This window comes from Kitasatospora sp. NPDC054795, from assembly GCF_053611565.1.
Genome location: NZ_JBSHAP010000020.1, coordinates 15,504 through 72,036, shown reverse-complemented (window position 1 = coordinate 72,036; position 56,533 = coordinate 15,504). Strand labels below are relative to the sequence as shown.

At 73.5% G+C, this 56,533-nt stretch carries 50 protein-coding genes and 2 tRNA genes (1 of these 52 running past the window's edge); 24 read left to right on the top strand and 28 right to left on the bottom strand.

The window, feature by feature from the left end:
• Window positions 1–506 carry the 3' portion of a hypothetical protein gene (locus ACWGJO_RS10255; RefSeq protein ID WP_452183021.1) on the top strand. It extends 217 nt beyond the left edge of the window, so only the last 506 of its 723 coding nucleotides appear in the window; its start codon lies beyond the left edge, outside the window; it ends in the stop codon at window positions 504–506.
• Between the two features lie 218 nt (window positions 507–724).
• Here ACWGJO_RS10255 and ACWGJO_RS10250 read toward each other — a convergent pair whose 3' ends face one another.
• Together ACWGJO_RS10250 and ACWGJO_RS10245 are read right to left on the bottom strand one after the other, a co-directional pair.
• Complete coding sequence (locus ACWGJO_RS10250; RefSeq protein WP_452183020.1) at window positions 725–1,306, bottom strand: hypothetical protein; 582 nt, start codon at window positions 1,304–1,306, stop codon at window positions 725–727.
• A gap of 59 nt (window positions 1,307–1,365) precedes the next feature.
• Complete coding sequence (locus tag ACWGJO_RS10245; RefSeq protein WP_452183019.1) at window positions 1,366–2,352, bottom strand: quinone oxidoreductase family protein; 987 nt, start codon at window positions 2,350–2,352, stop codon at window positions 1,366–1,368.
• Window positions 2,353–2,461: 109 nt separating this feature from the next.
• Here ACWGJO_RS10245 and ACWGJO_RS10240 point away from each other — a divergent pair, with 109 nt between their 5' ends.
• Entirely contained in the window at window positions 2,462–2,797 is a 336-nt protein-coding gene (locus ACWGJO_RS10240) for an ArsR/SmtB family transcription factor (protein WP_452183018.1), read from the top strand.
• 64 nt (window positions 2,798–2,861) lie between these two features.
• On the opposite strand, the gene ACWGJO_RS10235 is transcribed toward ACWGJO_RS10240, so the two are convergent.
• Window positions 2,862–4,652, bottom strand: a complete 1,791-nt coding sequence (locus tag ACWGJO_RS10235) for a hypothetical protein (RefSeq protein WP_452183017.1) — start codon at window positions 4,650–4,652, stop codon at window positions 2,862–2,864.
• A 266-nt stretch (window positions 4,653–4,918) separates the two neighbouring features.
• Window positions 4,919–5,686, bottom strand: coding sequence for a CDP-alcohol phosphatidyltransferase family protein (locus ACWGJO_RS10230; RefSeq protein WP_359901911.1), 768 nt, complete (start codon window positions 5,684–5,686; stop codon window positions 4,919–4,921).
• Between the two features lie 410 nt (window positions 5,687–6,096).
• Between ACWGJO_RS10230 and ACWGJO_RS10225 the strand changes: the two genes are divergently transcribed.
• Together ACWGJO_RS10225 and ACWGJO_RS10220 are read left to right on the top strand one after the other, a co-directional pair.
• Entirely contained in the window at window positions 6,097–6,672 is a 576-nt protein-coding gene (locus ACWGJO_RS10225) for an NUDIX hydrolase (RefSeq protein ID WP_452183016.1), read from the top strand.
• 123 nt (window positions 6,673–6,795) lie between these two features.
• Complete coding sequence (locus ACWGJO_RS10220; protein ID WP_452183015.1) at window positions 6,796–7,485, top strand: HAD family hydrolase; 690 nt, start codon at window positions 6,796–6,798, stop codon at window positions 7,483–7,485.
• A 56-nt stretch (window positions 7,486–7,541) separates the two neighbouring features.
• Here ACWGJO_RS10220 and ACWGJO_RS10215 read toward each other — a convergent pair whose 3' ends face one another.
• The 5 genes from ACWGJO_RS10215 to ACWGJO_RS10195 all read right to left on the bottom strand — a co-directional run bounded on the left by ACWGJO_RS10215 (window position 7,542) and on the right by ACWGJO_RS10195 (window position 11,090).
• The gene (locus ACWGJO_RS10215; RefSeq protein WP_452183014.1) at window positions 7,542–8,273 is read right to left on the bottom strand and encodes a YidC/Oxa1 family membrane protein insertase; all 732 of its coding nucleotides are present in this window, start codon (window positions 8,271–8,273) and stop codon (window positions 7,542–7,544) included.
• An 83-nt stretch (window positions 8,274–8,356) separates the two neighbouring features.
• Complete coding sequence (locus ACWGJO_RS10210) at window positions 8,357–8,650, bottom strand: DUF6412 domain-containing protein (RefSeq protein ID WP_452183013.1); 294 nt, start codon at window positions 8,648–8,650, stop codon at window positions 8,357–8,359.
• A 95-nt stretch (window positions 8,651–8,745) separates the two neighbouring features.
• Window positions 8,746–9,276, bottom strand: coding sequence for a hypothetical protein (locus ACWGJO_RS10205; protein WP_452183012.1), 531 nt, complete (start codon window positions 9,274–9,276; stop codon window positions 8,746–8,748).
• Window positions 9,273–10,673: a hypothetical protein gene (locus ACWGJO_RS10200; RefSeq protein ID WP_452183011.1), complete on the bottom strand. Its 1,401-nt coding sequence runs from the start codon at window positions 10,671–10,673 to the stop codon at window positions 9,273–9,275. Before ACWGJO_RS10200 ends, ACWGJO_RS10205 begins: the two co-directional genes overlap by 4 nt.
• A gap of 3 nt (window positions 10,674–10,676) precedes the next feature.
• Window positions 10,677–11,090: a hypothetical protein gene (locus ACWGJO_RS10195; protein WP_452183010.1), complete on the bottom strand. Its 414-nt coding sequence runs from the start codon at window positions 11,088–11,090 to the stop codon at window positions 10,677–10,679.
• A 138-nt stretch (window positions 11,091–11,228) separates the two neighbouring features.
• Between ACWGJO_RS10195 and ACWGJO_RS10190 the strand changes: the two genes are divergently transcribed.
• Window positions 11,229–11,513 carry a type II toxin-antitoxin system Phd/YefM family antitoxin gene (locus ACWGJO_RS10190; RefSeq protein ID WP_359901889.1) on the top strand — a complete coding sequence of 95 codons (285 nt, stop codon included), beginning with the start codon at window positions 11,229–11,231 and terminating at the stop codon, window positions 11,511–11,513.
• Entirely contained in the window at window positions 11,506–11,928 is a 423-nt protein-coding gene (locus tag ACWGJO_RS10185; RefSeq protein WP_380701554.1) for a type II toxin-antitoxin system VapC family toxin, read from the top strand. Before ACWGJO_RS10190 ends, ACWGJO_RS10185 begins: the two co-directional genes overlap by 8 nt.
• Here the strand turns inward: ACWGJO_RS10185 and ACWGJO_RS10180 are convergent.
• Entirely contained in the window at window positions 11,915–12,517 is a 603-nt protein-coding gene (locus tag ACWGJO_RS10180; RefSeq protein WP_452183009.1) for a hypothetical protein, read from the bottom strand. The two genes, ACWGJO_RS10185 and ACWGJO_RS10180, sit on opposite strands and share 14 nt — an antisense overlap.
• A gap of 55 nt (window positions 12,518–12,572) precedes the next feature.
• Window positions 12,573–13,649, bottom strand: coding sequence for a Gfo/Idh/MocA family oxidoreductase (locus tag ACWGJO_RS10175; RefSeq protein ID WP_452183008.1), 1,077 nt, complete (start codon window positions 13,647–13,649; stop codon window positions 12,573–12,575).
• Window positions 13,650–13,923: 274 nt separating this feature from the next.
• Here ACWGJO_RS10175 and ACWGJO_RS10170 point away from each other — a divergent pair, with 274 nt between their 5' ends.
• From ACWGJO_RS10170 to ACWGJO_RS10160, 3 genes are all read left to right on the top strand, one after another.
• Window positions 13,924–14,703, top strand: a complete 780-nt coding sequence (locus ACWGJO_RS10170; RefSeq protein ID WP_387691752.1) for an HAD-IIA family hydrolase — start codon at window positions 13,924–13,926, stop codon at window positions 14,701–14,703.
• 262 nt (window positions 14,704–14,965) lie between these two features.
• Window positions 14,966–15,694 carry a uracil-DNA glycosylase gene (locus tag ACWGJO_RS10165; protein WP_452183007.1) on the top strand — a complete coding sequence of 243 codons (729 nt, stop codon included), beginning with the start codon at window positions 14,966–14,968 and terminating at the stop codon, window positions 15,692–15,694.
• A gap of 187 nt (window positions 15,695–15,881) precedes the next feature.
• Entirely contained in the window at window positions 15,882–16,940 is a 1,059-nt protein-coding gene (locus tag ACWGJO_RS10160) for a glycoside hydrolase family 6 protein (protein ID WP_452183006.1), read from the top strand.
• A gap of 125 nt (window positions 16,941–17,065) precedes the next feature.
• Here the strand turns inward: ACWGJO_RS10160 and ACWGJO_RS10155 are convergent, their stop codons facing one another.
• The 4 genes from ACWGJO_RS10155 to ACWGJO_RS10140 form a co-directional block, all read right to left on the bottom strand.
• Window positions 17,066–18,997 carry a galactose oxidase-like domain-containing protein gene (locus tag ACWGJO_RS10155; RefSeq protein WP_452183005.1) on the bottom strand — a complete coding sequence of 644 codons (1,932 nt, stop codon included), beginning with the start codon at window positions 18,995–18,997 and terminating at the stop codon, window positions 17,066–17,068.
• 96 nt (window positions 18,998–19,093) lie between these two features.
• On the bottom strand, window positions 19,094–21,196 hold the full coding sequence (locus ACWGJO_RS10150) for a glycosyltransferase family 2 protein (protein WP_452183003.1): 2,103 nt from the start codon (window positions 21,194–21,196) through the stop codon (window positions 19,094–19,096).
• 567 nt (window positions 21,197–21,763) lie between these two features.
• Entirely contained in the window at window positions 21,764–22,459 is a 696-nt protein-coding gene (locus ACWGJO_RS10145) for a 3-oxoacid CoA-transferase subunit B (protein ID WP_452183002.1), read from the bottom strand.
• 4 nt (window positions 22,460–22,463) lie between these two features.
• A complete protein-coding gene (locus ACWGJO_RS10140; RefSeq protein WP_452183000.1) occupies window positions 22,464–23,225 on the bottom strand; it encodes a CoA transferase subunit A in 762 nt (253 codons plus the stop codon).
• 510 nt (window positions 23,226–23,735) lie between these two features.
• On the opposite strand from ACWGJO_RS10140, the gene ACWGJO_RS10135 reads away from it, so the two are divergent.
• From ACWGJO_RS10135 to ACWGJO_RS10110, 6 genes are all read left to right on the top strand, one after another.
• Window positions 23,736–25,007, top strand: a complete 1,272-nt coding sequence (locus tag ACWGJO_RS10135; RefSeq protein ID WP_387691764.1) for a substrate-binding domain-containing protein — start codon at window positions 23,736–23,738, stop codon at window positions 25,005–25,007.
• A gap of 62 nt (window positions 25,008–25,069) precedes the next feature.
• Complete coding sequence (locus tag ACWGJO_RS10130; RefSeq protein ID WP_452182998.1) at window positions 25,070–25,837, top strand: ABC transporter ATP-binding protein; 768 nt, start codon at window positions 25,070–25,072, stop codon at window positions 25,835–25,837.
• A gap of 95 nt (window positions 25,838–25,932) precedes the next feature.
• A complete protein-coding gene (locus ACWGJO_RS10125; RefSeq protein WP_452183041.1) occupies window positions 25,933–26,703 on the top strand; it encodes an ABC transporter ATP-binding protein in 771 nt (256 codons plus the stop codon).
• The gene (locus ACWGJO_RS10120) at window positions 26,703–27,569 is read left to right on the top strand and encodes a branched-chain amino acid ABC transporter permease (protein WP_380539014.1); all 867 of its coding nucleotides are present in this window, start codon (window positions 26,703–26,705) and stop codon (window positions 27,567–27,569) included. The genes ACWGJO_RS10125 and ACWGJO_RS10120 overlap by 1 nt, the downstream gene beginning before the upstream one ends.
• Before the next feature lie 251 nt (window positions 27,570–27,820).
• Entirely contained in the window at window positions 27,821–28,906 is a 1,086-nt protein-coding gene (locus ACWGJO_RS10115) for a branched-chain amino acid ABC transporter permease (RefSeq protein ID WP_359901853.1), read from the top strand.
• Window positions 28,903–29,808, top strand: coding sequence for an alpha/beta fold hydrolase (locus ACWGJO_RS10110; protein WP_452182997.1), 906 nt, complete (start codon window positions 28,903–28,905; stop codon window positions 29,806–29,808). Before ACWGJO_RS10115 ends, ACWGJO_RS10110 begins: the two co-directional genes overlap by 4 nt.
• Before the next feature lie 174 nt (window positions 29,809–29,982).
• Here the strand turns inward: ACWGJO_RS10110 and ACWGJO_RS10105 are convergent, their stop codons facing one another.
• Together ACWGJO_RS10105 and ACWGJO_RS10100 are read right to left on the bottom strand one after the other, a co-directional pair.
• On the bottom strand, window positions 29,983–31,257 hold the full coding sequence (locus ACWGJO_RS10105; protein ID WP_452182996.1) for a hypothetical protein: 1,275 nt from the start codon (window positions 31,255–31,257) through the stop codon (window positions 29,983–29,985).
• A 507-nt stretch (window positions 31,258–31,764) separates the two neighbouring features.
• The gene (locus ACWGJO_RS10100; protein WP_359901955.1) at window positions 31,765–32,352 is read right to left on the bottom strand and encodes a DedA family protein; all 588 of its coding nucleotides are present in this window, start codon (window positions 32,350–32,352) and stop codon (window positions 31,765–31,767) included.
• A 622-nt stretch (window positions 32,353–32,974) separates the two neighbouring features.
• Between ACWGJO_RS10100 and ACWGJO_RS10095 the strand changes: the two genes are divergently transcribed.
• Window positions 32,975–34,075 carry an LLM class flavin-dependent oxidoreductase gene (locus ACWGJO_RS10095; protein ID WP_452182995.1) on the top strand — a complete coding sequence of 367 codons (1,101 nt, stop codon included), beginning with the start codon at window positions 32,975–32,977 and terminating at the stop codon, window positions 34,073–34,075.
• A 181-nt stretch (window positions 34,076–34,256) separates the two neighbouring features.
• Here the strand turns inward: ACWGJO_RS10095 and ACWGJO_RS10090 are convergent, their stop codons facing one another.
• Both ACWGJO_RS10090 and ACWGJO_RS10085 read right to left on the bottom strand, forming a co-directional pair.
• Window positions 34,257–36,320, bottom strand: a complete 2,064-nt coding sequence (locus tag ACWGJO_RS10090; RefSeq protein WP_452182994.1) for a putative bifunctional diguanylate cyclase/phosphodiesterase — start codon at window positions 36,318–36,320, stop codon at window positions 34,257–34,259.
• A gap of 506 nt (window positions 36,321–36,826) precedes the next feature.
• Window positions 36,827–37,252 (bottom strand): OsmC family protein, encoded by a 426-nt coding sequence (locus ACWGJO_RS10085; protein ID WP_387691777.1) that lies wholly within the window; start codon window positions 37,250–37,252, stop codon window positions 36,827–36,829.
• A gap of 303 nt (window positions 37,253–37,555) precedes the next feature.
• On the opposite strand from ACWGJO_RS10085, the gene ACWGJO_RS10080 reads away from it, so the two are divergent.
• A complete protein-coding gene (locus tag ACWGJO_RS10080; RefSeq protein WP_359901835.1) occupies window positions 37,556–37,891 on the top strand; it encodes a chorismate mutase in 336 nt (111 codons plus the stop codon).
• A gap of 143 nt (window positions 37,892–38,034) precedes the next feature.
• Entirely contained in the window at window positions 38,035–38,823 is a 789-nt protein-coding gene (gene lepB, locus ACWGJO_RS10075; RefSeq protein WP_452182993.1) for a signal peptidase I, read from the top strand.
• A gap of 23 nt (window positions 38,824–38,846) precedes the next feature.
• Here lepB and ACWGJO_RS10070 read toward each other — a convergent pair whose 3' ends face one another.
• From ACWGJO_RS10070 to ACWGJO_RS10060, 3 genes are all read right to left on the bottom strand, one after another.
• Entirely contained in the window at window positions 38,847–39,944 is a 1,098-nt protein-coding gene (locus ACWGJO_RS10070; protein ID WP_452182992.1) for an EamA family transporter, read from the bottom strand.
• 190 nt (window positions 39,945–40,134) lie between these two features.
• The gene (locus tag ACWGJO_RS10065) at window positions 40,135–42,558 is read right to left on the bottom strand and encodes a transglycosylase domain-containing protein (RefSeq protein WP_452182991.1); all 2,424 of its coding nucleotides are present in this window, start codon (window positions 42,556–42,558) and stop codon (window positions 40,135–40,137) included.
• 224 nt (window positions 42,559–42,782) lie between these two features.
• Window positions 42,783–42,856, bottom strand: a tRNA-Lys gene (locus tag ACWGJO_RS10060).
• Window positions 42,857–43,000: 144 nt separating this feature from the next.
• On the opposite strand from ACWGJO_RS10060, the gene ACWGJO_RS10055 reads away from it, so the two are divergent.
• Together ACWGJO_RS10055 and ACWGJO_RS10050 are read left to right on the top strand one after the other, a co-directional pair.
• Window positions 43,001–43,789: a DUF998 domain-containing protein gene (locus ACWGJO_RS10055; RefSeq protein ID WP_452182990.1), complete on the top strand. Its 789-nt coding sequence runs from the start codon at window positions 43,001–43,003 to the stop codon at window positions 43,787–43,789.
• Window positions 43,786–44,670, top strand: a complete 885-nt coding sequence (locus tag ACWGJO_RS10050) for an alpha/beta fold hydrolase (RefSeq protein ID WP_452182989.1) — start codon at window positions 43,786–43,788, stop codon at window positions 44,668–44,670. The genes ACWGJO_RS10055 and ACWGJO_RS10050 overlap by 4 nt, the downstream gene beginning before the upstream one ends.
• 67 nt (window positions 44,671–44,737) lie before the next feature.
• Here ACWGJO_RS10050 and ACWGJO_RS10045 read toward each other — a convergent pair.
• The 4 genes from ACWGJO_RS10045 to ACWGJO_RS10030 all read right to left on the bottom strand — a co-directional run bounded on the left by ACWGJO_RS10045 (window position 44,738) and on the right by ACWGJO_RS10030 (window position 48,894).
• A tRNA-Lys gene (locus tag ACWGJO_RS10045) sits at window positions 44,738–44,811 on the bottom strand.
• 60 nt (window positions 44,812–44,871) lie between these two features.
• On the bottom strand, window positions 44,872–46,953 hold the full coding sequence (locus ACWGJO_RS10040; protein WP_452182988.1) for an ABC transporter ATP-binding protein: 2,082 nt from the start codon (window positions 46,951–46,953) through the stop codon (window positions 44,872–44,874).
• Window positions 46,950–47,897, bottom strand: a complete 948-nt coding sequence (locus ACWGJO_RS10035; RefSeq protein ID WP_452182987.1) for an ABC transporter permease — start codon at window positions 47,895–47,897, stop codon at window positions 46,950–46,952. Before ACWGJO_RS10035 ends, ACWGJO_RS10040 begins: the two co-directional genes overlap by 4 nt.
• 16 nt (window positions 47,898–47,913) lie before the next feature.
• On the bottom strand, window positions 47,914–48,894 hold the full coding sequence (locus tag ACWGJO_RS10030; protein ID WP_452182986.1) for an ABC transporter permease: 981 nt from the start codon (window positions 48,892–48,894) through the stop codon (window positions 47,914–47,916).
• Window positions 48,895–49,221: 327 nt separating this feature from the next.
• On the opposite strand from ACWGJO_RS10030, the gene ACWGJO_RS10025 reads away from it, so the two are divergent.
• Window positions 49,222–50,922: an ABC transporter family substrate-binding protein gene (locus ACWGJO_RS10025; RefSeq protein ID WP_452182985.1), complete on the top strand. Its 1,701-nt coding sequence runs from the start codon at window positions 49,222–49,224 to the stop codon at window positions 50,920–50,922.
• Window positions 50,923–51,455: 533 nt separating this feature from the next.
• Window positions 51,456–52,700: a low temperature requirement protein A gene (locus ACWGJO_RS10020; RefSeq protein ID WP_452182984.1), complete on the top strand. Its 1,245-nt coding sequence runs from the start codon at window positions 51,456–51,458 to the stop codon at window positions 52,698–52,700.
• Window positions 52,701–52,716: 16 nt separating this feature from the next.
• On the opposite strand, the gene ACWGJO_RS10015 is transcribed toward ACWGJO_RS10020, so the two are convergent.
• Window positions 52,717–53,724 (bottom strand): LysR family transcriptional regulator, encoded by a 1,008-nt coding sequence (locus tag ACWGJO_RS10015; protein ID WP_452182983.1) that lies wholly within the window; start codon window positions 53,722–53,724, stop codon window positions 52,717–52,719.
• Window positions 53,725–53,846: 122 nt separating this feature from the next.
• Here ACWGJO_RS10015 and ACWGJO_RS10010 point away from each other — a divergent pair, with 122 nt between their 5' ends.
• A complete protein-coding gene (locus tag ACWGJO_RS10010; protein ID WP_452178080.1) occupies window positions 53,847–54,446 on the top strand; it encodes a short chain dehydrogenase in 600 nt (199 codons plus the stop codon).
• Between the two features lie 28 nt (window positions 54,447–54,474).
• On the opposite strand, the gene ACWGJO_RS10005 is transcribed toward ACWGJO_RS10010, so the two are convergent.
• Entirely contained in the window at window positions 54,475–55,470 is a 996-nt protein-coding gene (locus ACWGJO_RS10005) for a LysR family transcriptional regulator (RefSeq protein ID WP_452182981.1), read from the bottom strand.
• Window positions 55,471–55,772: 302 nt separating this feature from the next.
• On the opposite strand from ACWGJO_RS10005, the gene snpA reads away from it, so the two are divergent.
• Complete coding sequence (snpA, locus tag ACWGJO_RS10000; RefSeq protein WP_452182979.1) at window positions 55,773–56,426, top strand: snapalysin; 654 nt, start codon at window positions 55,773–55,775, stop codon at window positions 56,424–56,426.
• Window positions 56,427–56,533: the final 107 nt, after the last annotated feature.

Below are 56,533 nucleotides of genomic sequence, written 5' to 3'. Positions count from 1 at the left end.
CCCTGCCCAACGCCAGCGCCTTCTCCGGCGAGCCGCCCTCCGCCATCGCCTCCGCCGCCCAGTCGCTGCTGGCCTCGGCGTCGGCCGCGGCGGTCTCGGCGTCGGCGGCCGCCTCCGAAGCCGGCGCCTCCCTCTCCGCGGCGGCTTCCTCCTTTCAGGCGTCCGTGTCGGCGCAGCAGGCGGCGACCCGGGAGAAGGCCGCCTCGGTGCTCAGCGGGGTGACGGACGGCGGCAACGCGCTGAACGACGTCACCATCACCGGCCTTTCCCGGCAGAGCACCGGCGGCCTGCACGCCGTGGTCGTCACGATCCAGAACCCGGGGCCCAACGCGGCCTCCTACGCGGTCCAGGTCGACTTCACCGACTCCAGCGGCAAGGCCGTGGACAGCTCGATCGTCGGCGCCGAGAACGTCCCGGCGAACGGCAAGGCCCAGCCCGTCGCCTTCAGCCGGCAACCGGCCGACCAGCCGCTGACGCCCGTGGTGGTCAAGGCCGTCCGCTACTGACGTCCCACGGTGCGGCCCGATGGCCCGATGGCCCGATGGCCCGATGGCCCGATGGCCCGATGGCCCGACGGCCCGGCACGCGGCCGCCGGGCCACCGGAAGTCCGCCGCGTGATCCCGCACCCAGTCGCGGATGTCGCTCGGCGGACGCCCGAGCACCTCCCGTACGGTGCCGGTCACCCGCTCCGGCTCCCGTGTGAACGGGGGCTGTGCCCGGGGACTACCAGCCGTGCTCCACCGGCCCGACGGGTGCCAGCCCGACCTGCCGCGCCAGCCACTCGGCGCGCTCGACGTCGCCCTGGCGGAAGTGGATGAACAGGGTGTGGCTGCCCGCGGGCCGGTCGAAGTCGACGTTGTCGCTGCTGAGGGTGATCTGGACACCGGCGTCCTTGGCGCGGACGTCCAGGCCGAGTTCGGGGGCGGCCGGCCAGGCGAAGCCGTCCCAGGACAGTGAAGCGGGCGAGGAGCCGAGGAGGGCGAGGAACCTGTCCTCGATCGACCCGGCAGGCCGCTCGTCCAGATGGAACGCGAACGGGGCCAGTGCGTCCACCCGGGGATCGCCCGCCGCCAACAGCCGTCGGAGCTCGTCGGTCCCGACGCTCCGTTCCTGGCCGCCCGGGTACACGTGGTCGGGAAAGGCCTCGAACAGCCGCCGGGCCTCCGCCGCCGTGAGTTCGTCCGCGTACGCGTTCGCCTCCGTCGAGCGCCGGTGCACGGTGATGCCCAGCAGCCGTTGGGCGGCGTCGTAGGCGACCCACCGGTTGGTGGTGCGCAGGACCGGAAGGACGTGCGAGGTACTCATGGCGGTGAGTCAAACAGACCGGGCACGGAGCGTCATGCGGATTCTCCGGGCGGCCGGGCTCAGCCGCCGACGCGCACCACGTACTTGCCGGTCGCCAGCCCGTCCTGCATGGCGTCGTGGGCGGCCGGGACGGTGTCGAGGCCGGGCAGTTCCGTGACCGGCAGTTCGAGGCCCCCGTCGGCGAGCAGGTCGAGGACCCGGCGGATGGCGCGGGCCAGCCGCTCGGGGGCGGTGGCGGCCAGGCCGCGGTGGCTGAAGCCGGTGACGGTCAGGTTGCCCGCCATCAGGCGGCCGAGCGGGGGCAGGTCGGCGACGGTTCCGCCGCCCGCGTTGCCGAACAGCACGATCCGCGCGCCGGGCGCCGCCACGGCGAGGTCGAGGTCGAGCGCCGCGGTGCCCAGCGGGTCGAGCACCAGGTCGACGCCCCGGCCGCCGGCGGCGGCGCGAATCGCCTCGGCCGCCTCGTCGGTACGGGCGAAGGCGTGGTCGTAGCCGGAGGCGATCGCCGCCGCGGCCTTCTCCGGCCGGCCGACCGTGCCGATCAGCCGGCCGCCGCCGAGCAGCGGGACGAGCCGGGCGACGGCGTTGCCGATCCCGCCGCCCGCCGAGTGGACGAGGACGGTGTCCCCGGCGGCGAAGCGGCCCGCGTCGGTCAGCAGCAGCACCGAGGTGGCCAGGCCCAGCGGGACGGCGGCGGCCTCGCGCAGCGCCACCCCGTCCGGGAGCGGCACGGTGAGCGCGGCCTCCGCGACCACCACCTCGGCCAGGCCGGCGCCGACCGGCGCGGCGACCACACGGTCGCCCACCGCGAGTCCGGTGACGCCGGCGCCGAGCGCGCGGACCGTGCCGGAGACCTCCTTGCCGGGCCGGTACGGCCAGTCGGCGGCGTACGCGGCGTCCCCGCGGCGGGTCATCACGTCCACGAAGTTCAGTCCGGCGTAGGCGACGTCGATCGCCACCTGCCCCGGTCCGGGGTGCGGCGCCGCGATCTCCTGGACCTGCGAGTTCTCGGCTCCACCGGGTGCGGTCATCACCAGTGCGCGCATGTCGGTCCCCCTCGACTACGATGTTCGACGAACGACGAAGTTGATGCGGGTCAGTGGTACCACGCCGTTTCCATGGATGTCGAACATCGCAGACAGGAGAGGTCGACCCATGCCCCGCAGCACCCGCCGCCGACCGGCGCTCGCGCACCCCGCGACCGAGGAGATCGACCTCTTCGACGTCCTGCACGCGCTCTCCGACCCCACCCGGATGACCATCGTCCGCATCCTGCGCACCGAGCCCGAGCGGGCCTGCGGCACCTTCCCGGTGGATGTCGCGCCCTCCACCCTGAGCCACCACTTCAAGGTGCTGCGCGAGTCCGGCCTGATCGCCCAGCGCGAGGAGGCCAACCGGCGCTTCTCCGCCCTGCGCACTGTCGACCTGGAGCGGCGCTTCCCCGGCCTGCTCGACACCGTGCTCGCCGCGCACGCCCGTACGGCGGGCTAGCGGCCGGGGCGCGCTCGGCGCCGGGTGTTCGGCGCCTGCCCGGTCCCGGGCGTCCGGCGCCCGCTCAACGCCGGTGCCAGACGGCCCAGTTCTGCCCGGCGTCGAACCGCTCGACGTACCAGTCGGCGGGGCGCCCGGGCCAGTAGGCCTCCGGCGGCCTCCCCGCCTCGGGCAGCGGGAGGACCATGACGTTCGCCTCCGCAGGGACGGGCTGCCAGCGGGGGTCACGGAACCAGACCCGACCGCGGTAGATCTCGAAGGTCTGGGTGGCGCGCAGCGACCAGTCGACATCCCAGGCGAACACCACGTTGTCGTCCGCGGTGATCCCGGAGGCGCGGGTGAAGCCGGTCGCCAGACCCTCCCGCCCCACCGCGTGCGGCCGGGCGACCTGCGCGGTGATCGTCGAGGTCGCGAAGGCGGCGAACAGCGCCAGCGAGACGCCGAGCGCCCCGAGCACCCGGCGCCCCCCGCTGTTGCGGACCAGCACCACTGTGCCGAGCGCGAACACCACGGCGGCGCAGGTGCGGGGCAGGTCGATCCGGCCCCAGTCCGCGGCCAGGAACGAGACGTCGGGCAGGGTCCAGGGGATGAACATCGACGTGTGCAGCCGCTCGCCGGCCGCCAGCGCCACGATCCCGGCGAGCAGCAGGACGAGCCCGGCCGCCACCGCCGCCGTCCGGACCAGTGCCCGGCGCCCGTACCCGGCGAGCACCGCGACGCCCGCCACGAAGGCCGCCGGGACGAGGTAGGAGGTGTAGCGGGCGTACACCCAGTCGTCGACCCGGCCGTCCAGCGGCAGGGCGGCGGAGGCGGCCAGGGCCGTGCCGAACAGCAGTGCCACCAGCACGCCGCCGGTGATCCGCAGCTCCCGCGGCGGGCGGCGGTCGAACACCGCGCCCAGGCAGGCGACGACGGCGAGTCCGCCGATCCCCCAGGTGGAGGCGATGAAGTACCAGACCTGGCCGGCGGCCCGCGCGAGGGTCTGCAGGGCGATCGCCGGATCGGTCAGGCCCTTCCAGAGGGAGCCGCCGACATCGCTGTCCGGGACGGTGAACTGCGCGTGCAGCCAGGCCGACAGCAACTCGGCGCCGAGCACGCCGAGGCCGAGTGCCGCGAGCCCGGCCGCCGTGGCGCGCCGGGGCGCCCGGCGCAGCAGCAGGACGCCGAGGAGGACGGCGGCGGTGAGCGCGACCACCACGCCGCCGCGGTCGTGCACCGCCATCGCACAACCGGCCGAGGCCCCGGCCCCGACGGCGTGCCAGGCACGCCGCCGCAGCGGGCCGTCGGCCAGCCAGCCGTGCAGGCAGAGCAGCCAGGCGAGCACCAGGACGGGCAGCACGGCGTCGGTCATCACGAACTGCGAGTAGAAGACCACCGGCGGCAGCAGCGCGGTCGCGGCGGCGAAGGCGTAGGAGCGGCGGCGGTTCAGGCCGAGGCGGCGCAGTGCGACGTGGGCGAGCGGGAAGACCAGCGCGTTGACGGCGGCGTTGACGCCCATGACCAGGTGGTAGGCGGTTGCCGGGTCGTCGGCCAGGCGCAGGGCGGGGGATATCAGCAGGGGATAGCCGCCGGGGACGACCACGCCGACCGGGATCTCGGTGGCCGAGCCGCCGGCCAGCACCCGGGCCAGGGCGAGGTAGGAGTCCTCATCGGGGTGGACCGACGGGAAGCTCATGGACCGGACGAGGACGAGCCGGAACAGCAGCTCGGCGAGGTAGCCGGCGAGCAGCACGGCGGCGGGCCGGGTGGCCGCCGTCCGGGCGGCGGCGGCGCGGGCGGTGGCGAGCAGGGCCGGGGCGGGCCGGTCCTGGGCGGGCCGGGGAGGGTGCGGCCGGGTCGTCGTGCGGGGTGGCATGGGAGTGCCCCCTTCTGTCGGACTGTCGGACGACTGCATATGTCGATGGACTGCATATGTAGTCCGACTGGTTCCGAAGAGGGGGTGGTTCCTGGGATCCGTCCGGGCCGACCGGTCGCCGCGAAGTCCGGCGCGACCTCGCGCGGCGGCGGCGCGGCGGCGGTAGTGCCGGCCCGCCGCGTCCGCCCGGCGACGGGCTCGGCGCCGGCCCCTCTCCCCGGGCGGGGGAGGGGCGAGTCAACCCGCCGGGGGTGCGCCCCGGCCGCTCAGCGCAGCCGCGAGGAGGACAGGATCGACGCCAGGTGCGCGACCACCATGCCCCAGGTGATCACCGTGATGCCCGCGAGCGTCCACCGCGTGGCGTCCAGGTTTCCGAGCCCGGCGTCCACCACGGCCGCCGCCAGCAGTACCAGCGAGGCCTCGATGCCGTTCGTCACCCGGTGGATCTTGAACAGTGAGGCGACCTTGCGGGCCGTCGCGATGCCCTGGGAGCGCGGCTGCGTCGACTCCTCGGTGGCCGGAAGCTGCCCGCTGCGGGCCCGGGCCACGTCCACCAGGTCCGTCGAGGCCTTGAGCAGCACCACGCCCAGCGCCGCCGCCAGCCCCGCCGACACCCACAGCTCCGAGCCGCCGCGCGCCGCCCGTACGCCCGCGCCGATCATCAGCGCGGCGTCCGCCAGGTAGGCGCCGAGCCGGTCCACGTACACCCCGGCCATGCTGAACTGGCGCTTCCAGCGCGCCACTTCGCCGTCCACGCAGTCGAACAGCAGGAACAGCTGGAACAGCACGACGGCCAGCGCCGCGCCGGTCACGCCCGGGATCAGCAGGGCCGCGCCGCCGCCGACCCCGCACACCACCATCACCCAGGTGAGGGTGTTCGGCGACACCGAGGTGCGCACCAGCTGCCGGGTGGTCCGCAGTGAGACGGCCCGCATGTACAGCCGGCCCGCCCAGTGCTCGCCGTTGCGGCTCTGAAGCTTGGCCTGCGGCTGGCACACCTCGCGCAGCTCGGCGAGCGCCGGAGCAGCCACCATGACGACATCCCTCCACCTGTCCCGAAACGATCACCACAGGCTACGGCCTCCGGGGAAACGCCCGGACCAGCCGGTATGCCGCCGGCGGTACGGGAGGTGTCCTCCGGGGGAACGTCTGCCGCGGACGTCCGCGGGCCGGGTGCGGCCCCGCCGGGTACGGGCCCGCGCGGGCGGCGGTGGGCGCGTGCGGGCGGCGCGTGCGGGCGGCGCGTGCGGGTGTCGGGGCCGCGTGCGGGCGGCGGGGAAAACCGGTGGGCCGCCCGAGCACCCCCGGGCTAGGCTGCGCGGGTTCGCCGGAACCCGAAGCCCCGGGGCCGAACGCCCGCCCCGACCTCCCGCTCCCGCACGCCGGTTGACGCGGTCCGCGCGGCCCGCACGGTCTCCCGGAACGGAACGAGGAGCGCAGACCCATGGTGACCACGGGCAGCCCGTCACAGAGCCCCGACCTGGCCCGACTGCTGGACGACCACCGCCCGCAGGGCCCGGTGGAGACCGCCGACCACGAGCGGGCCCGCCGCCTCCTCGGCGTCGCCGACGCCTGGAACAGAAGCACCTTCCCGCAGCACTTCACCGCCTCCGCCCTGATCGTCCACCCGCCGACCCGCCGCGTCCTGCTGCGCTGGCACGTCCGCCAGCAGGCCTGGCTGCACGTCGGCGGCCACGGCGACCCGGGGGAGACCCGGCCGCTGGACATCGCCCTGCGCGAAGGCCTGGAGGAGACCGGCCTGACCGACCTCACCCCCTGGCCCGGCCCCGCCCTCGTCCACCTCGCCGTGGTGCCCGTCCCCGCCTCGCCCGCCGAACCCGCGCACGAGCACGCCGACCTGCGCTTCCTGCTGGCCACCGACACCCCGGAGCAGGCCCGGCCGGAGAACCCGGCGGCCCCGCTGGAGTGGCTCACCGTCGAGGAGGCCGGGCGGCGGACCACCGAGGAGAACCTCCGCGAGACCCTCCACCGCGCCGCCCGCCTGCTGCCGCCCGCCTGACCGGCCTCCGCCGCCGCCCTTTCCCGCGGCCCTTCCCCGCCGTCCTTTCCTGCCGCCGTTCCCTGCCGCCGTTCCCTGCCGCCGTTCCCTGTCGCCCGACCGACTTCCCCTGGAGACCACCGGATGATGCACACCGACCAGACCCTGATCTTCGACGCCGACGACACGCTCTGGGAGAACAACGTCCTCTTCGAGCGGGTCATCGACGGCTTCCTGGACTGGGTCACCACCACCCCGGCCGAGCAGGAGCGCACCAGGGTCCTGCTGAACCGGATCGAGGCCGCCAACTCCGCCACCCTCGGCTACGGCGCCACCGTCTTCCGGCAGAGCCTCGCCGACTGCCTGGAGCAGCTCAACAGCCGCACCCCCACGGCCGCCGAGCAGATCCGGATCGACGACCTGCTCACCCCGCTGACCAGCCGCGACGTCGAACTGATCCCCGGCGTCGCCGACACCCTCGCCGCCCTCGCCGACCGCCACCACCTGCTGCTGCTCACCAAGGGCGACCAGGGCGAACAGCAGCGCAAGGTGACCGAGTCCACCATCGACCACCACTTCCGCGGCATCCACATCGTCGCCGAGAAGTCGGTCGACACCTACCGGCAGCTCACCGCCGACCTCGGCCTCGACCCCGGCCGGACCTGGATGATCGGCAACTCGCCCAAGTCCGACATCGCCCCCGCCCGCCGGGCCGGCCTGCGCACCGTCTTCATCCCGCACGAGCACACCTGGGTGCTGGAGCACGCGGAACTCGGCCCGGACGAGGCGACGCTGCAGCTCGGGACCTTCCCCGAGCTGCTGCGCCACTTCTGACGACCGGGCCGTCAGGTCATCGCCCGTCGGGTAGTCGCCCGTCGGGTCATCCCTCGTCAGGCCAGCAGCGCGGCCGCCGACACCGGCGCGCCGTCCCGGTACAGCCAGGCCCGCTCGGCGGCCGACCAGACACCGGCCGTGAGCAGGTACAGCACGGCGGCCACCGGCACCAGCGCCGCGAACAGCACCGACCCGAACGACAGGTACGGCAGCAGTCCCGCCCCCGGCTGCGGGGCGGGCTGCGCCGTCGCCGTCGCGGCTGCGGCTGCGGTCGCGGTCGCGGCCGCGGCCGTGCGTCGGGCCCGGCGGAAGTTGACGAACCCGACCGCCACCAGCCCGGCGAACAGCACCCCGAACACCGCCCACTGCCCGGCACCGTGCGCACCCGTGACGTGCAGGCCCAGCGGCACACCGAACAGGGTGTGGTCCAGCAGATCGTTCGGCGTGGTGAACAGGCGGTACATCACCGAGAAGAACGGCACCTGCACCAGCAGCGGCAGACACCCCGCGAACGGCGACACCTGCTCCTTGCGGTACATCTCGGCCAGCGCCTCCCGCAGCCGCTCCGGCCGGTCCTTGTGCTTCCTCTGCAGCGCGGCGACCTTCGGCGCCAGCCGCGCCCGGGCCTTCTCCCCGCGCGCCGCCGCCCGCGCCAGCGGGTGCAGCGCCAGCCGGACGGCGACGGTGAACAGGACGATGGCGAGCGCGGTCGGCACCAGGTGGGCGACAGCGGCGACGACGGCGTGCGCCAAGGCGACGGCCGGGTCGAGAACGGCGAGTACGGACATGGTGAAGCGAGCCCTCCGGGGTCTCAGGACATGAGTGAACGGCGGAGGACGGCTGCGAAGAACTGCCTACGGAAGAAGGGGGTTCACGCGGCCGCCGGGGCCGCCCCCGGCGCCCTCGGACGTCGCCTGCCCCGGGCATCCGGATCACGCTGCGGAAGGAACGCCGTACCGAACGCCCGACGCCGCAGCACCCCGCTGCGCACCGCCGCCGGCGCCCGCGCCCCCAGCAGCCGCGCCCCGGCCAGCGCCCCGGCGACCGCCCCGGCCACCAGCGCCACGGCCGCGACGGCGGCCACCGACGCCAGCGTCCCGCTGTCGGCCACCAACTCCCCGGTCAGCACCCGGAGCAGGCCCAGCAGCATCGCGACGACGGTCACGGCGCGCTCCCCCTCCCGGTGCCCCATCGGCTCCCTGACGTACCAGCAGGACGATCCTACGGCGCACCGGGTTCCCGCTCCATCGGGGAAATCCCCTACGGCGCGTCCATCGAGTACACCCACACCCGCGCGCCCCCGTCCGCCTCCGACGCCAGCCACAGCCTCGCCGCGAGCCGCTTGTTGTGCCCCGGCAGCGGCTCGGCGAGGAAGGAACCCTCCCGCAAGGGGCCCGCCGCCCCCGGATCCGGTGCACCCGCGTGCCGGAACCCTTCCAGCGCACCGCTGTCGACCGGGTTCCCGACGCTCGGCTTCACCACCGCCCCGAGACCGGCCAGGAACCGCTCCTCCTCACCCGGCGGCAGCCGGAACGAGAGGTACGCGGCGTCGTCCTGGAACCCCTTCTGGTAGGCCCAACGCACCTCGCCTGCCGACGCGGGCGGCCGCACGCGCGAGAACTCCCCGACGAACTCCGACGTGACCGTCGTCCACGACCCGGGCCGCCCGCTGTCCGGCGCCGGATGCCGGTCCCACTCCCGCAGCCAGTGGAGCCCTCCCACGGCGGCTCCCGCCAGCACCAGCGGCACCACGATCGCCAGCAGCAGCACCCACCGTTGCTTCCGTGTCATGGCGTCCTTCCCCCGGGTGCGGTCTGTTCGTCGAGTCGGACGGTGATCGGCTTGGTCCTGCCGACGATGTCGAACTCCTGGGCCAGTCCCGTTTGGTGCAAGGTCGCCATGTCGTGGTCCGTGATGGTGGTTCCGGCGATCGGCGTGCTCTTGCCCTCGTCCCAGTTGTAGCGGTCCCAGACATTGACCTGGTACTGCAGTGACACCTGGGGCTTGCCGTCCGGCCCTGGGACGGCCGTCACCACTCCGGACGTGAGGTACTGGTGGCCTCCGATTGCGCGGTACCAGTTGAGATCATCGAACCTCCGGGTGCCGACCGGACTCTCGACAGGGATCGCGACCGGCACTCCCCCCGACTTCTCGAACGCCTCCACTGCGGCCTGACGCCATTTGTCCCTGTTGGCGGCCAGCTGGGCATCCGCGCTCGCCCGGAAGCCGGCGTCGTCGCGAAGCATGGGCTCGACGGCCAGAATCAGGGGCTTTCCGTTGCCGTCCAGGTAGTGCGCCATGTTGCGGGCGGCGTCCGGGTAGCCGGCGAGCGCACCGCCGCCGACCATGCTCGCGACCTCCACCCGCATCACCTGGTCGGCGATGCCCGGTTCCCGGACTCCCCAGGGACCGGCCCCCTTGTCCGGCGACGACCACTCGTACTCCGTCGGCCCCAGGATCCCTGCCTTGATCAGGTTGCCCGCATCGGCCGAGAGCACCCCGGCCCGTAGCGCGGGGTCGAGCGCGGCCCACCAGGCCTTCCGGGCCGCGGGATCGGTGGGCATGCCCATGGCCGTCTCCAGATCGCTCAGGGCGTTGGCGGCCCCGTCCGGATGCGTCGCCGGGTCGACCTCCTCCGGGTCGAGCGCGCGCAGGGCCGCGGCCACGGCGTTGTCGGCCTCGGTGGCCGCCGTCAGTGCCGCGGTCATGTCCTGGACGTGGTGCTGCAGTTCGTCCCACTTCCGCTTCCGGTAGGCGATCGCCTCGGGGTCGTTTCGCTCCTCGGGCGGCAGGTCGGGCAGGGTGACTGTGCCGTCGTCGGCCACGGTGGCGCCCAGGCCCTCGGCATCGCCGATCGCTCGCAGCAGCTTCTGCTGGGCCTCGGTGAAGGCCTTCCGGGCACGGTGCAGCGCGGCGGCGACGGCCAGCGCCTCGTAGTGGAACGCGTGCAGCTCGTCGGCCAGGAAGCCGATCTCCCGTACGGCCTCATCGGCGGCCGCGCCGGTCCAGGGCCGGCTTCCGGCGGCCGGGGACGCGTACGGGCCGCCGCCTCCCGAGAGGGGATGGAGCACACCGGACCGCAGCTGGCCGGCGAGGTGCTCCAGGTGGCCGGAGACGCCGTTCCAGGTGCCGCCCGCATGGTCGAGGGAGGCGAAGGAAGCGTGGCGGAGCAGGGCGAAGGTCACCATGGTTCACGGCCCCTTGAAGCCGGCCGCGGCGGAGCCGTCGGCCGCCCGGTAGCCGCGTGCGGTGGCGTCGAGGCGGTCCGCGGTCAGGCCGAGCCGGTTGTCGAGGCTGGTCCAGCGGGCCTTCCACCAGGTGAGCGCCTGCGACAGCGCGGGTCCGGTGGCGAATCCGCCGGCCAGAGCCTGGACCGCCGCGGCGGTGTCGGGTTCGACGCGGCCGACCGAGAACTGCAGCTCACCCCGCATCCGCCGCGATTCACCGGCGGCCTGCTGGAGCACGGCCGGCTGCACCAGGACGGACGGGCCCGCGGTTCCCGTCCAGGGCCCGGTTGTGCGGGGCGGGCTGAACGGATCCCGTGGTGGTGGCGCGTCCTGGCCGTAGAGCCAGGGATTCAGGTCCTTCTCGCTGGTTCCGGACACGACAGAAGCCCCCCTCTGTTCGAATGGTCTGTGGTCGAACCTAGCCGATCGGGCGCGGGCGGGGGCGGGTTTCGGGGGAAGGGGGCGGGGGTCGTTCGGGGTGTAGCCGGCGGGGCTACGCGGGGCTACTTTGGAAGGGTGAAGACGATTACCCAGCGGGAGTTCCGGAACAACTCCGCCGCGGTGATGGACGCGGTGGAGGCGGGCGAGACCTTCCACATCACCAGGAACGGGGTCGAGGTCGCCGAGCTGCGGCCGGTGTCCGGGCGTCGGCGGCTCACGGCGGAGGAGCTGGTGGCGCGGCACGTGAAGCTGCCGCGGGTGGACCACCAGCAGATGCGCAAGGAGGCCGAGGAGTACTTCGGGCCCGAGGAACTGGTCGGGGACGAGGGAGACGACCCGTTCGAGCGGCGGCGTGGCTGAGCGCCGCAGGGCGTCCCGGAGGCGGCCGGCCGGGGTGCTGGACACCTGCGTCTACATCGACCTGGCGCTGCTCAACGCGTCCGACCTGCCGGCGGTGCCGGAGCTGACCGCGATCACCTTCGCCGAGCTGCAGCAGGGCGTGTCGATGGCCCGGGACCCGGCCAGCCGGGCGGCCCGGCTGGAAGTGCTGGGCGCGGCGATGGCGGACTTCGACCCGCTGCCCTTCGACGCGGCGGCCGCCGCCCGCTACGGGACGCTGGTCACGCTCACCATCGCCGCCGGGCGGCAGCCGCGCCCGCGCCGGATAGACCTGATGATCGCCGCGGTCGCCTCGGCCCACGGGCTGCCGCTGTACACCCGCAACGTCGCGGACTTCCGGGGGCTGGGCTCGGCGGTGGAGGTCATCGGGGTGTGAGGGCGGCGGCCCCCTCCTGCTCGACCCGGTCGGCCAGGGCGGCCGCGTGCCGCAGTGCCACTGCCCGGTCCCGGGTGCGCAGCAGGACGGTGTTGCCCCCGCGCTTGTCCCGGTCGCTCCCCGCCTTGGCGGCGACGGCCCAGAGCGGGCGGCCGAGCAGTTGCAGGACGAGCCAGCGGAGCCCGGAGTCCAGGCCCACGAGCACGGCGTACGGAACGAGGACGATCAGTCCTTCGCCGCCGCCCGGATCGACGTTCCGGAACGGGTTGTAGTCGTTCAGCCGCTTCCGGGTCGCCCTGAACCGTCCGAGCCACACCACCGCGATCCGTACGGTCACGGCGTCGGGCCCGGTGACGTCGATGTACCCGAGGGCGTCGGCTCCGGTCCGGCGGCCCTCCGCCCAGGCGGCCCGGTTCGCGGCGATGGAGGTGACCAGCTCGCGTTCGCGCGCCTCGGCCTGCTGCGCCTTCTGCCGCGCCTCGAACTCCGCGGTCCACGCGCTCTCGCGTTTCTTCTGTTCGGCGGACCACGCCCGTTCGCGGTCACGACGCTCGTCGGCGTCGATCTGCCGCCCCCGTTGACTGCTCATCCGCTCATCGTAGGAGGCGGGTCCGCGGGGGCGGCAGGTTCCGGCGAGGCGTTCCTCAGCCCGGGCGGACGGCCGTCCCGGTCGCGGCGGAGGTGCGGGCGGCCTCCAGAACGGCGAGGGCGGCCACCGCGTCGCGCGGGTCGACCGGGGGCGGGGTGCCCGGGTTGGTCAGGGCGGCGGCGATGCCCGCGTAGAAGGCGGGGTAGTCGCCCGGGTCGGTGGGCAGCGAGATCGCGGACTCGTCGGTGCCGAGGGTGCCGTACTGCGCGGGCCGGTCGGCGCCCCAGGGGTGGGTGCCGTCGGGGCGCAGGCCTGCCCTCAGGTCGGCCTCCTGCGGGTCCATGCCCGGCTTGACGTAGCCGGCGGTGTCGCCGAGGACCCTCAGCCGGGGCCCGATCAGCGGGGTGACGGCGCTGGTCCACAGGTGCGAACGGGTGCCGCAGGTGTGGGTGAGGGCGAGGAAGGCGTCGTCGTCCACCACCGCGCCGTCGCGCCGCACGTCGATCTCCGCGTACACCGTCTCGACCGGTCCGAACAGGGTGAGCGCCTGGTCGACCAGGTGGCTGCCCAGGTCGTACAGCGTGCCGCCGACCTCGGCCGGGTCGGCCAGCTCCCGCCAGCCCGGCTTGGGCTTGGGGCGGAAGCGCTCGAAACGGGACTCGAAGCGGTGCACCCGGCCGAGCGCGCCGCCGCGCACCAGCCGGGTCGCGGTGAGGAAGTCGCCGTCCCAGCGCCGGTTGTGGAAGACGGAGAGCAGGACGCCCCGCTCCTCGGCGAGCCGGCACAGCTCCCGTGCCTCGGCGGCGGTGCCGGCCAGCGGCTTGTCCACCACGGTGGCCAGGCCGGCCCGCAGCGCGGCGCGGGCGAGCGGCGCGTGGGTGCGGTTGGGCGAGGCGATGACGACCAGGTCGAGCGCGTCCGGGTCGGCGAGCAGCTGCTCGGGCGTGTCCACGGCGCGGGCGCCGGGGTGCTCGCGCGCGAGCTGGGCGCGCCGGTCCGGGTTGGCGGTGACCACGGCGTCCAGCCGCAGCCCCGGGGTGGTGGCGATCAGCGGCGCGTGGAACGCGGAGCCGGCCAGGCCGTAGCCGATCAGGCCGACGCGGAACGGGCCGGGGGTCGTCTTCGGGTTCATGCGCCTACTCAATCACGAGGTGCCCGATTGCTCCCGGTTCGGTGAACGGCGCCGGGGAGTGCGGAGGGCGCCCGGGCGGGAGGGTCCTCGGGGAGGGTCCTCGGGGTGGGCGCCGGGCCGGTGGAAGCGGCAGGTGACGCGGGTGCGGGAGGCCGGGGCGGCGCCGGTCCGGTGGGCGGGACGTCCTGTTCCCGCACACCCGGGCGGATTAGGCTGTGCCGGGTCAGGGCCCTCGTACGACGCAAGACGCTGCAACACTTCGGGAGAAACGCACGTGGCAGACCGCAAGCCCATCGAGTCCTGGCTGACCGACATGGACGGGGTCCTCATCCACGAGGGCACGCCGATTCCCGGGGCGGAGGAGTTCCTGCGCAAGCTGCGGGAGTCCGGCAAGCCGTTCCTGGTCCTCACCAACAACTCCATCTACACTCCGCGCGACCTCAGCGCCCGGCTGGCCGGGATGGGGCTGGAGGTGCCGGAGGAGTGCATCTGGACCTCCGCCCTGGCCACGGCCAAGTTCCTCAAGAGCCAGCGGCCGAACGGCACGGCGTACGTGATCGGCGAGGCGGGGCTCACCACCGCCCTCTACCAGGCCGGTTACGTGCTGACCGACAACAACCCCGACTACGTGGTGCTCGGCGAGACCCGCACCTACTCCTTCGAGGCGCTCACCAAGGCGATCCGCCTGATCAACCAGGGCGCCCGGTTCATCTGCACCAACCCGGACGAGACCGGCCCCTCCCCGGAGGGCGTGCTGCCGGCCACCGGCTCGGTCGCGGCGCTGATCACCAAGGCGACCGGCGTCGAGCCGTACTTCGTCGGCAAGCCCAACCCGCTGATGATGCGCGAGGCGCTGAACACCGCCGGCGCCCACTCCGAGACGGCGGTGATGATCGGCGACCGGATGGACACCGACATCGTCGCGGGCATGGAGGCCGGCATGGAGACGATCCTGGTGCTCACCGGCCTGACCGCCGCGTCCGACGTGGAGCGGTTCCCGTACCGGCCGACTCGCGTGGTCCAGTCGATCGCGGACCTGGTCGAGCTGGTCTGACCTCCGCGGTGCTGTCGTGGGCCCCGTTCCGGCCGGTCGCCGGGGCGGGGCCGCTGCGTATCCGGGGAGGGGGCGCCGCGTATCCGGGGAGGGCGTGCTGCGCACCCGGGGCAGGGCCGCTGCGTACCCGGGGAGGGGTCGGGCGGACGCCGGCCGTGGCCCGGAACCCGCTCCGGGGGCGTGAGTTGTCGGTGGGGCTGTGTAGCGTTCGGGGTGAAAGAGGGCGTGCGGCGCAGCAGCCGCGGTGTTGGAGGTAGATGTCGTGACGGACACGGTCGAGGCGGGCGTGGTCGAGGCCGGCGAGGGCGGCGGGCTGGAGCTGCCCGAGTCCTGGCGCGGGGTGCTGGGCGCCGAGACGGAGAAGCCGTACTTCGCGGAGCTGGCGGCCTTCGTGGCGGCCCAGCGCGCGGAGCACGAGGTGTTCCCGCCGAGCGGCCAGGAGTTCGCCGCGCTGGACGCCACCGCGTACGACAAGGTCCGGGTGCTCGTGCTCGGCCAGGACCCGTACCACGACAACGGGCAGGCCCACGGCATGAGCTTCTCGGTGCTGCCGGGCACCAAGACGCCGCCGTCGCTGCGCAACATCTTCAAGGAGCTGGACGCCGACCTGGGCATCCCCGCCCCGGACAACGGCTACCTGATGCACTGGGCCGAGCAGGGTGTACTGCTGCTCAACGCGGTGCTCACGGTCCGCGCGCACGAGGCCAACTCGCACAAGGCGAAGGGCTGGGAGAAGTTCACCGACGCGGTGATCAAGGCGGTGAGCGACCGCGAGGAGCCCGTGGTCTTCGTGCTGTGGGGCAACTACGCGAAGAAGAAGCTGCCGCTGATCGACACCGCCAAGCACGTGGTGGTGCAGGGGGCGCACCCGTCGCCGCTGTCGGCGAAGCTGTTCTTCGGCAGCCGTCCGTTCTCGCAGATCAATGCCGCGCTGGACTCCTTCGGCGCCGAGGCCATCGACTGGCAGGTGCCGAACCTGAAGGAGGCGTGAGCCCCCGCCGGAGCGCCGCCGCGCGTCCCTGAGCACTTCCGGGCGCCGGTGGCCGTGGACCGGACGGGTTCGATGTCCCGTCCGCCCACGGCCACTTGGCGTTCACCGACGGTGGGCGTCGACCGGTGCCGGGTGTGCTTAGCTGGTGCCGACCGGTCGCCGGACCGGTCCCGGGGAGGAGCGGTACGTGCACGGGCTGGGGCGGGCAGGGGCGTTGCGCGGGGCCGTGGGGGCGCTGCTGGCCGGGGTGGTACTGGCGGCCGTGTCCGGCTGCAGCGGGTCGGACGGCGGCGAGCCGCGAACCGGGTCCGCTCCGTCCGCCGCGGGTGCGGCCGACGGCGCGGCGGCGGGCGCGGGCTTCGCCCAGCTTCCCGGCCAGGCCTTCTACGTCTCCGACCGGACCAACGCCGCCCACCAGGTGTCCGCGCTGCGCGGGCAGGGCCGGACGGCGGAGGCCGATCAACTGCTGCGGATCGCCGCCCAGCCCTCCTCGCAGTGGCTCGGCGAGCAGGGCGCCGGGGAGATCGCCGAACAGGTGAGCCGACGGGCCGCCGAGGCGGGCCGGACGGCGGTCTTCGTCGCCTACGACATCCCGCACCGCGACTGCGGCCAGTACTCGGCCGGCGGCGCCCCCGACGCGGCCGCCTACCGGGCCTGGATCACCGGCGTCGCCCACGCCCTCGGCGACCGCAAGGCCTGGGTGGTGCTGGAGCCGGACGCCGTCGCGCACACCCTGGACACCTGCGGGATCAAGGGCGACCTGGCCGCCGAGCGGTACGGCCTGCTGGCCTTCGCCGTCCAGGAGCTGAAGAAGAACCCGAACGCGCGGGTCTACCTGGACGCGGGCAACCCCGGCTGGGCGCAGGACCCGGACGAACTGGCCACCGCCCTGCGCAAGTCGGGCATCGCGGCGGCGGACGGCTTCGCCGTGAACGTCGCCAACTTCTACGACACCGCGCGGAACGCGGCGTACGGCGCCAGGCTCTCCGCGGCCCTGGGCGGGAAGAACTTCGTCATCGACACCAGCCGCAGCGGCAACGGGGCCCTGGGCGGCGACTCCTGGTGCAACCCGCCCGGGCGGGCGCTCGGCGAGCGGCCGACCACCGAGACCGGCCGGCCCGGGGTGGACGCCTACCTGTGGATCAAGAACCCGGGGGAGTCGGACGGCGACTGCGGCCGGGGCGAGCCCCGGGCGGGCGAGTTCTGGCTGCCGTACGCGCTCGGGCTGGCGCAGGCGGCGCGCTGAGGCCGCCCGCGCCGGCCCGGGCGTGACCGTGCGGCGGCGCGGGCCCGTGTGTGCCTGTCCCGGCCGGCCGTGCGGGCCCGGGCGTGACGGCGCGGGCCTCCTGTGACGGTGCGGGGCTGTAGCGGCTACGCGGTGACCTGGATCCAGCGGGCGACCGACGGGGTGCCGGCGGCGTCCGTCAGGAACAGCATGTACCAGCCCGGCGGCAGCAGGTCGGGGTTGCGGGGCAGGGTCAGCGAGACGCCGTCCGCCGTCCGTCCGGCGATGTCAAGGGCCACCGAGCGCTGTTCGACGTCCGTCACGTGGGTGACCGAACTCGGCCGGATCAGCTTGGCGCCGGCGACCGCCTCGGGCCGTGCGGTGCCGACGGCCAGCGTGCCGCCGAGCCCGGCCGCCTGCGGAACGGCACCGAGCTGCGGGCGTTCGCCGTGGTACAGGTACGGCGGGGTGTAGATCTCGATGCGCTGCTCGAAGCCGCCCGGCCGGGTCTCGGCCTTGTCGGCGAAGAGCGGGTTGGAGCCCAGCACGGCGACCCGGCCGTCCGGCAGCAGCAGCGCCTCGGAGTGGTAGTCGCGGCCGACGGCCGGTTCGGCGGCGGTGCTGAAGCTGTTGGTGTCCGGGTGGTACACCTGCGCCTTGAGCAGGTCGCTGTCGCCCCGGCCGCGGTAGCCGCTGGAGCCGCCGGTGGTGAAGACGGTGTCGTCCGGGAGGATCACGCTGTTGAGGTAGCGGGTGCCGCCGGCCGGCAGGTCCGGGCCCGGGGTGAAGGCGGGCGCGGGGGAGGACAGGTCCGCGATGTCGGTGCGGGCCGTGGACAGCGGGGACTCGCCGACGCCACCGCCGCCGAGCACCATCACCTTCTGCGCCTGCGCGGGCGGCAGCAGCACCGATGAGGAGGTCTCGGTGAGGTTGGGGTCGCGCAGGCCGGGGACGGGCTGGAAGGCCCCGGTCGACACGTCCCACAAGCCGGGCTCGCGGCCCTTGTCGCCGGGGCCGTAGCCGCCGTTGGAGCCGGAGTAGAAGAGCTTGCCGGAGGTGGTCAGGAAGATCGCCGGGTAGGTCGGGAAGTAGTGGTCGGGGCCCTTGGACCAGGACTTGGTCCTCGGGTCGTAGACCTCGTTGTCGTTGCCGTCGAGGATCTCCCCGGTGTCGTCCAGGCCGGAGACGGTGACCACCCGGCCGTCGCCCAGCCCGGTCAGCGTCGGGTACCAGCGGGCGTGGGCCATGTCGGTGACCGGCTCGTAGAGCTCGGTGTCCGGGTTGAACTCGAAGGCGGAGCGGATGCCCTGGTACTCCTGCTTGTCCAGGGTGAGCTTCTCGTTCTGTCCGTACATGTTGTGGGCGTCGGTGCCGCTCAGGCCCTTGATCCGGTACTGGGCGGGGGAGTCGGAGACGTAGTCCGGGCCCGGGCCGACCGCCTCCACGTACACTCGCTGCTCGCCGGCGGTGACCACGGTCTCGCGGCCGGAGCCGGTCTTGGTCGCGGCCGGGACGGTCACCGGGGCGGTGCTGGCGTACTCGTGGCCGTTCGGGGCGACGAAGACGGTGCCCTTGGGGAAGGTCCGGTCGCGCTCCGGGCTCTCGTTGCGCACCCGCATGATGCCGGCCGCCTTTTTCACGGCGGCGGCCAGCTTCTCGTAGCGCTGGGTGCCGCCGGCCACCAGAACGCGGCCGTCCGGCAGTGAGGTGTGGCCGCCGCAGAACATGTCGGCCGGGGTGGGGACCAGCTTGTAGGTGTTCGCGGCCGGGTCCCAGAGCAGGCTCTTGAAGGTGCCCGCGTTGAACTGCTTCTCGTCGTTGCCCGAGCCGGCCACGATCAGGACCTTGCCGGTGCGCAGCAGGGTCGCGTGCACGGCGTTGACCCGGAACTCGGCGGGCAGCGACAGGGTCTGCCAGTGGCCGTACTGCGCCTTGTACTCGGGGCGGTTGATCACGTAGTGGTGGTACTGCTCGGAGGCGAAGCCGAGGACGGCCGGCGCGTTCATCCCGGCCACGGTCAGCGCGACGGTGCTGCCGAGGGCGAGGCGCTTGGTGCGGCCGGCCTTGTGGATCTTCACGGTGGGTGCTCCCCTCGGGAGGCGGTCGAGGACGGGGCTGGGGGGCTGGGCTCTGTTCGGTGGGCAGGGGTCGGCGGGTGCTGTCCGCGGGTGCTGTCAGTGAGGGGATGTGCCGCTGCCGGCGCGGTCGGGTGCGGGGCGGTCGGGTGCGGGCCGGCTGGGCGACGGGTCCGGTGCCGTGCGTGCGGGCGGCGAGGTGCGGGGGTCGCGGGCGTGGCGCGGGCGGCGCTTCTCCAGGAGGACCGTCGGGGTGGCCGTCGGGCCGCCGGTGACGGTGAGGTTGGCGGTGGGGCGGGTCCGGCGGCGGCGGACGGCGTCGCCGGCGGTGATCAGGACCGGCAGGAGGGTGAGCACCAGGGCGATCCAGGCCCAGGCGCGCATCGCGGCGTGGTCGTAGCCGGTGACGTAGGAGGCGGTGATCGCGCCGCCGAACACCAGCGTCCAGAACAGGTGGAAGCGGAAGGTGCCGAGCCGGTCGGTGCTGGCCGAGCGGCCCTTGGGCGTCACCACGAAGCGGCTGCGCACCCGCAGCAGCGACTGGAGCAGCGAGGCCGCGTAGACCGGGCCGCAGAGCGCCGACATCACCATTCCGGCGACCCCGGAGGAGCCGGCCGGCTCGTGCGGGCTCACGTTGTGCTTGCGGTTCCAGGTGTAGAGCAGGAGCTGGAGCGCGGCGGCGTCGCTGTAGAGCATCATCCAGATCTCCGAGGAGACGTGCACGCCCGATGCGCCGAAGCCCAGGTAGAGAACGCTGGACAGGCCGCCGAGCAGCCAGGTGAGCGCCGCCATCGGGTAGAAGCCGACCATCAGCGTGTAGTTGAGCAACCGCCCGGGGGACAGCTGCCACAGCACCCGCCAGTACTGGGTGAAGAGGGTCTCGTAGGTGCCGCGGCTCCAGCGCAGTTGCTGGGAGAAGAAGTCGGTCCAGGAGGACGGTCCTTCGCCGACCGCGAGCACGTCCGGGGTGTACACGGACTTCCAGCGTTCTCCGGTCTCCGGGTTTCGGCTGCGGTGGAACTCCAGACCGGTCGCCATGTCCTCGGTGATGGAGTCGTACAACCCGCCGATCGACTGGAGCGCGCTGATTCTGACGGCGTTGTTGGTGCCCACGAACATGGGCGCGCCGTAACGGTTTCCGGCGCGTTGGACGAGGGCGTGGAAGAGGTACTGCTGGCTCTCGGAGAATTTGGTGACGGCCGAGCCCGAGCTGCGGTAGTTCCCGTACACCTGGGGGCCGACCACGAATGCCACGTCGGGGTCGCGGAAGTAGCCGAGCATCCGTTCGCAGAAGTCCGGCAGCGGAACGTGGTCGGTGTCCACGGACACCCAGAACTCGTAGTCGTCGCCGTGGGCCTGGAGCCAGGCGTTGTAGTTGCCGTGCTTGGTGCCGGCGCGGAACCTGCCCTTCGGCCGGTTCCACTGCGGCCGGCCGGCGCGGCTGAAGTGCCGCACGCCCAGCTCGGCGCAGAGCTCCCGCATTGCAGGATCGTTTCCCTCGTCCAACAGCCAGACGTCGTAGGGTCCGTCGTGTCGTACGGCGCGGGCCGCGGTCAGCGTGGCCCGGACCATCTCCGGCGGCTCCTTGCCCGGCACGCAGGTCGTGAGGAAGGCGACCCGGGTGCCGGGCACCGGCGTCACCGGGACCGGGTCACGGGCGACCAGCGTGGCGTGGGTGTTGGAGACGACGTTGACCAGCCGGAACACCTCGACGACGGCGATGATGCCGATCATCACCTTGTCGCCGAGCAGCACCAGGGTGTTCGTCTCGTCCAGCCGCTCGGGCCAGTGCTCCGGCAGCAGCAGCCAGACCAGCAGCACCGCCTCCACCACCGGGGCGGCGACCATCAGGAGCGCGGCGCGGATCCGGTGCGGCTCGCGACGCAGCAGGCTGCGGTACCGGACGCGGTAGGGGGCCGCGGGCGGTGGCTCGTACGGGGTGGGGCCGTGCGGGGGAGAGGCGTGCGGGGCGCTCGCCGAAGCGGGGCCGTACGGTGCGGCCGGTTCGGGCCAGTAGACGCCGCCACCGAGTTCGTCGTCCTCGTCCGGGTCGTACGCCGGGCCCGCGAGACGGCTGAAGTGGCCGTAGTCGTACGGAGCTTCGGGTGCGGGAACGGCACTGAGGGCGGCCTCGTCCAGCTGCCCGGCACCTCGCCCGCCGGCCGTTCCGGCGCCCTTTCGCCGCGAGAACGGCGTGGTCATGGCTGCTCCCCCCGGAGTTCGCTCCGTGCTCGGCTCGCTCGGCCTTCGCGTGGGCCTGCCTCGACTCGGAGCCGTCCGGGTGGAAGCCGGTGGAACCGGCCGGAAGCGGCTGGAACGGGACCGGGTGAACTGCGCTTCTCAGGCAGTTCCCGGGCCGTCCAGCGCATTCGCCGGGTTCCGCCGGTTCTGTCGCGCGTCGGTACGGGGGCTTCGAATCCGGGATCCCGATGCACGTTCCAGCTTCCCCTCCGGGCGCTCCGGGATCCTTGGCCCCATCAACTCTCCCCGAGTGCACCGGTGATCGCAACCAATCCGGGAGATCGCCGCCGCCCAAGCATGAAGATGCCACGGTTCCCGGCCGGTCCGGCGGGCGTTGGTGCTATTGCGGTGAATTCGCCCGGGCCCGGGCGGCGATCCGTGGAACTCGGGTGCGGCGGAGGACTGTTGAGAGGGGCGGTCGCGGTCGCGGTCGCGGTCGCGGTTGCAGGGGCGGGGGCGGCTGCGGGGCAGCGCAACGGCCGGACCGCCCCACGGGCGATCCGGCCGTTGCGCCCGGGGCCGGGCCGGTCAGCGCGGAGGCAGCAGGGCGGCGCCGGTCGCGGCCCGGACCTCCGTGAAGTCCACGCCGGGCGCCGTCTCCACCACCCGCAGCCCCTCCGGGGTCACGTCGATCACCGCGAGGTCGGTGACGATCCGGTCCACGACTCCGCGACCGGTCGCCGGAAGTGACAGCTCGTCGACGATCTTCGGCGAGCCGTCCCGGGCGGTGTGTTCCATCACCACGATCAGCCGGCGGGCCCCGTGCACCAGGTCCATCGCGCCGCCCATGCCCTTGACCATCTTGCCGGGGATCATCCAGTTGGCAAGGTCCCCGGTGGCCGACACCTGCATCGCGCCGAGTACCGAGACGTCGATCCGCCCGGCCCGGATCATGCCGAAGGAGAAGGCGGAGTCGAAGTACGAGGCGCCGGGAGCGACCGTCACCGTCTCCTTCCCGGCGTTGATCAGGTCGGCGTGCTCGGCGCCCTCCTCCGGGAACGGGCCGACGCCGAGGATGCCGTTCTCCGAGTGCAGCACCACCTCGACGCCCGGCGGGAGGTGGTTGGGGATCAGGGTGGGCAGGCCGATGCCCAGGTTCACGTACTGGCCGTCGCGCAACTCGCGGGCGGCGCGGGCGGCTAGGGCGTTGCGCGGGTCGAGGTCGAGGTCGGGGGCGGGTGCGGAGGTGGGTGCCGGGGTGGGGGCGGCGGTCTCGGTGGGCATCGGGTCAGGCCTCCTGGAGTGCGGGGCGGACGGTGCGGCGCTCGATGCGGCGGTCCTCGGGGTCGGCGGCCACCACCCGGTCGACGTACACCCCGGGCAGGTGCACCGCGTCCGGAGGGAGCTCGCCGGGCTCGACGATCCGGTCCGCCTCGACCAGGGTGATCCGGCCCGCCGCCGCGCAGAGCGGGTTGAAGTTCCGGGCGGCGGCGTGGAACACGCAGTTGCCGTGCCGGTCCGCCACCTCGGCCCGGACCAGGGCGAAGTCCGCCGTGATCGCCTCCTCCAGCAGGTACCGGCGGCCGCCGAACTCCCGGACCTCCTTCGGCGGGGAGGCCAGGGCCACCGAGCCGTCGGCCGCGTAGCGCCAGGGCAGCCCGCCCTCCTCGACCTGGGTGCCGACCCCGGCCGGGGTGAAGAACGCGGGGATGCCGGCACCACCCGCCCGCAGCCGCTCGGCCAGGGTGCCCTGAGGGGTCAGCTCCACCTCCAGCTCGCCGGAGAGGTACTGCCGGGCGAACTCCTTGTTCTCCCCGACGTACGAGGAGGTCATCCGGGTGATCCGGCCGGCCCGCAGCAGCAGGCCCAGCCCCCAGTCGTCCACCCCGCAGTTGTTCGACACCACCCGCAGTCCGGTGGTGCCGGAGTCGGCCAGGGCGCCGATCAGCGTGCTCGGGATGCCGCAGAGGCCGAAGCCGCCGACGGCCAGCACCGCGCCGTCGGGGATGTCCCCGACCGCGTCGGCGGGGGAGTCCAGGACCTTGTCCAAGGGATCACCTCATGAGGGAGTGGGAGGAGGGGAGTGGGAGGAGGGGAGTGGGAGGAGAGGGGAGGGAGGAGAGGGGAGGGGCGGAACGGCGGGGCAGGGAGGGGCAGCGGGCCAGGAGGTGACGGCCAGGAGGTGACGGGGAGCGGGGAGGGACGGCCGGCGGGCCCGGGAACCGCGCGGAGCCCGTGGCCGTACCAGGCCGGGCTGGGGTCCTGCCTGGGCCGGACCGGGCGGGTACGCCGCTGGGGTGGCTGCCGCCGGACGGGCTCCGCGCCCCTCCACCGTCACCGGGCGGGGGCCGCCGCAACCATGGCAGCCACCCCCATGGATGGGTGCGGAGTCGTGTCGACAGGACACACCCGGGTGCCCGGAGGGCCCCGGAGGCCCGGCGGTATGTCGGCCGGAACCACATCCGGACGGGCTGATGCGTCAACTGGGCACATGTCGCCACTCCCACCGCACACCTACGGTTCCCGCATTCACCCCGCCGCACCTCAGGAGTCGGTCACCATGCGCAGCTCGACAGCCCCCTCCCGGACCGCCGCCGGCGCCCGTCCGGGCGACTCCCTGACCGGCGGCCCGGCCCGGAAGCTCGCCGCCCTCGCGGCCTGCGTCCTGCTCGCCTCGGGCTGCGCCAAGGCCGGAACGGCCGGGACGAGCGCGGCGGACGGTGGCGCCAAGGGCCCGATCAAGGTCGGCCTGGTGTACTCCAGGACCGGGCCGCTGGCCGCCTACGGCAAGCAGTACCTGGAGGGCTTCAAGGCCGGCCTGAGTTACGCGACCAAGGGCACCGGCGCGGTCGACGGGCACAAGATCGAGTTCGAGGAGCAGGACGACGCCGGCGACCCGGCCAAGGCGGTCTCCGCCGCCAAGGACCTGATCGGCAAGGGCTACAAGGTGCTGGCCGGCTCCACCGCCTCCGGCGTGGCCCTCCAGGTCGGCCCCATCGCCGCGCAGAACAAGGTGCTCTTCATCAGCGGCCCGGCCGCCGCGGACAAGGCCACCGGTCTGAACAAGTACACCTTCCGTTCCGGCCGTCAGTCCTACCAGGACATCAAGACCGCGGCCTCGTTCGTCGGTGACGCCAAGGGCAAGAAGGTCACCGTGCTTGCTCAGGACAACGCCTTCGGCCAGGCCAACGTGGCCGCGGTGAAGGCGGTGCTCGGCGGTGAGGGCGCGACCGTCGATCAGGTGCTCGCCCCGCCGAGCGCCACCGACCTCACCCCCTTCGCCACCCAGGCCAAGACCGCCAAGCCCGACCTGCTGTTCGTCGCCTGGGCCGGCGACACCGCCTCGGCCCTGTGGACGGCGCTCAACCAGCAGGACGTGTTCGCCGACACCAAGGTCGTCACCGGCCTCGACCTGGCCGCCTCCTACCCGCTGTTCGGCCCGGCAGGCGAGAAGATCTCCTTCCTGAACCACTACTTCGACGGCGCCGCCGGTACCCCGGTGGAGAAGGCCATGACCGAAGCCGTCTCCGCCGCCGGAGGGAAGACGGACATCTTCACCCCGGACGGCTTCACCGCCGCCCAGATGATCGTGCACGCCGTCGAGTCCAACCACGGCTCCGCCGACGACACTTCGGCCCTGGTCAAGGCCCTGGAGGGCTGGAGCTTCGACGGGGTCAAGGGGAAGACCACGGTCCGCGCCGAGGACCACGCCCTGCTCCAGCCGATGTTCCAGGTGCGGCTGACCGGCAGTGGCGCCGCCGCCAAGCCCTCGGTGGAGAAGACCCTGACCGCGGACGAGGCAGCGCCCCCGGTCACCCCGATGGCGGGCTGATCCCGATGCCCGCCCGTACTGCCTCCACTCCTTCCTCCTCCTCCGCTCAGGGTTCCTCGTCCGTGCGTTCCTCCGCGTCCTCCTCCCCGGTGCTGCGCCTGGACGGGCTCGGCTGGGCCGTCCGCGGCGTGCCGATCGTCGAGGACGTCTCCTTCTCGGTCGGCGAAGGCGAGTTCATCGCCTTCATCGGGCCCAACGGCGCCGGCAAGACCTCCCTCTTCAACCTGATCTCGGGCATCTACCCGGCGACCCGCGGCAGCCTCCACCTCGATGGCGCGGACGTCACCACCGAGGCGGTGCACGCCAGGGCCCGCCGCGGTCTCGGCCGCACCTTCCAGACCTCCTCCCTCTGGCCGGGGATGACGGTCGCCGACCACGTCCGCCTGGCCGCCCAGGCGGCGGCCGGGCCGCGCGCCTCGTACCGGCTCTGGCGTCGCGCCGACCGGTACGAGCAGCAGTTGGCCGACACCCTGGAACGCACCGACCTCACCCACCGCGCCGACACCCTGGCCAGTGCGCTCTCGCACGGGGAGAAGCGCAAGCTGGAGCTGGCCGTCCTGCTGGTCTCCGAGCCCCGGCTGATCCTGCTGGACGAGCCGATGGCCGGGGTCAGCGCGGAGGAGGTGCCCGCCCTCACCGAGCTGATCCGTTCCGTGCACCGGGACCTGGGCCGGACCGTCCTGATGGTCGAGCACCACATGGATGTCCTGCTCGGCCTGGCCGACCGGCTCGCGGTGATGCACCACGGCACGCTGCTCGCCCTGGACACCCCCGAGGCCGTGATGGCCGACACGACCGTGCAACAGGCCTACCTGGGTGAGGCGTTGTGACCTCCTCTCCGTTCTCCGCTCAGCGCCCCACTCTTTCGGGGCGCTCCGCCTCCTCGCCGTCCTCCGACACCGTCCCCCTCCTCTCCGTCCGCGATCTGCGGGTGGTCATCGACGGGCTGCACATCCTGCACGGGGTCGACTTCGACGTGGCCCCCGCCGGGGTGACCGCGCTCCTGGGCCGCAACGGCGCCGGCAAGACCACCACCGTCAAGGCCGTCATGGGCCTGGTGCCGCGCACCGGAAGCATCCGGCTCTCCGAATCCGAGCTCTCCTCCCTTCCCACGCATCTGGTCGTTCGTCACGGCATCGGCTACGCGCCCGAGGACCGGGGGATCTTCGCCGGCCTGACGGTCGCCGAGAACCTCCGCCTCGCCGAGCGCGCCGCCGGGAGCGGAGGCGGAGGCGCGGCCGGTGAACCGGACTACGCACTCGTCCACGAGCTCTTCCCCGAACTCAAGCAGCGGGCCGGGCAGTTGGCCGGGACGCTCTCCGGCGGCCAGCAGCAGATGGTGGCGATCGGCCGGACGCTGCTCAACCGCAACCGGCTGATCATCGCCGACGAGCCCACCAAGGGCCTGGCCCCGAAGATCGTCGCCGAGGTGGCCGAGGTGCTGGCGCGCGCGGCCGAGGCCGTGCCCGTCCTGCTGGTCGAGCAGAACCTCGCCCTCGTCCGCCGACTGGCCGGTACCTGCGCCGTCCTGGCCGACGGCCGCACCGCCCACCGCGGCGACACCGCCGAGCTGTTGGCCGATGAGGAAGCCGCCCGCCGCCTGCTCGGCGTCGGCTCCCGCCACCCGCTCGCCGGCGGGCCCCGGCCCGCCGCCTCCCCGGCCGCCCCCGTCGTCACCGCCGAGGTGAAGCCCTGATGGACACCGTCGTCCTCCTTTCCTGTACCGGACTCGGTCTCGGTGCGCTGTACTTCCTGGTCGCCTCCGGTCTGTCGCTGATCTTCGGTCTGATGGACGTGCTCAACTTCGCGCACGGCGCCCTGCTCTCCATCGGCGCCTACGCCACCTGGTGGGCCGGCGCCGAGGCCGGCTTCTCCTTCTGGCTCGCGGTGCCGTTCGGCACCCTGGTCGGGACGGCCGCCGCCGTCCTGTTGGAGCTCTTCCTGATCCGGCCGCTCTACAGCCGCCCGCGCGACCAGATCCTCGCCACCGTCGGGGTCGGGCTCGCCGTACCCGCCCTGCTGATGGGGGTCTGGGGCGCGGATTCCCGTCCCTTCCCCCAGCCGGAACTGCTGTCCGGTACCTGGCACGTGCTCGGGGCGACCGTCCCGGTCAACCGCTTCGTGCTGGTGGCCGCCGCCGCACTGCTGCTGCTCGCTCTTCGGTTGTTCCTCGCCCGCACCCGCTACGGGCTGATCGTCCGGGCCGGCGTCGAGGACCGGGCGATGGTCACGGCGCTCGGCATCGATGTCCGGAGGGCGTTCACCCTCGTCTTCGCCCTCGGTGGGGCGGCCGCCGCGCTCGGCGGCGCCCTCGGCGGCCTCTACTTCGGTTCGGTCAATCCAGGCCAGGGGACCGGCCTGCTCATCTTCGCCTTCGTCGTCGTGGTCATGGGCGGCATGGGCTCCGTGACCGGAGCCGCCGTCGCCTCGGTGGGCGTCGGCCTCGTCCAGCAGTTCGCCAACTACTACACCGGCGCCGGTCTCGGCGACCTCTCGGTCGTCGTCCTGCTCGCCGTCCTGCTTCTCGTCCGACCCCGTGGACTCACCGGGAGGCTCGCGTGAGCGCCGAAACACCGATCACGAGCACCGGTGGCCCCGCGGCGAGCCGCAGCGCCGCCGCTCCGGCAGGGGGGACTGACACCGGCCCTGCCGTGACCGCCGTGCCGGAAGAGGGGACTGACACCAGCTCCGCCGACACCGCCACTGTGGCAAGGGGGACTGACACCGGCCTTGCCGAGACCCATTGTGAACACAGGAACGGGCCCGACGCCATCCCTCGAACAGGTGATTCAGTCACTAACCGCTGGACAGGCATGCACAGAGCGCTACGCTGGTGGCCGATCGCCCTGCTGATCACGTTCCTTGTCGCCCCATACAGTGCGCTTCCCGTCCCGGGACTGCTCGACGGCCCGCTCGGCAGCCCCGGCAGCCTCCAGCTGCTCGCCCTGTGCCTGCTCTACGGGGCCCTCGCCACCGGTTACGACCTCCTGCTCGGTCGGACCGGACTGCTCTCCTTCGGCCACGCGCTCTACTTCGCGACCGGCCTGTACGCCACCGATCTCGGCATGCTGGAGCTGCGACTGCCGTTCGCCGCCGCCGCGGTGTTCGGCGTCGCCTGCTCCGTGCTGCTGGCCCTGCTGCTCGGCTCGGTCAGCCTGCGCGTCACGGGCATCGGATTCTCCATGGTCACCCTCGCCTTCGCCCAGGCCGGCTCGATCCTCGTCCAGCGCAACCCCGGCGGGGTCACCGGCGGCGAGGAGGGCCGCTCCGCCCCGGCCGACCTGCTGCCCGCCGGCCTCCTCGGGATCGAGAACACCGCCAACCTGTACTGGATCGCCGTCGGCTACCTGGTGCTGACCGTCGCCGCGGTCCACTGGGCCGTCAAGTCGCCGATGGGCCGGGTCTGGGAGGGCATCAAGGAGAACGAACGCCGGGTCGAGGTGCTCGGACTGCGGCCCTACGGCTACAAGCTGGTCGCCTTCGTGCTGGCCGGCGGGCTCGCCGGGCTGGGCGGGGTGGTCTACCTGCTGCTGACCGGTGGCGCCACCCCGCAGGCCGCCACCTCGGACGCCACGCTCGCGCTCCTGGTGATGGTCGTCCTCGGCGGCTCCGGCACCCGCTGGGGACCGCTGCTCGGCGGTGTCCTGTACACCTGGGCGAGCCACCGGCTCGGCGACCTCGCCAACTCCTCGACCGTCGCCGACCTGCCGGCGGTGCTGCGGGTGCCGCTCTCCCAACCCCTGTTCCTGCTGGGCGCCCTGTTCGTCGCCGTGGTCTACCTGCTGCCCGGCGGCCTGGCTAGACTGCCTGCCCGCATCCGCACCGCCCGGTCCGCCCGCTCCGCCTCGGTGCCGGCCGGTCTCGGAACCGCCCACCCCACCGGAGGTACCCCCGCGTGAGCCAGTCGCCGCTGAAGCCCGAGGAGTTGACCGTCCCCGTGCCCGGTGGGGACCTGGCCGTCCTGCGCTGGCCCGCAGACGACCCGCAGGCCCCCACGATCGTGGCGGTGCACGGCATCACCGCCAACGGCCTCGCCTGGTACGAGGTCGCCCGCCGGCTCGCCGGCCGGGTCACCCTGCTCGCGCCCGACCTGCGGGGCCGCGGCGCCAGCCGCTCGGTCGCCGGACCGTACGGGCTGGCCCGGCACGCCGACGACGTGGCCGCGCTGATCGGCGCCCTCGGCCCGGGGCCCGTCACGGTGGTCGGCCACTCGATGGGGGCCTGGGTCACCGCCCTGGCCGCCGTCCGGCACCCCGACCTGGTCCGCCGCGTCCTGCTGGTCGACGGAGCGGTGACCTTCCCGTTGCCGCAGGGCGTCCGCGAGGAGGACGCCCTGGCCGCGGTGCTCGGCCCCGCGCTGGCCCGGCTGTCCACGACCTTCCCGGACCGGGACGCCTACCGGGAGTTCTGGCGCGGGCACCCCGCCTTCGCCGGCGAGTGGACCGAGGGGATCGACGCCTACACCCAGCGCGACCTCGTCGGCACGGAGCCCGAACTGCGCTCCTCCTGCGTGCTGGAGGCCGTACAGATCGACGGCGCCCAGGTCCTGCTGGACGAGGACGCGGCCGGCGCCGTGCACCGGCTGCCCTGCCCGGCCGACCTGCTTTGGGCCGAGCGCGGCCTGCTCGACGAGCCGCAGGGCCTCTACGACCACGCGCGGCTCGAACTGGCCCGGCTGGACACGGACCGGGTGCCCGCCGCACCGGTGCCCGGCACCAACCACTACTCGATCCTCTGGGGCGCGGCCGGGGCGGACCGCATCGTCGGCAACCTGCTCGCGGACACCCCCGCCGCCGAGTAACCGGCCGGGCTCGGGGGCGGGCCGAAACACCGGCGACCGGCACGCCAACGGCCGGGACGACAGCGACCGGCACGCCAACGGCCGGGACGACAGCGACCGGCACGCCAACGGCCGGCGAGGGCTCCGACCCCCGCCGGCCGGTGCCGGTGGCCCGTTCCCGCGCCCCTCGGCGCGTCAGCCCGCCGTGCCGAGGAAGCTCTCCCAGCCGCCCGCCGGCGCCTGGCCGACGTTGAGCGAGCGCAGCTTGCGCAGGGTGGACTGGTCCTGCACCTCCAGCCACTCGACCAACTGCTTGAAGGAGACCAGCCGGACGTCGGGCTTGCCCGCGACGGTCTTGAGGGTCTCCTCGACGGCGTCCATGTAGATGCCGCCGTTCCACTGCTCGAAGTGGTTGCCGATGAAGAACGGCGCGCGGTTGCTGTTGTAGGCGCGCTCGAAGCCCGCCAGGTAGGAGTTGGTGGCCTGGGTGCGCCAGTCGCCGTACTTGGCCGGGTCGCCCTTGGTGCTGCCGCTGGACTGGTTGGCCAGGATGTTGTAGTCCATCGAAAGGACCTGGAAGGTGTGCCCGGGGAACGGGATGGACTGCAGCGGGAAGTCCCAGACCTTGCCGTCCTGCACCTTCTGCGGCCATATCTGCAAGCCGCCCGAGGAACTGGCGTCGTACTTCCAGCCCAGCTTGGCGATGGTCGGCAGCAGCGCCTTCTGGCCCTCCAGGCACGGGGTGCGGCCGCCGATGAGCTCCTTCTTGTAGTCGAAGGGGAGCGGGTCGACGTCGGTGAAGCCGGTGTTGGTCCGCCACTGGGTGACGAAGCCGATCGCCTGGTCGATCTCGCTCTGCCAGTCCTCGGGGGTCCACATGTTGACCCCGTTCTTGTCCGGGCGGCTGGAGCAGAAGTGCCCGTTGAAGTGGGTGCCGATCTCGTGCCCGGCCAGCCAGGCCTGGCTGATGAGCTTGAGCGTGCTCTTCACCGCGCCGTCCGACAGGTACGGGATGTCGGAGGCGCCGACCGAGTGCTTCGGCGGGTGGTACAGGTCGGCCTTGCCCTTGGGGAGGGCGTAGATGCCCGAGAGGAAGAAGGTCATCGTGGCCTTGTGCTGCTCCGCCAGCTTCAGGAAGCGGGGGAACTGGCCGTCCTCGGTGCCGCCGGCGCCGTCCCAGGAGAAGACCACGAACTGCGGCGGCCGCTCGCCCGGCTTGAGCTTCTCGGGCTTGGGCTGGTTCGGCTGCGGTCCGGTGTCCGCGTTGGAACCGTCGCCGATCGGGGCGCCCTTGGGCACCGCCGACTGGGGGCCGGGGCCGCCGCCCTGGGTGGTGCCGGTACCGCCGGGTCCGGAGGAGGAGGCACCTTGTCCCGAGCCGGATCCGCCGCTGGAGCAGGCCGCGACCGCGCCGAGGGCCGCGGTCGCGGCGGTTGCACTGAGCACCGTCCTGCGCGAGATGCTGGTCATGGTCTCCCCTGGGTACCGATGCCGGTGGTGAGGGCGGCCCGCGGCCGCACCGGTCAAATCGGGCAATTGATGAGTATTCCGCCGTTAGCATGTCATGTCGCCGCGGCGGCTTCCAAGGTCGCCGAGCGCTGACGACTCCCAACACGCCTGGCGCATCCGGCTGGGCTGCGGGGATGCGCCGACTGTTGCCGTCCTGTGACGCTTCCCACCCCGTGCGGCCCGGTCAGTACGCTACCGCCGGTCGATCGGCCCGCCACCGGAGTTCGTCGTCGTTCGGCCCGATCGGTCGCCCTTTTGGGAAAACTTTTGCCCCTTGCGGGGGCGGGAGGCCCGAAGCCCGCCAGGGGAGGGCCGGCCCGGGCGGGCGTGCGGAAAGACGTGCGGAAAGAGGAGTGCCGGCCCGGGCGGGACTGCGGAAGCCGCGCGGGACCACGGGAAAGGGGGCCGCCGCAGCGGGACCGTCGCAAGGGGCGGAGGGTCGGCCGGGAGCGGCCGCTGGGCGGACCGTCAGAGTGCGGCGAGCCGCCGGGTGCGGCGCACCATGCGCGCGATCGCGGTGCTGATGGCGGTGGCCGCCGCGCAGGAGACCACGAGGCTCAGCCAGGCGGTGTTGAACCAGTGGCTGTTCAGCCAGCCCAGCGTCACGATGTAGGCGGCCCAGACCAGCGCCGCCAGTGCCGACCAGTGCAGGAACCGGTGCGGATGGGCGGGGGAGTGGCCGATGGCCAGGTCGAGGACGGTCCGCCCGGCCGGGACGAACCGCGCGACCACCACCATCGCGGCGGCCGCCCCGTGAGGGCGTTCGATCAGGGCCTCTTGGACCCGGGCCACGCTGGCCGCCAGTTTGGGGCGCCGGGCGAGCCGGCGGTGCAGCACCGGGGCGCCGCGCCGGGCCAGGTTGAGCAGCAGCAGGTCGCCCAGGAAGGAGGCCACCGCCACGCCCAGCCCGAGCATCAGGGGCGCACCGTCGATCTGCGCGGTCTTGAGCACGGCCAGGATGACCAGTGTTCCGCTGGGGATGAACGGAAGGAGGGCGTCCCCGAGCACGGCGACGAGCGCCAGCGCGCAGATCCACGAGGATCCGGTCGCCGCCACGAAGTTCAAGGCCCTTTACTCCCTCCACGCCTCCCGAGGGAGCAGGTGGCTGCAGGGGTCAACGCTAGCGCCTCGACTTTTCATGCCATGAAGCACCCCGGTATGGCATGGGTCACGGTCGCTGATTCCGGCCGCGCCGTGGGGCGGGGAACTGCGCGTCCGGGCCGGTCCGGGGCGCCCGGGTGGAGGACCGCCGCCGAAACCGAACGAGCCCCCGGGGCGGGGTGCCGCGCCGAGGGCTCGCAGTGATCGTCCGGTGCTGGTCCAGCCCGACGATCTTGCTGGTGGAGTGCGGATCCCGCTCCGGCGACCCGCTCCCGGCCCCAGCCTGCCGGACGCCGGCCCCCGGTCGCGAGTCCTGGCGCTGGCGACTTCCGGCGCTGGCGGGAAGTCGCCAGCCGTGTCCGCCCGCTGGCTCTGCGTCAGCCGAACGGTCGGTCGACTTCCGCGCGAAATGGCCGAAACCCGCTCGGACCGTGGCCGGACGACACTCCGAAAACGGGAACAGCGGGGCCCCGGCCGTGGTTGACCCCCCTCGGCGACAGCGACCGGCGGGCCATCCGGGACCGCGCGGTCACCCACGACGGCCGGCCCGAGGACGGCGGCCAGGAGGGCGGACGGGATGACCACCGAGGACCACCAGGAGCGCGGGACCGGACCGCAGACCGGACCGGCGGCCGGCGCGGCGATCCGCGGCACCGCCCGCGGGACGGCGCCCGCGCCGCTCTCGATCCTCGACCTCGCCACCGTCGGCGTCGGCCACACGCCCGCCGAGGCCCTCGCCGCCACCACCGAACTGGCCCGCCGGGCCGAGCAGTGGGGCTACCACCGCTTCTGGGTGGCCGAGCACCACGGCATGCCCGGAGTGGCCAGCTCCACCCCGGCCGTCCTGCTCGCCCACCTCGGGGCCAACACCACGACGCTGCGGCTGGGCTCCGGCGGTGTCATGCTCCCCAACCACGCCCCGCTGGCCGTCGCCGAGCAGTTCGGCCTGCTGGAGGCCCTGCACCCGGGGCGGATCGACCTCGGACTCGGCCGCGCCCCCGGCACCGACCCGGCCACCGCCCGGGCGCTGCGCCGCGGCCTCGCCGAAGGCGCGGACGACTTCCCGCAGCAGCTCGCCGAGCTGACCCACTTCCTCGACGGCGACTTCCCGGAAGGCCACCCGTACGCCCGGCTGACCGCCGTCCCCCGGGGCGAGGGCCGCCCGCCGGTCTGGCTGCTCGGCTCCTCCGGCTTCAGCGCCCAGCTGGCGGGCCGCCTCGGCCTCCCGTTCGCCTTCGCCCACCACTTCAGCAGCACCAACACCATCCCGGCGCTGGACCTCTACCGCTCGTCCTTCCGCCCCTCCGCCGTGCTCGCCGAGCCGTACGCGCTGATCGGCGTGAGCGCGGTCGCCGCCGACGACGAGCCCTCGGCCCGGCGCCTCGCCCGCTCCGCGGCCCTCGGCATGCTCCGCCTGCGGCGCGGCAACCCCGGCCCGATCCCCACCCCGGAGGAGGCCGAGGACCACCCGTACAGCCCGGTCGAGGCCGACTTCATCGACAGCTGGCTCGACAACGTCGTGCTCGGCGACCCGGGCCGGGTCGCCGACGGGCTGGAGGCGCTGCGCAAGCGGACCGGCGTGGACGAGCTGATGGTCACCTCGCACATCCACGGCCACGAGGCCCGGCTCCGCTCGTACGGCCTGATCGCCGAGGCCTACGGCCTGACGGCGGCGTGACCTCGACGGCGGCGGCGTGAGCTCGACGGCCTGACGGCACCGGGACCGACGGCGCCCGGCGTGACCGAGCAGCGTGACCGGGCACCGGGACCGACGGCCCGCCGTCCGGCCGCGTCCGCCGCGGCGGCCGGGCCCGGTCGCCCGCCCCGCATCTCCCGCCGGTCGCCCGCCCGTCCTGCGGCTACCGGCCGTTCAGGGCGGGGCGGCCCTCGCGGAGTATGGCCGCGACCAGCTCGGCCTCGCCGGGGCGGGCGAAGTACCAGCCCTGGGCGGTGTCGCAGCCGGTCAGCCGCAGGCGCTCGGCCTGGGCGGCGCTCTCGATGCCCTCGGCGGTGACGGTCAGGCCGAGGGTGTGGGCGAGCTGCACCATCGCGCCGACGATCTGCTCGTCCGCGTCGCTGCGCCGGGAGCGGAGCTCCGGGCGGCCCGGACGGTCCGTCGGGGCGGGCTCGCGGAAGCCCTCGATGAAGGTGCCGTCGAGCTTGAGCACGTGCACTGGCAGCCTGGAGAGGTAGGCCAGGTTGGAGTAGCCGGTGCCGAAGTCGTCGATCGCGATCCGCACACCCATGTCCGCGAGTGCCTGGAGGGCCTGGAGCGGGCGGCCGCCGGGGCCGAGCAGGGCGCTCTCGGTGATCTCCAGCTGGAGGAGCCGGGCCGGCAGGCCGGTGCGTTCGAGCGCCCGGGCGACGTCGGCGACGATGTCGGAGTCCCAGATCTGGCGGGCGGCCAGGTTGACGCTCACGAAGGTCTCGGTGTCGGGGAACTCGGTGAGCCACTGCCGGGCCTGCCGGCAGGACTCCTCCAGCACCCAGGTCCCGAGCGGCACGATCGCGCCGGTCTCCTCGGCGAGCGGGATGAAGCGGTCCGGGGAGAGTGTCCCGTAGCGCGGGTGGCGCCAGCGGACCAGCGCCTCCGCGCCGTGCACCGCACCGTCGGCCAGGCCGACCAGCGGCTGGTACTCGATGGTGAACTCACGGCGCTCCAGGGCCGGGCGCAGTGCGGTGGCGAGCAGCTGCCGGGTGAGCTGGTGGGCGCCGCGGTCCGGGTCGTAGAGGGTCCAGCGGGCGCGGCCGTCGGCCTTGGACCAGTAGAGCGTGGCGTCGGCGTCCTTGACCAGGTCGGTCGGGGTGGTCTCGTGCACGGACCGCTCGACCACGCCCACGCTGGCGGTGATCACCAGCCGGTGCCCGGAGACGTCGAAGGGACGTTCCAGCACCTCCAGGATCCGGGCGGCCAGCTCGGTCAGCTGCTCGCTGCCCAGGCTGTCGGTGACCAGGACGGCGAACTCGTCGCCGCCCATCCGGGCCACCAGGTGGGTTTCCCGCCCGTCGAACCCGCGCCGCAACCGGGTGGCGACGGCGATCAGCAGCTGGTCGCCGATGTGGTGGCCGAGCGCCTCGTTGATCGCCGCGAAGCCGTCGAGGTCCAGGTAGCAGACCCCCACCCGGCGTTCGTCCGCGGCCTCGGCCGGGCCCGGCTGGTCGTCCGGCGCGAGGCAGGCGGCGTCGAGCCGCTCGAAGAAGTAGGCCCGGTTGGGCAGTCGGGTCAGCGGGTCGTGCAGGGCCTGGTACTCCAGCCGGTCGCCGAGCCGCCGCTGCTCGGTGATGTCCTCCACCAGGGCGAGGGTGTAGAGCGGATCGCCGGCGCCGTCCCGGATCAGCGAGACGGTGACCTTGCTCCAGACGGTGTGGCCCTCGCGGTGCTTGAGCTGCTTCTCCACGCGGAACCGTTCCCGCTCCCCGTGGACGAGCTCGGGGAAGAGCCGGTCCGGCATGCCCTCCGGGTCGATGATCTCGTGCAGGTGGGTGCGGGCCAGTTCGCCGACGCCCCGTCCGATCAGCGTGGCGAAGGCCGGGTTGACCTCGATGATCCGGTCCTCGGCGTCGATCAGGGCCATGCCGATGACGGCGTCGCAGAAGGCGGCCCGGAACCGGGACTCGCTGGCCCGCAGCGCCGCCAGCAGCCGGTCGGTGCCGGCGACCTCCCGATCGGTGCCCTCGGCCGCCCGGCCGCTGCGGCCGGCGAGCCCCCGGTCCCGGTGGGCGTCGTCGGTGAGCGGGGCCGAGCAGGTGGGGCAGAGCAGCAGCTCCGGCTCCGCGAGCGTCCCGCAGGCGCCGAGGGAGGTGGCGGCTCCCGTGGCGGGGGCCGGTCCGCCGGATCCGGTGGTCGGTCCGCCGGGGACGGCGGCCGGTTCCAGGACCGGCGGGGCGAGGTGGCGGTGGCGCGGTGATTCCTCGTGCCGCACGCCCGGGTGGTGTGCGTCGGCCCCCTCGTTCCGGCCCGGCACGGCATGCTCCCGTCCGCTGCTGACGCTTGACGATGGTCCGGCCGGCCGGTCGGGACCCGGCGGTCGGCTCCGCACTCTGTCGTGGTCCTCGGAGTCGGCCGCTGCGGGGGCTGCCCGTCGTGGGGCGCCGGCGCGCGGGGACCCGCCTGAAGGACAGGGCGCTGCGGCCGATCATAGGCCGCGACGACAACACGCGGTGACCGCCGCCAGGGTGATTCGCCCGCTTTGTGATCATGAATGGCGGTACGTGCGGACGCCCCCGGTGCACATCACATGATGTGCGCCAGGGGCGCGTGCGCCGAAGCCGCGCCCCTGGGCGCCGGTCGCGCGCCGGATTCGGAGCGGAGCGGGCCGGGAGCCCGGGGGCGGAAGAGGCCGTCGGGGGTGATGGAGGAGAGGGCGGAAGAGATAAGAGGGCGGAGAGGAGAAGGGGGCGGAGAGAAGAAGGGGGAAGACGGGCGGGCTCAGGCCAGCGAGGCCGTGAGGGTGATGGTGGTGCCGGTCAGGGCCTGGCTGACCGGGCAATTGGCCTTGGCGTCCTCGGCGGCCTTCACGAAGCCGGCCTCGTCCAGCCCGGGGACCTCGCCGACGACGGTCAGGTGGATGCCGGTGATGCCCGTGCCGGGCTGGAACGTCACGTCGGCCCGGGTGTCCAGCTTGGTCGGCGGGGTGCCGGCACCGGCCAGGCCGTGCGAGAGGGCCATCGAGAAGCACGCCGAGTGGGCGGCTGCGATGAGCTCCTCCGGGCTGGTCCTGCCGTTGGGGGCCTCGGCGCGGGACGGCCAGGAGACGGGGTACTCGCCGATCCCGGAGGAGGCGAAGGTCACCAACCCCTTTCCGTCGAGGAGGTTGCCCTCCCACGCGGTGGTGGCGGTGCGGGTGGTTGCCACGATCGGTTCCTCCAGTACTGAGGGAGTGTTCGAACGGTCACGTCCGGTCATGCACGCCCCAGCCTACGGGCAGAGCCCTCCCGGCCCGGTGCGTCACGCCGCCGGGGCCGGGCGGAGCACCGGGTCGCCGTCCGGTCCGGTTCGGTCCGGCCCGGCTCACCGTCCGGCCCGGCCCGCCGTCCGGATCGTGGACGGTTCCGTCCGACGGTGCGGGACCGGAGCGGGGCCCTGTTAGATTTGCCCGGGCCCGAGCCCGGCCGCCGTACGGTCGGGCGCCCACTGCAGACACCGGGAGCCGCCCCGATGACGGACCACTCCACGACCCCCGACGCCGGCCTGACCGAGGGGATCGACGACGCCGTACGGGCCGAGCTGACCGGCCTGCGCGAGAGCATCGACAACATCGACGCCGCGGTGGTCCACATGCTGGCCGAGCGCTTCAAGGCGACCCAGCGGGTCGGCCGGCTCAAGGCCGAGCACAAGCTGCCGCCGGCCGACCCGGCGCGCGAGCGGGACCAGATCAAGCGCTTGCGGGAGCTGGCGGCGGGGGCGAAGCTGGACCCGGTCTTCGCCGAGAAGTTCCTCAACTTCATCATCGCCGAGGTCATCCGGCACCACGAGGCCATCGCCCGCTCCTGAATCCCCGGGTCCGAGCGGCCCCGGGCCCGAGTGCCCCCCGGGGCCTCCGGCGATGTCGGCGGCGGCTAAATGACCGATTTCGTCAGGCTCCACGGTTGGCGTAGCGTGCAGGTTTCCCCAGCCGGAGAGGTGGAGCAGCGACGATGGCGGTGAACCTGCCCGAAACGCCGAGCGGAACCGGAGTTCCCGGCGATTCCGCGTCGAACGCCCACGCGGTGCCCGGCGGTCGCGCCGAGGCCCGCCGCCGGGCGCGCGGTTCGCGGGGCCGCAAGGCCGGCGGTTCGGGTCGGCGGCCGCGGCCGTGGTGGATCGAGCTGCCGGTGATGGCGGCGGTCGGCCTGGTGGTCGCACTGCTGATCAAGACCTGCCTGTTCCAGGTGTTCACCATCCCGTCCGGCTCGATGGAGAACACCCTGCGGATCGGCGACCGGGTCGGCGTGAACAAGCTGGCGCCGCTGACCGGCTGGGAGCCGGAGCCGGGGCAGCCGGTGGTGTTCAAGGACCCGGGGGGCTGGCTGCCGCCGCAGCCGAGCGATCCGAACCCGGTCACCAACGCCGTGAGCTCGGTGCTCAGCTTCGTCGGCCTGGTCCCGCCGAAGGACGACAACTACCTGGTCAAGCGGGTCATCGCGACCGGTGGGCAGACCGTGCAGTGTGAGGGCAGCACGCTGAGCGTCGACGGACGGAAGGTCGACGAGCCGTACCTGCACCCCGGGGACGACTCCTGCGCGGGGCTGGACTTCGGGCCGGTGAAGGTGCCCTCGGGCTACATCTGGGTCGAGGGCGACCACCGCAGCGACTCCGCGGACTCCCGCTACCACCAGCACGGCCCGGGTGGTGGCGCCGTGCCGGTGGACGACGTGGTCGGCCCGGTGTCGGCCGTCGTGTGGCCGCTCAATCACCTCGACTGGTTCGGCTGGACCGGCCGCTGACCCCACGCTCGGCGGTCACCCGGTCACCCGGTCACCCGGTCGGCAGCCTCGGCCCCGGCGGCCTCGGCCCCGGCACCCTCGGGCCCGTCGGCCTCGGATCCGGCAGCCCCGGGCCCGTCGGCCCGTGGACCCGCGAACACCTCGACCGTCCCGGCTTTCGAACCCGTGCCCGCGCCCGCCCCCGTGCCCGCCTCCGCGGGTTTGCTCGCCTGGGCCGCGAAGGCGCCGGTCAGCACCAGCAGGCCCCCCGTGATCTGCGGCAGCCCGAGGTGTTCGCCGAGCAGCACCCAGGCCGTCACGGTGGCGACCACGGCCTCCAGGTTGGCGACCACCCCGGCGATCGGCGGCGAGAGGTAGCCGACCGAGATCACGCCGGTGACATAGGCGAGCACGGTCGCGATCAGGACCATCCACACGGCCGGGAGGAACGCGGGCAGGGTGTGCCCGTTCATCACCACCGACCCGCCGAGCCGGCTCCAGTCGGCCTGCCACGGCCGGGTGAGGGCGGTGAGCAGCACGGCGCCGATGAGCAGCCCGAACGCGCTGACGGCGAGCGGGTCGACCGGGCGCTCGCCGTGCCGGCCGGCGTCGGCGAGCACGAAGTAGCCGACCTGGCACAGGGCCGCGCCGAGGGCGAAGAGCACGCCCAGCGCATCGAAGCCCAGGCCGTTCCAGACTTCGACCACGCAGGCCAGCCCGGCCACCGCGACGCCGGCGCCGACGGCCGCGCCGCGGGTGATCGGCTTGCGCTGGACGAATTTGACGTAGCCGATGAGCAGTGGCGGCCCGAGGTACTCGATGAGCAGGGCGACGCCGACCGGGATGCGGGAGATCGCCGCGAAGTAGCAGGCCTGGACGCCGGCCACGGCGAGCAGGCCGAAGCCGAGCAGCAGGCCGGGGCGGCGCAGGACGGCGTCCCGGTGCCGGTAGGCGACCGGGAGGAGCGCTACCGCCGCCCCGGTGACCCGGAGCCACACCACGTGCAGCGGGGAGAGCCCGGCCTCGATCAGCGGTTTGGCCGCGGTGCCGGAGCCGCCGAAGGCGACGGCGGAGACCAGCGCGAGGCCGAGGCCGAGGGTTCTGCCCGAAGGGAGGGTGGGCGAGGCCGTTGATCTGTGCACCGCCGCATTGTGACAGTCATACCGGTGATCGGGTAAGGCGCCATTCCGTCATTCGGTCCTGCTCCCGACTGTGCGCAATGGCGTAATCACCGGCTCCGGCACGGCCCCGTGACCGTGCCGGTCCCCGTCGGCCGTCAGCCGTCGGTCACCGGCCCTCAGCCACCGGTCGCCGGCCGCCAGCAGTCGGCCGTCAGCCACCGGCCGAGGCGCCCGCCCCCGTGAGCGCGTCCGCCCCTCCGGTGGGCTGGGTGGTCGGCCGGCTGGTCGGGGGCGCGGTCGGCTGGGTGGTCGGCGTCGTCGGCGTCGTCGGCTTCGAGGTGGGCCGGGGCGGCCGGGTGGGCTGGGTGGTCGGCTGGCTGGTCGGCGGAGCCGTCGGTGCGGTGGTCGCACCGCCGTCGGTGCCGCCCGGCGAGGTCGAGCCGTCGCCCGGCGCCGTGGTGGGGCCGGTGCTCGGGGCGCCGGTGGGGGCGCTCGTCGACGGGGTGCCGCTCGGCGTGCTCGGGGCGGTCGGCAGGTCGGTGGCGCCCGAGGAGTCGCCGCCGGCCGGGGTCGGGAAGTCGCCGACCGGCTGACCCTTGAGCGCGGCCTTCATGTAGCTGGTCCAGATCTGGGCCGGGAACTGGCCGCCGGCCGCGCCGTCGATGCCGCCGACGCCGCTCAGGCTGACCTGGGCGCCGGTGCCCGGATCCTGGCCGAACAGGGCGACCGAGGTGACCAGTTCGGGGGTGTAGCCCACGAACCAGACCGACTTCTGGTCGTCGGTGGTGCCGGTCTTGCCGGCCACCGGGCGGCCGAGCGCCTTCGCCCGCCAGCCGGTGCCGCCCGGGTCGCTCACCACACCCTGGAGCATCGAGGTGACCTGGTTGGCGGTGTCCTCGCTGATCGCCTGGGTGGTCTTGTGCGCGGGCAGTGCCACGTTCTCGCCCTCGCGGTCCACCGACTGCACCAGCCAAGGGGTGATCTGCTTGCCGCCGTTGTCCAGCGTGGCGTACACGCCCGCCATGTCGAGCACGCTCGGGGTGGCCGCGCCCAGCGGGATGGACGGTACCGGGTCGAGCCCCGGGATGTTGCCGGGCAGGCCCATCGCGACGGCGGTGTCCTTGACCTTCTGGAGCCCGGTGTCCTGCGCGAGCTGTGCGAACGCCGAGTTGACCGACCAGTCGGTGGCCTGCTGGAGGCTGATCTGGCCGTAGCTCTTGTCGCCCTCGTTCGGCGGCGCGTACGGGGTGCCCTTGCCGCCGCGGACCTTCCGGCCGCTGGTGCCGTCGTAGACCGTGTGCGGGGTGATGGTGCGGCCTTCCTGGGTCTTGGCCTCGTTCTCGAAGGCGGCGGCCAGCGCGATCGCCTTGAAGGTCGAGCCGGCCTGATAGTCGCGCCGGGTGGCGTTGTCGACGTAGTGCTTCACGTAGTCGACGCCGCCGTAGAGGGCGACGACCGCGCCGGTCTTCGGGTCCACCGAGGCGGCGCCGGCCTGGGCGGACGCGTCCTTCTTCCGCTTGTCCGGGTTCAGGCTGTCGTGCAGCTGGGCCTGGACGGAGTCCTGGAGGGCCTGCTGGCGGGCCGGGTCGATGCTCAGCTTGATCGTGTAGCCGCCCTTGGCCAGCTCGGTCTCGCTGATCACCCCGCTGGAGGTGAGGTACTGGGTGGCGGCGTCGACCAGGTAGCCGGCCTGGCCGGACAGGCCCGGGTTGGGCTGCGGGTCCCGGACGTCCGGGAAGGTGGTCGCGGCCCGCTCGTCCGCGGAGAGCCAGCCCTCCTTGACCATGCCGTCGAGCACGTAGTTCCAGCGGTTGACGGCGTTCTGCTTGCCCGCCGCGGTCGCGGTGGCGACGTCGTACGCGCTCGGGGCGTTCAGCAGGGTGGCCAGGTAGGCGCCCTGGGCGGCGTTGAGGGCCGACGCGTCGATGCCGAAGTACGCCTGGGCGGCGGCCTGGATGCCGTAGGCGCCGCGGCCGTAGTAGGAGGTGTTCAGGTAGCCGGAGAGGATGTCGTTCTTGCTCTCGGTGGCGTCCACCTTGATGGCGATGAACAGTTCCTTCACCTTGCGGGTGATCGACTGCTTCTGGCTCAGGTACGTGTTCTTCACGTACTGCTGGGTGATGGTGGAGCCGCCCTGGGTCCCCTGGCCCTTGGCGGTCTTGATCGCGGCCCGGGCCAGGCCCTGGACGTTGACCGCGCCCTCGTTGTAGAAGTTCCGGTCCTCGGCGGCCAGCGCGGCGTGCTGGGCGGCGGGGGAGACCTTGTCCAGGGAGACGTTCTGCCGGTTGGTCTGACCGGTGCGGGTGAGCACCGAACCGTCCGAGTAGAGCCAGGTGTTGCTCTGGGCGGTCGCGGCGGCGTGCGCGTCCGGCACCTTCACCAGGGTGATCCCCAGTGCGAACAGGCCGATGCCGAGCAGCAGGGCCGTGCCGAAGCCGAGCAGGGTCATCCGCCAGGTGGGTATCAGCCGGCGGATGCCGGTGCGCTTCGGGCGACGCGACTTCCTGCCGCCGGATCCGTCGGAGCCGCCGGTGCGGCCCGACCCGCCGGCCGGGCCGGTGGAGCGCTTGAACCGCTTGACCGGGCGGAGGCTGATCGACGGCGTGCTACGGCCGCTCTGGGCGTTTCTGGACAATGCGCGGCCTTTCCTGCGGGCGCATCGAGGCAGCCGGCACGGACGGGGACATCGGCGGTTGGGGACCTTTGTCCCGATTCAGGTTCTACTGCCCTGGACGAGCAGAATGGGCCGGATGGCTCCGGTGAATCGCCGATCGAGACCGACATCACACACAAATCGGACGTCGGAGGCCAAAAAATTGAGGAGCCCCTCGCTGTTGCGAGAGGCTCCCCAACTGTCTGTGCGCCGCCAGGGACTCGAACCCCGGACCCGCTGATTAAGAGTCAGCTGCTCTAACCAACTGAGCTAGCGGCGCTTGCTGACCTGGAAAACAATACACGCTTCCGGGGAGTGCCTCGAACCGGCCGCGGGTCACCCCCGAGCCAGCCGGGCAGTGGCTGCCCGACCTGCCCCTTTCCTTCCGGTTGGTCCGGAGTTCGCCGCTGGTTAGGGTGGAACGGTGCCCCGCCTCCAGCCCGGCCACCGCACCGCACGGACGGCGGTCGCCACCCTGCTGCTGCTCAGCGCCGTGGCGTACACCGCCTGGGTGCTGGAGGTCGTGCTGAGCACCGGGCTCGACCCGGTGCAGGCGTACATCAGCGAACTCGCCGCCGAGGACCAGCCGCTGGGCGGCCTGTTCCGGGCCACCGACCTGGCCGCCGGACTCTGCCTGCTCGCCGCCGCCGGCACCGCCCTCGCCACCGGGCGGGTCGGGGCCTCCCGCCGGCACCGCTGGGCGCTGGCCGGCTGGTCGGCGCTGGCCCTGTTCGGCGCCGCGACCGCCGCCGACTCCAGGCTGCCGCTCAGTTGCGCTCCCACCAGTGACGAGATGTGCGCCGCCCGGGAGACCGCCGGGCTGGTCCCCGCCACCCACACCGCGCACGCCGTCACCAGCAGCCTCGCCATGGCCGGGGCGCTCACCGCGCTGGTCTCGCTCACCGTGGCGGCCCGCCGCTACCGCTGCTGCCCGGGGGTGCGCCGGTTCGGGCCCTGGCTGCTGGGTGCCGAACTGCTCGCCACCGGCTGGAGCCTCGCCTCGATCGCCGCCTTCCAAGCCGGGCGCGGCACCTGGGCGCTCGGGGCCGGGCAGCGGCTGCAGGTGCTGCTGGTCGCGCTCTGGCTCGGCCTGCTGGCCCTGGACGTCGCCCGCTCCTCCCGCGCGGGCGCGCCCGACCCGCCGGGCGGGAGCGCCGGGGACGGGGAGCGGCGCCCTCCGGCCGGGCCGCTCCAGGAGCGGAGGCCGGCATGAGTACTCCCGGAACGCGGACCGCCGGCCGGGCGCGCTTCCTGCGCGTCGACGGCGTCCCGCTGCACGTCCGCGTCGAGGGCAGTGGCCCGGTCTGCCTGCTCTCCGGCGGCCTCGGCAGCAGCTGGTTCGACTGGGACCTGGTCGTCCCCTTCCTCGCCCCGTACCGCACCGTGGTCCGCTTCGACCGGCCCGGCTACGGGCTGAGCGCCCCCGAGCCCGCCACCGGGCGGCCCGCGCCGACGGCGGCCGGCGAGGCCGGACGCATCCGGGCGGTGCTCGACGGCCTGGGGCTGCGGGAGCCGTGCACCGTGGTCGGGCACTCGCTCGCGGGCTTCCACGTGGAGGCCTTCGCCCGGCTGCACCCCGAGCGGACCGCCGGGCTGGTGCTGGTGGACGGCAGCGTGGAGGCGGCGGCCCGGCCGTACCCGGCGCCCGGCGCGCGCGACCTGGCGGCCCGGGCGGTGGCCGGCGCCGCCACCGCCCTCGCCGTCCCGTACCTGCTGGGCCCGTCCGTCCGCCGGGCGACGGCCCGGCTGTCCACCGTCCGCCGTGAGGACCTGGCCCCGGCACCGCTGGTGCGGCACTGCTACCGCACCGGGCGGGCCCTGCGCGCGCTGCTGCGGGAGAGCGGCCGCTACCTCGACATGGCCGCCGAGCTGGACGGGCTGCGGAGCACCCGGCCGCTGGCGGAGGAACTGCCGGTCACCGTGCTGGCCGCCGACGACGGCTGCCGGACCCGCCGCACCGAGGAGTGGCTGGCCCGGCAGCGGGAGCTGGCGGCGCTGCTCGGGGCGGACTTCCGCACCACCGCCCCGGCCGGGCACCTGGTGATGTTCGACCGCCCGGACGCGGTGGCCTCGGCCGTGCTCGACACCCGCTGAGCGGTCCACCGGGGCCGGAAACGCCTCAGGCCGCCCACCGGAGTGGACGGCCTGAGACCTTGCCATGTGCGCCGCCAGGGACTCGAACCCCGGACCCGCTGATTAAGAGTCAGCTGCTCTAACCAACTGAGCTAGCGGCGCCTGCTGACGTCGAAGACTTTACACGGCGCCGACCGGTTCCACCGAATCGTGTTCGAGTGATCACTCTGTGCAGTTTCCTCCGGGGTCCGGGTGGTGGCAGGCCGCACTGTGGTCCGCCCCCGGCGCGCCGCCGACCAGGGCCGGCCGTTCCCGCTCGCAGCGGGCCCGGTCCGCCGGGGACGTCAGCCCGGCGTAGCGCGGGCAGCGGGTGCGGAAGACGCAGCCGGTGCGGCGCTCGGTGGGCGGGGGAGGGTCGCCGGCCAGCAGGACGCGGTCGCGGGCGCGTTCGGCGGCGGGGTCGGGGAGCGGGACGGCCGACAGCAGGGCGCGGGTGTACGGGTGGCGGGGGCGGTCGAAGACGGCGGCCACCTCGCCCTGCTCGACCGTCCGGCCGAGGTACATCACGCTGACCCGGTCGGCGAGGTGCCGGATCACCGAGAGGTCGTGCGAGACGAACAGGTAGGACAGGCCCAGCTCGGCCTTGAGCGCCTGGAGCAGGTTGAGCACGCCGGCCTGGATGGAGACGTCCAGCGCGGAGACCGGTTCGTCCAGCACCAGCAGGCCGGGCCGGACGGCGAGTGCCCGGGCGATGGAGACGCGCTGGCGCTGGCCGCCGGAGAACTGGTGCGGGTAGCGGACGGCGTGCTCCGGATCGAGGCCGACCTGGCGCAGCAGTTCGGGCACCCGGCGGGCGATCTCCTCGCGCGGGGTGCGCTGGGCGAGCAGCGGTTCGGCGACGATGTCGCCGATCGGCATCCGGGGGTCCAGGCTGGCCATCGGGTCCTGGAAGACGATCTGCACCCGGGCGCGGAGCCGGTGGGCCTCGGCCCGGGTGAGGGCCGCGGTGTCCCGGCCGAACAGTTCGATCCGGCCGGTCTCCGGGGCGCCGAGCCGCAGCAGCTCGAACAGGGTGGTGGACTTGCCGGAGCCGGACTCGCCGACCAGGCCGAGGGTCTCGCCCTCCCGCAGGTCCAGATCGACGCCGTCCACCGCGTACACCTCGCCGACCTTGCGCTTGAACACGGTGCCCTTGAGCAGGGGAAACGTTTTTCCGAGTCCGCTCGCCGACAGCACCGGCGTCCGGGTGGAGCGGTCGCCGGGGCCGACGGCGGTGGAGGGCAGCTCCGGGACGGGATAGACCTCGGCCGGCGCGGGCCGCCGACCGGCGAGCTCCGCCGAGCGCACGCACGCCGACAGGTGGCCGTCCGCCCCCTCCAGGGCGGGCTCGGCCGTGGCGCAGCGCTCCTGCGCCAGCGGGCAGCGCGCCGCGAACGGGCAGCCCGGGGGCAGTTCGGCCATCGGCGCCGGGGTGCCGGGGATCGGTACGAGCGGACCGCCGCGCCCGTCCAGCCGGGGCAGCGCGCCGATCAGACCGAGCGAGTAGGGGTGGCGGGGGGCCGCGAACAGTTCGTCGACCCCGGCCGTCTCGACCACCCGTCCGGCGTACATCACCGCGACCCGGTCAGCCGTTCCGGCGATCACCCCGAGGTCGTGGCTGACCAGGACGAGGGCCGCGCCGGTCTCCCGCCGGGCGGTGCGCAGCACGTCCAGGACCTGGGCCTGGATGGTGACGTCGAGCGCGGTGGTGGGCTCGTCGGCGAGCAGGATGTCGGGTTCGTTGGCGACCGCCATGGCGATCATCGCGCGCTGGCGCATGCCGCCGGAGAACTCGTGCGGGAAGCTGTCCAGGGCCCGGTCGGGCGCCGGGATGCCGACCAGGTCGAGGAGTTCGGCGGCCCGGCGGCGCGCGGCGGCCTTGTCCACCCGCTGGTGGATGCGGACCGCCTCGGCGATCTGGTCGCCGATCCGGTAGACCGGGGTGAAGGCGGAGAGCGGGTCCTGGAAGACCATGGCGATCCGGCGGCCGCGGATCGCGGCGAGCTCCCGGCCCGGCAGCCCGACCAGTTCCCGTCCGTCCAGCCGCACCGAGCCGCTGACGCTCGCCGTGCCGGGCAGCAGCCCGAGCACGGACAGCGCGGTGACGGACTTGCCGGAGCCGGACTCGCCGACGATGCCGAGGGTTTCGCCGCGCCGCAGGGTGAGGTCCACCCCGCGGACGGCGGGGACCGGGCCGTCGGGCCCGGCGAAGTCCACCCGCAGGTCCCGGACGGCGAGCAGCGGGGTTTCGACGGTGGTGGTCACGGGTGCTTCCTACGGCCGGCGGAGCGACGGGTACGGGGCGAACGGCGGGGCGCGGCCCCGGAGGTGGGGTCGAGCGCGTCGCGCAGCCCGTCCCCGATCAGGTTGACGGCGAGGACGAACAGCACCAGCAGGACGGCGGCGAAGTAGAACAGCCAGGGGAACACCGGGGCCTCACCGGTTCCGGCGGCGAGCAGGGTGCCGAGCGAGACGTCCGGCGGCTTGACCCCGAAGCCGAAGTAGGAGAGCGCGGTCTCGCTCATCACGGCGCCGCCGACCGCGATGGTGGCGTCGATGATGAGGAAGGAGGCGACGTTCGGCAGGATGTGCCGGCTGATGATCCGCAGCGGCCGAACTCCCATGAACTGTGCGGCGCGGACGAATTCGCGCTCGCGCAGGGAGATGGTCATCGAGCGGACCACCCGGGCGGTGATCATCCAGTTGAACAGGGCGAGCAGCAGGACGAAGGCGATCCAGCCGGCGCCCTTCAGCCGGGCCGAGACGATGGTGATGATCAGGAAGGCGGGGAAGACCAGCAGCAGGTCCACCAGGAACATCAGCGCCCGGTCGGCCCAGCCGCCGAAGTAGCCGGCGCAGGCGCCGACCACGGAGGCCAGCACGGTGGAGAACAGCGCCACCAGCAGGCCGATGACCAGCGACTTCTGCAGGCCGCGGACGGTCTGCGCGAAGACGTCCTGACCGACCCCGTTGGTGCCGAACCAGTGCTCGGCGGAGGGGGGTTGGTGCAGTGCGGAGAAGTCGGGAGTGGCGTAGTCCCAGGGTGTGAGGTACGGGCCGCCGAAGGCGAGCAGGAACAGCAGCAGGACGACGACGGTCCCGGCGACGGCGCCGCGGGCGGCGAGCAGCCGCTTGAGCACGAGCCGTCCGCGACCGGTGGCCCGGGGGCCGGTGGTCGGGGCGGAGGGATCGGCGACGGTGGTGGTCATCTCAGGTCACCTCCGGTCAGGACCGCACGCGCGGGTCGAGGGCGGCGTGCAGGGTGTCGGCGAGGAAGCCGGAGGCGAGGACGACGGCGGCGGTGAACAGGTTGACGGCCACCACGGAGTTGACGTCCTGTTCGTTGATCGACTGGATCAGCCACTCGCCCATGCCGTGCCAGCCGAAGATCGTCTCGGTGAAGATCGCGCCGGTGAAGATGCCCAGGAAGCTGTAGGCGAACATGGTCGACATCGGGATCACCGCGGTGCGCAGCCCGTGCTTGAGCAGCGCCCGGCCGCGGGTCAGACCCTTGGCCTCGGCGGTGCGCAGGTAGTCCGATCCGAGCACGTCGAGCATGGTGCCGCGCTGGTAGCGGCTGTACGTGGCGAGGCCGCCGAGGGCCAGCGAGATCGTGGGCAGCAGCAGGTGCAGCGCCCAGTCGGCGAGGTGGGTGCCGAGGCCGCCGGTGAGCCCGGGGGTCTCGTAGCCGGTGAACGGGATCACCTCGTGGCCGACCGCGTCCTTGGCGGTGATCGCGCCGTTCTTGAGGAACAGCGCGACCAGGAAGACCGGGGTGGAGAGCAGTACGAAGGACAGCACGGTGAGCAGCCGGTCGGAGACCCGGTACTGGCGCACCGCGCTCCAGGCCCCGGCCGCGACGCCCAGGACCATGCCGAGCAGGCTGCCGATCAGCAGCAGGCGCAGCGAGACCCAGACCCGGCGGCCGAAGTCGTCGGTGACCGGGGTGTCGTGGATGGTCCGGCCGAGGTCGCCGTGGAGCAGCCCGCCGGCCCAGTGGCCGAAGCGCTCGACGACCGGGGTGCGGTCGTTCAGGTTGAGCGCGGCGAGCTGGCGTTCGACCGACTCGGCGGCCGGGCGTGGGACCTTGGCGTCGAAGTAGGTGCGTGGCTGCAGGGCGGTCGCGGAGATCGCGTACGCCAGGAAGACGGCGGCGATCAGCAGCACCGCGTAGTAGCCCAGGCGTTTCGCCAGGTAGCGGAGCATCAACGGCCGCCCGCTGCGGTGCGGGTGGGGCCGACGCGTCTGGTGGGCATCGGTTGGCCTTCGGTCCGGGCCCGTTCGGGCGTCAGTCGGGTGGTCTGGCAAGGGAGTTGGGAAAGCGCAGGTCAGAGTGAAGCACCGGGGCACTGGGCTGGTGTTGCGTCCGTGTTGCCGTGTGTGACTTCTGGATCAGACGTGCGCTCCTCCCCCTGGTGGTCGGTCTGATCCGCTGTTACGTTCTGCTCGCTCGATGCCGAATTGGCTGCCCACGCTCAAGCCTTGTCACACCTCGCGCGCCCCACATCCCGTCATCGATCCCAGGGGACCCTCATGGACGCTTCCACCACGGCCGGCCGTCTCGGCCGGGCGGCCGCCCTCGCCGTCGCCGTCGCGCTCGCGGTCACCGCGTGCACCTCGGGCGGGGGTGGCTCCGTCGACGGCGCGGCCAGGAGTGAGCCGCCGGGGCAGGGCTCCAACGACCTCAACCCCAAGCCGCTGGACCAGATCAAGGACGGCGGCGAGGTGCGCTTCCCGCTGTACCAGTGGATCACCCAGTGGAATCCGCTGCAGGTGGACGGCTACTACGGTTCCGCGGTCTCGATCATGCGCAACCTGGAGCCTTCGCTCTTCACCACGGACGCCGCCGGCACCTTCCTGCCCGACCCGGACTACCTGGTGGACGCCAAGGTCACCTCGACCTCGCCGCAGGTGGTCACCTACAAGCTCAACCCCAAGGCCAAGTGGTCGGACGGCAAGCCGCTGAGCTACCTGGACTTCAAGGCCGACTGGCAGGCCGCGAGCGGCAAGGACCCGGCGTACAACCTCTCCGACCCGTCCGGCTACGAGCAGATCTCCGCGGTCGAGCAGGGCGCCGACCCGAGCGAGGTCAAGGTCACCTTCGCCGAGCCGTACGCCGACTGGCAGAACCTGTTCCGCCCGCTGATGCCGGCGGCCGGCATCTCCACCCCGGACGACTTCAACAAGGGCTGGGTGGAGAAGATCCCGATCACCGCGGGCGCGCTGAAGGTCGGCACGGCGGACAAGACCGCGCAGACCCTGACCCTCGTCCCGGACCCGGCCTGGTGGGGCACCAGGGCCAAGGTCGACAAGGTCACCTTCCGGGTGATGTCCCAGGCGGCGACGACCCAGGCGTACCTCAACAACGAGATCGACTACGCCGCGGCCGGCACCGCCACCGCGTACGGGCAGCTCAAGAGCGCCAAGGACACCGTGATCCGGGCCGCCAGCCCCTGGGACGAGGTGCACATCTCCTTCGGCGGCACCGGCGCGCTGGAGGACCGGAAGGTCCGCCAGGCGCTCGGCAGGGCGCTGGACCGCTCGGCACTGATCAAGATCGCCAACAACGGGGTGCCGGTGGAGTTCAAGCCGCTCGGCAACCACATCTTCATGCCCAACCAGACCGGGTACCAGGACACCTCCGGCGACTGGGCGAAGTTCGACCCGGCCGCGGCCAAGAAGCTGCTGGACGAGGCGGGCTGGAAGGAGTCCGGCGGCCAGCCGCGGACCAAGGACGGCCGGCCGCTGGAACTGCACTGGGTGCTCAACGACTCCACGCCGCAGGCCCAGATCGACCTGGCCACCGCGGCGGTGGCGATGTGGCAGGCGGTCGGGGTCAAGGTCAGCCTGGACAAGGTGGCGGCCAACGACTTCTTCACCAAGTACGTGAACCCGGGCAAGTTCGAGATCGCGAGCTGGCGCAACACCGACTCCTTCCCGCTGTCCAAGAGCCTGACCAACTTCCGGCTCCCGGTGGGCGACAACAGCTTCAGCAACCCCTCGCGCCTGGGCAGCCAGGAGATCGACGACCTGCTGAAGAAGGCGGCCGGGACGGTCGACCCGCAGGAGGCGGCGAAGCTCTACAACCAGGCGGACGCGAGGATCTGGGAACTCGGCCACACCGTCGAGCTCTACCAGCGGCCGGAGGTGGTGGCGACCCGCAAGGGCCTGGCCAACTACGGGGCCTTCGGCCTGGCGAGCGAGGACTACAGCAGGATCGGCTGGGAGAAGTAGCCGCCGCCGGGACGGGACGGGCCGCACGGCAGGCGCTGGCGAGCAGCGCGGTGATCACGAGGCCGGTGGCGCGGACGCGGGAGGATCGGCTCTGCCGCCCCCGCTGTCCCGCCACCCGCCTTGACCTTCCGCGTTGCCCACAGGCCGCCCGTGTCATGGGGCCCGGCAGGGCCCGCGCTCTTCCAACCGGGGAAGAATCTAGCGGCGCGCCGGTCGCCCGCCGGGCAGCGCGCGGGGCGCGCCCGGAAACCCGCCGCACTGTCACCCGGTTCGCGCACCGGAGCGTCAACTGGGGCTGACGGCAAGGAAAAAAGGGACATTCAGGGCCATCGTGACCGGCGGCGCGCGGGGTTCTCGCCACGCGCCCGAGCGTGCACACCTGCCCGGCCCGAGTGTGCGCCTGCCCTGCCCTGCCCGGGCGTGCACTTGCCGTGCCGGTGCGTGCACACCTGCCGCGCCGGTGCGTGCACCGGGCCGGAGGCGCTGCCAGGATGCGCGGGACGACTCCCCTCCCGACTCCCGGAGCAGCTCCGATGGTCAGTGACCCCGCGGCCGCGGCACCCCCCGGCCACCCCGTCGACCCGCCGCCGGTGCGCCGGATGGTCCCGCGCGACCGGCACGAGCCGCATCGGGTCGCCACCCCGCTGGAGCTCTTCTTCGACCTCTGTTTCGTGGTCGCGGTGGGCCAGGCCGGGCGCGAACTGGCCCACTCCCTGGCGGCCGGGCACTACGGCGAGGGCCTGCGCGGCTACACGCTGACCTTCTTCGCGATCTGGTGGGCCTGGATGAACTTCACCTGGTTCGCGTCCGCGTACGACGTCGACGACGTGCCGTACCGGGTCACCACGCTGGTGCAGATCGCCGGGGTGCTGATCCTCGCCGCCGGGGTGCCGCGGCTGTTCGCCACCCAGGACCTGACGCTGGCGATCGTCGGCTACGTGGTGATGCGCCTGGCGATGGTCACCCAGTGGCTGCGTGCCGCCGCCGGCGAACAGGGCCCGGCGCGCCGGGTCGCGCTGGGCTACGCGGCGGGGATCACGCTCTGCCAGGTCGGCTGGGTGGTGGTGCTGTTCCTGCCGCCCGGCGTCCGGTCGTACGTCATCCCCGTCGGGGTGCTGTGCGAGCTGGCCGTGCCGGTGATCGCCGAACTGCGGATGCGGACCTCCTGGCACCCGCACCACATCGCCGAGCGGTACGGGCTGTTCACCCTGATCGTGCTCGGCGAGACGGTGGCGGCCGCGACCGTCGCGGTGCAGTCGGCGGTGGACGAGCACGAGGGCCTGGGCCGACTGGTGCCGGTCGCGATCGGCGGGCTGCTGATCTGCTTCTCGGCCTGGTGGATCTACTTCGCCCGGTCCGTCCACGAGCACCTGCGGTCCAACCGGCAGGCACTGGTCTGGGGGTACGGGCACTACCTGGTGTTCGGCTCGGCGGCGGCGATCGGCACCGGGCTGGAGGTCGCGGTGGAGTCGGCGGTGCACAAGGCGCACATCTCGGAGACCGCCGCCACCGCGACGGTCACCGTGCCCACCGCGCTCTACCTGTTCACGGTCTGGTTGCTGCACTCCCGGCACACCAAGCGGGGCGCGGTGGCCCAGGCTGTGGCGCCGACGGGGGCCGTGCTGGTGCTGGCCTGCACCGCGCTCGGCGGCTCCGGGGTGCTCGCGGCGGGCCTGGTCTGCGCGCTGATGGTCGTGGTGGGCGTGCTGATCCACGGCCGGGAGAGCAGGCGGGCGGGCGTCGGCGGGCCGGGTGCCGGCAGCGCGGATGCCCGCTAGCCCCGTCCCTCACACCTCACTCGGGAGAGTGAGGACCGGGCGCCTGAACCGGCAGAGTTCGGAGGAGGGCCGGACCCGCCCCGACCTCCGCATCGTGAGATTCCGAGGCCATCGCCAGTCGGCTGTCGATCGTCACGTCCAGGTGCGGAGCCTCCGGCCAGCCGCTCACCACCTCCCGGACCATCGTGAGGAAGTCCCCCGTCCGGGGATGGACGGGGTGGGCGGGGTGGGCGAGGTAGACGGTGGCGCCGGGGGCGTCCGAGACCGGGAGGAAGCGGACGCCCGGATGGCCGTGGCTCTCCGCGGTGCCTTCCGCGCCGAGGCCGAACGCACCGCCGGTGGCGATGAGGTTCAGCCACTCGTCCACGTTGCCCACCTCGACCGTCCCGGCCGGGCGCTGCTCCGGGGGCCACAGGTCCGGTGAGGCGGTACCGACACCCGGCCACAGGGCCAGCGGGAGGTCCTGGCGGACGGTGAGTTCGGCCAGCAGCACCCGGTCCCGGTCGGCAAGGGGGTGGTCGTCGGACACGGCCGCGACCTGGCCTTCCGTGTAGAGGGCCTCGGTACGGATGCGCGGATCGGCGGGGACGGTGCGGAGCACTGCCACGTCGGTGTCCCCGGTGGCGAGGCCTGCGGTGCTGTTGTCCCGCCGGACCACGTCGAGCGGGGCGTGCGGGTACGTGCGGCGCCACGACCGGAGCAGCGGGACGGTCTGCTGCCCGAGCACCGCGCAGGTGTAGCCCAGCCGTAGGGGGCGGGAGATCGTCCGGGCCTCCGCGAGGGCCGCATCCAGGTGGGCGAGGATCGCCCGGGCGTGTTCGAGGAGGGTGGTGCCGGCCTGGGTGAGGGCCAGGTGCCGGGAGGAGCGGTCGACGAGCCGGACGCCGACGCGGGTCTCCATCTGGGCAAGCGTGCGGGAGAGGGCGGGCTGCGTCATGTGCAGCCGGGCCGCGGCGGCGGTGACGGTGCCCGCCTCTGCCAGCGCGGCCAGGGCCCTGAGGTGACGCAGTTCCACATCATCCATGCCCGCAGAGCATAGTCCCTGCCCAAGCGGCATTTCCGGGGACGGGGCGTGATCCGTAGTGTCACAGGTACCCGGGGCCGTTCCCGGGATTCGGTCCCGAGACGTGATGGACGGTGTGGGTCATGAGGATTCTTCTGGTCGGTGCGAGCGGAACGCTGGGCAGTGCGGTGCGCCGGGCGCTCGCGGAGCGCGGCCACGAGGTGATCGGCGTGGGCCGCACGGGCGGGGACCTGGTGGCCGATGTCACCGACCCGGAAGCGGTGGCCAGGCTGTACGCGCAGGCGGGCCCGCTGGACGCGGTCGCGGTCGCGGCGGGCGAGGCCGTGTTCAAACCGCTCGGCGAGCTGACCGCCGACGATGTCGCGGCGACGTTCCGCGGCAAGGCGCTGAGCCAGTTGGAGCTGGTCCGCCAGGGCGCCTCCCAGGTGGCCAGGACCGGCTCGTTCACGCTGGTCAGCGGGATCCTCACCGAGGAGCCGATCGTGGCCGGGGCTGCCGCCTCCGCGGCGAACGGTGCCGTCGAGGCGTTCGTACGAGCCGCCGCGATCGAACTCCCGCCCCAGCGGATCAACGCGGTGAGCCCGACCGTGGTCGAGGAGTCCCTGCCCGCCTACGGGCCCTTCTTCCCCGGCATGGAGGCGGTGCCCGCCGCCCGGGTGGCGACAGCGTACGTCCGCTCGATCGATGGCTCGCAGACCGGCCAGATCTACCGGGTCCGCTAGAAGAAGCCGGGCCGGGTCCGCGATTCGGTCACCGCGAAGTGCGGGACTGGCCGACCCGCTCCAGCAGTACCGGCTCGTGCCGGGCCAGCCAGTCCAGGTAGGCGGGGTTCACCTTGGCCAGATCCAGGTAGGCGGCCCGCAGTTCGCCGTAGAGCGCGTCCAGCGCGGGCGGGCTGAGCACGCGCGGACGCCAGGTGAACAGAAGCCGGACGGTCAGCGGGTCCCCGTGCACCGGGCGGACCACCGTGCCGGGCCCGGGCAGCGAGGTCGGCTGGCAGGGGCGGACGGCCTCGCCGGAGGCGACCAGCTCGGCGGCGGTGGCGTTGTCCCGCACCTGCACCACCCGGGGGTTGAGCCCGGCCTCGCTGAACACCCGGCGCATCGCCGCGTACTCGTGGTCGGCGGTCGGGTCGACCATCCAGGTGTCCTCGGCGAGGTCGGCCAGGTGGACGACCGGCCGGGCGGCGGCCGGGTGTCCGGCCGCGAGTGCGACGAACTGCGGCTCCCTGGCCATCAGCACCCGCTGCTCGGCGTCCGGCGGCACCCGCAGCGGGAAGCCCTCGCTCTCGTACACGAAGGCCACGTCCAGCTGGTCGGCGGCGACCATCCGCAGCAGCGCGCTGGCCGAGACGTCCACGTGGATGGTGGTGTCGGTGTCCGGCAGCCGCTCGTGCACCCGGCGCAGCCAGGCCGCGACCGCCCGGCTGCCGACGCTGCCGATCCGCAGCCGCCGTTGCCGGCCGGGCCCGGCCGCGTCCCGGGCCTCCTGGCGGGCGGCGGCCACCAGGGCGGCCATCTCGGTGATCACCGGCCGGGCCCGGGAGAGCACCGAGTGACCGAGCGCGGTCGGCCTGCTGCCGGTCTGCTCGCGGGTGAACAGGGTGCCGCCGATGGCCCGTTCGATCCGGTGCAGCTGGGTGGTGAGGGAGGGCTGGGTCATGCCGAGCTGGAGCGCGGCCTTGCGGAGGCTGCCGCTGTCGGCGATCGCGCACAGCACCCGGAGGTGTCTCACGTCGAGCTCCACGTCCGGAGCATAGACGCCGCCGCACCGCCTCGCCAAGGACATGACAGGCATTCAAGGGCGTGCCGAAGGGCCGGTCGGCGGACCGACCGGCGGACCGACCCGACGCGGCGCGCGGCGGACCCGGCCGCTATGCGGCCGAGCTATCGCCGGTTGGCATCATCCGCGAGGGCCCCGGGCGGGTCGAAGCTCGGGGACAGCAACCCGCCCCGGTCGCCACCGGGACGGCCCCCACCGTGCACCGCCCCCGGGCCCGGCCCCCACCGGCCCCGGTGCGGCGGCGCACCGCGAAACCGGAGCCCCGCATGAAGCGATCCGTGCTGTCCGCCGCCCTGGGCCTGGCCCTCGCGGCCGGCCTCGCGACCCTGCCCGCCACCGTGGCCGCCGCGGCCCCGGCCGCCCCGGCCGCCCCGGCCGCCGTCCAGGGCTACACCCCCTCGACGTACGCTGGCTCGGCCGCGGAGACCGCGGACAACCAGGCCTTCTTCCACGCCGTGATGGCCTCGGCCAAGGCCCGGCAGGCCGCGAACCCGTGGCTGCTGACCGTCACCGTCACCTACGACACCGCGAACGCGCCCTCCTTCACCGGCCAGATATCCCAGGCCGCGCAGATCTGGAACAGCTCGGTGCGCAACGTGCGGCTCCAGGAGAGCAGCGGCAACGGCGACTTCTCGTACTACGAGGGCAGCGACAGCCGCGGCTCCTACGCCAGCACCGACGGCCACGGCCACGGCTACGTCTTCCTCGACTACCAGCAGAACCAGGAGTACAGCTCGCTCCGCGTCACGGCGCACGAGACCGGGCACGTGCTCGGCCTGCCCGACGACTACTCCGGCCCGTGCAGCGAGCTGATGTCGGGCGGCGGCCCCGGCCCGTCCTGCACCAACCCGTACCCCGACGGCAACGAGCGCGGCCAGGTCGACTCCCTCTGGGAGAACGGCCTCGCGGCGCGGAACTGACGCGGCCCGCAGGCGGGTTCGGAGCGGCGGGGGGGCCCCCCGGGCTCCGGGGGGCCCGCCCCCCCCGGGCGGGAGGAGTGTGTTTAAAACAAAAGAACGCCGCCCAC

Coding starts and splice junctions, on each gene's coding strand:
- ACWGJO_RS10135 (WP_387691764.1), top strand. CDS start 23,736: ATGCGCAGCTCGACAGCCCCCTCCCGGACCGCCGCCGGCGCCCGTCCG.
- ACWGJO_RS10020 (WP_452182984.1), top strand. CDS start 51,456: ATGGTCAGTGACCCCGCGGCCGCGGCACCCCCCGGCCACCCCGTCGAC.
- ACWGJO_RS10120 (WP_380539014.1), top strand. CDS start 26,703: ATGGACACCGTCGTCCTCCTTTCCTGTACCGGACTCGGTCTCGGTGCG.
- ACWGJO_RS10230 (WP_359901911.1), bottom strand. CDS start 5,686: ATGGTGGCTGCTCCGGCGCTCGCCGAGCTGCGCGAGGTGTGCCAGCCG.
- ACWGJO_RS10175 (WP_452183008.1), bottom strand. CDS start 13,649: ATGAACCCGAAGACGACCCCCGGCCCGTTCCGCGTCGGCCTGATCGGC.
- ACWGJO_RS10050 (WP_452182989.1), top strand. CDS start 43,786: ATGAGTACTCCCGGAACGCGGACCGCCGGCCGGGCGCGCTTCCTGCGC.
- ACWGJO_RS10180 (WP_452183009.1), bottom strand. CDS start 12,517: ATGAGCAGTCAACGGGGGCGGCAGATCGACGCCGACGAGCGTCGTGAC.
- ACWGJO_RS10245 (WP_452183019.1), bottom strand. CDS start 2,352: ATGCGCGCACTGGTGATGACCGCACCCGGTGGAGCCGAGAACTCGCAG.
- ACWGJO_RS10235 (WP_452183017.1), bottom strand. CDS start 4,652: ATGCCACCCCGCACGACGACCCGGCCGCACCCTCCCCGGCCCGCCCAG.
- ACWGJO_RS10200 (WP_452183011.1), bottom strand. CDS start 10,673: ATGGTGACCTTCGCCCTGCTCCGCCACGCTTCCTTCGCCTCCCTCGAC.
- ACWGJO_RS10215 (WP_452183014.1), bottom strand. CDS start 8,273: ATGTCCGTACTCGCCGTTCTCGACCCGGCCGTCGCCTTGGCGCACGCC.
- ACWGJO_RS10035 (WP_452182987.1), bottom strand. CDS start 47,897: ATGACCACCACCGTCGCCGATCCCTCCGCCCCGACCACCGGCCCCCGG.
- ACWGJO_RS10010 (WP_452178080.1), top strand. CDS start 53,847: ATGAGGATTCTTCTGGTCGGTGCGAGCGGAACGCTGGGCAGTGCGGTG.
- ACWGJO_RS10095 (WP_452182995.1), top strand. CDS start 32,975: ATGACCACCGAGGACCACCAGGAGCGCGGGACCGGACCGCAGACCGGA.
- ACWGJO_RS10150 (WP_452183003.1), bottom strand. CDS start 21,196: ATGACCACGCCGTTCTCGCGGCGAAAGGGCGCCGGAACGGCCGGCGGG.
- ACWGJO_RS10240 (WP_452183018.1), top strand. CDS start 2,462: ATGCCCCGCAGCACCCGCCGCCGACCGGCGCTCGCGCACCCCGCGACC.
- ACWGJO_RS10145 (WP_452183002.1), bottom strand. CDS start 22,459: ATGCCCACCGAGACCGCCGCCCCCACCCCGGCACCCACCTCCGCACCC.
- ACWGJO_RS10250 (WP_452183020.1), bottom strand. CDS start 1,306: ATGAGTACCTCGCACGTCCTTCCGGTCCTGCGCACCACCAACCGGTGG.
- lepB (WP_452182993.1), top strand. CDS start 38,035: ATGGCGGTGAACCTGCCCGAAACGCCGAGCGGAACCGGAGTTCCCGGC.
- ACWGJO_RS10225 (WP_452183016.1), top strand. CDS start 6,097: ATGGTGACCACGGGCAGCCCGTCACAGAGCCCCGACCTGGCCCGACTG.
- ACWGJO_RS10105 (WP_452182996.1), bottom strand. CDS start 31,257: ATGACCAGCATCTCGCGCAGGACGGTGCTCAGTGCAACCGCCGCGACC.
- ACWGJO_RS10205 (WP_452183012.1), bottom strand. CDS start 9,276: ATGACACGGAAGCAACGGTGGGTGCTGCTGCTGGCGATCGTGGTGCCG.
- ACWGJO_RS10220 (WP_452183015.1), top strand. CDS start 6,796: ATGATGCACACCGACCAGACCCTGATCTTCGACGCCGACGACACGCTC.
- ACWGJO_RS10115 (WP_359901853.1), top strand. CDS start 27,821: ATGCACAGAGCGCTACGCTGGTGGCCGATCGCCCTGCTGATCACGTTC.
- ACWGJO_RS10030 (WP_452182986.1), bottom strand. CDS start 48,894: ATGCTCCGCTACCTGGCGAAACGCCTGGGCTACTACGCGGTGCTGCTG.
- snpA (WP_452182979.1), top strand. CDS start 55,773: ATGAAGCGATCCGTGCTGTCCGCCGCCCTGGGCCTGGCCCTCGCGGCC.
- ACWGJO_RS10015 (WP_452182983.1), bottom strand. CDS start 53,724: ATGGATGATGTGGAACTGCGTCACCTCAGGGCCCTGGCCGCGCTGGCA.
- ACWGJO_RS10080 (WP_359901835.1), top strand. CDS start 37,556: ATGACGGACCACTCCACGACCCCCGACGCCGGCCTGACCGAGGGGATC.
- ACWGJO_RS10025 (WP_452182985.1), top strand. CDS start 49,222: ATGGACGCTTCCACCACGGCCGGCCGTCTCGGCCGGGCGGCCGCCCTC.